The following is a 55,165-nucleotide window of genomic DNA, read 5'->3' as shown; positions in this document are numbered from 1 at the left end:
GTGTACCACGATCGAGAGGAGGACGACCAAACTGGCGGCCGGCCAATCGGCCGCAAGATCAGTCCGTTTGGTGATGACCAGGCTGTAGTCGACGGCAGCTTTGTCCATCGGCTCGAACCAGCAAAACAGCCGGGCTTCGCGCGACCGCAACCCGTTCTGCAGCAGGGGCCGGTAGGAGCATTGGAGACGCGGGAACACGGCACCAGCGGCGACCGTCTGGGCCATGTTTGGCCTCGATATTAGGTCTATTTGGCTTTGGGCGTACGACGACGATCATTTGGGGCGGAAATCGCTCGGCTCACACGAACGCGACAAGCGCAACAATGCCCGCGAGAACAACCAAGAAAACGAGGAAGATGCCGCGCCGTCCGGATGAACTGTTTTGCAATTCGGCAGGAGTGTGCGGAGGGGAGCGTTTCTTCTCGCGTTCGGGGACGGACGGAGCCACCGTGACTTTACCCGCTGGGGTGGCTGAGGGCCCCGCTCCAGCCTCAGCGTCGGTGCCGAGAGGTGCCGCCGCTGGATCAGAGAAATTGACCTTGTCGCCCGTCTCGCCGTGGTCGATGCGCTGGCGGAGCCGGTCTGGCTCGGCCGATTGACTTGGGTGGACTCTGCGTCGTTTGCGATGTGCCATGCTGAACCTCTCATTTGGCCCCATCAACATGACGCGCATCGGGATGTTCCCCAGAAATCTGGGAACATTGGTTTGTTGTGGTGGTTGCAGGGGGCGTGTTCCCTTCGAAGGGAATGGGATACTTTCAAGGAGCAACGCCATGAAAACTCATTTCTGCGTGGCCTTACTGAGTGCAATGCCTTTCGCAACCGGATGTTGGGCGGCGGAGGTCACCGCGAATATACTTGACCGCGAGGGTAATGAACTCGGCGCCGTTCGCGTTCGGGATACGCCTTCTGGGGTAGCGGTGGCGACCGTCACGCTCATCGAGTTGCCCGAGGGCATCCACGCCATTCACCTGCACGAGACGGGCGATTGTGAGTCAGATGATTTTTCTTCAGCAGGGGGCCACGTGGCTGGCGAACATGTGCATGGGGTCATGTCCCCTGAAGGGCCACATCCGGGCGATATGCCCAATCTGACGGTCAAGGAAGATGGTGTCGGCGAGGTCGAAGTCTTCCTGCCAGCCTTCGACGTCGAAAGATTTCTCCTCGACGCGGATGGTGCTGCCTTCGTTATGCATGCTGGCGTCGACGACTACGAGAGCCAACCCGCTGGCAACGCCGGCGACAGGATTGCCTGCGGAGCGTTTTCCCTGCGATCGGAGTGATGACAAAATTCTGGCTCCTGCAATTGGAATTCGGGGCAAAGGAGTATCGACGAATGTTCTCGTAATCGCGTCGCTTTCGGTCGCAAGTTTTAGGTCGTCCGACCTGCACCTGCAGTGCCAGTCCCATCGCGCCAGATACGCGCTGAGATCTCCCCGATGGGAGGAGTCCCGGAGGGAGTGGCTAAGACAATTGGATGCTGCGGCGGGGCCGCGTGTGTCATGCTCGCAGCGCTTGCCTCCGGCTCCGGTCAGAACGAGCGCTTCCGGCCGCATGATCGGCGCGGCCGCGACCCGAACATGACCGTTGCACCTCCCGCGCAGCCTGAGAAGAAAAACCACCTTCTTGGTGAGCGGCCGTCCCATCTCACCCAATCCATGATACACTGTCATATCGGGGCAATGGAAAAAAGTCGGGACAGAATGCGATATGTACACTACGCCAACAAAAGAAGAGCGTGAGGACCACCTCAAGCCTAAGCTCGAGAATTCAATTGGAGTGGCCTGCGAACAGGAGGTTCCGGAACAGTTGCGCGAACTTGCGCGTCAGCTGCAGGCTCATCTGAGGCATAAGCAGATTTACGGGAAGTAGATGCCCGCGCGCGGTCCGATCCGTCCTGAGTCTGGGTTGATAGTCAGCTCGGCGGCAGCCCGGCCATCCTGAGGCGCAGGCAACAACTTGCCGGTGGTCCGCCGGGTCGTGACGTCAGCGTGTCTTGGGGACGCCAAGCTGCGGGAAAATCGCGGTCGCTGTGCGGGAACATTCCGGATGGCATCCGGTTTCAAACCGGAACCGGAAAGGAGCCGAAAGATGGCAAGATCGAAACAGGGGAAGACTGATGATCCCGAGCGGCCGGCCGAACGTCTGGACCGAATCCGGCCCGATCATGTGGACCGTCGGGTCTCTGAGCAGGGAGCGATCGAGCAATCAGGAGAAGGCGGCCGTCCGCGTCCGCCGAACGAAGGTCGCACGACGCGAGGCTCGTCCTCAGAGGACTCGCGCGGCTGATCGCCATTAGTAAGACACTCAGAAACCTCCGCGGCAGATCAGCTGTCGAAAAGGACGGCGAAACTCTCGAAAGGTGCCATCTCGAGGTCGGGATCAATCCGCCTCCGTGCGCGATGTGAAGAGACGAGACAGCGCCCTTCGCCGCAAGTATCTAGCGGCAGGCAGACCGCTTGCCGATTGGCGGTGAAATTTGCCAGTACGAGAACCCGCGCCGACCCCAGCCTGCGTTGAAATGCCATGATCGCTGAGCTGTCCGGAAGCAGCGGTTCGGTCTCGCCGAAGGCGATGACGTCGAGTTCTCGGCGCAGCCGGACAAGGTGGCGGTAATGTGCGAAGATGCTTTCCGGATCGGACCTGTCTTGGGCGACGTTGATTTGGTCTGCGTTGGAATTGACCTCGATCCATGGCGTGCCTGTGCTGAAGCCGGCCCCGTGGCCCGCGTCCCATTGCATGGGCGTGCGGGCGTTGTCACGGCTGTTCCGGTTCGCCCCGGCGATGAATTCTTCCGGCGCAACGCCGCGCGCGATCTGATCTTCGAAGTGGTTCAGAGTCTCTAGGTCGCGGTATTGGTCGATCCGCTCGAAGCGCGCATTCGTCATGCCGATCTCCTCGCCCTGATAGATGAAGGGCGTCCCCTTGAGCATGTGCAGGACTGTTGCAAGCATTCGCGCCGAATTGCGCCTGTGCTCGCCGTCATCGGCGTAGAACGAGACCTGTCTTGGCAGGTCGTGATTGGTCAGGAAGAGCGCATTCCAGCCCTCGTGGCGGGTTAGCTCTTGCCATTCGAAGAGCGCACGCTTGAAGCCGACCAGATCAAATGGTTTCGGGGCGAACTTGCCCAGTTCGGGGTGCCATCCCTCACGGATGTGGGAGAACTCGAAGACCATATCCAGTTCTTTGCGTTCCTGTGCGCAGTAGAGCAGCCCCGTTTCCGGCGAGACGGACCAGCTTTCGCCGATGGTGACGATCTCCTGCCCGGTGATTACTTCGCGGTGCATCTCCTGCAGGAAGGGGTGCAGGTCGGGTCCTTCCTCGTAGATCCGCTGATCGATGTCCTTGCCGATGAGGCTAATCACGTCCATGCGGAACCCTGCAATCCCCCGATCGAGCCACCACCGCATCATGTCATGGACCTCGGCCCTTAGGGCAGGATTTTGCCAGTTCAGATCGGGCTGTGCGGGACTAAAATAATGGAAATAGTAGCGTTGCACCTCCTCGACCCAAGTCCAGGCCGGGCCTCCGAAGACGGCTTCTTGGTCATCGGGGGGTGCGCCACCCGCAGCGGCCTCGCGCCAGATGTAATAGTCGTGCTCGGGGGCGTCGCGCGACTTGCGTGCTGCCTTGAACCATGCGTGCAAAGACGAGCTGTGATTGACTACGAGATCCATGACGATCCCAATACCCCGGTCACGGGCCTCAGAGATCAGTCGATCCATGTCGGCGAGCGTACCATATTCTGGCGCGATCGCGCGGTAATCGGAGATGTCGTAGCCATTGTCGACCATCGGTGAGGCGTACACCGGCGAGAGCCAGATGAACCCGACGCCCAGGTCGGCGAGGTGCCCGAGTTTGCCGATGATGCCGGCAATGTCGCCGACGCCATCGCCATCGCTGTCGGCAAAGCTGCGAGGGTAGATCTGGTAGCCGGTCGCTCGATGCCACCAATGCTCCAACCGCTCGGGAGCTTCCGCTGGGGCAGGGGCGTGGGATTTCTGGCAAGTCATGGCGGGTCCTTTCTTCCGTTTCCGGGCAGGGCTGCTACGGCCAGCGGACCCAGCGTGAGCCGGTTTCCCTCAACACGCGCGGCACCTGCTTGGAAGTCGATCTGCATGGCGTTCTGCGGTAGAGAGATCACGACCTCGGATTGTCCGAAGTTCGCGAAACAGAGCAACGAGTCGCCTTTCTTCTTCCGCTCGAAGCCTATGACCCGGTGGGGCAAATCGGTGAGGATGGTTTCTGATGCCGTGCGCAGCAAGGGCACGCCGCGCCGCCAGCGCAAAAGTGCACAGGTGAAATGCAGCACCGAACCGGGATCGCGCTTCTGCAGGTCAACCGCCTGCTGGCGATGTCTCTCCGCCACTTTGTGATATGGTCGCGGCGCCGAAGTGAAGCCGCAGTGCGGCGCAGTCGAATCCCAAGGCATCGCGCACCGCACGCCGTCGCGCCCTGGGAAATCAGGCCAGAGCGCCTTGGCCCAGGGGTCCCTGATCTCTTCGGGGGCGAGTTCGGGCTGCTCGAGGCCGAGTTCCTCGCCTTGGAACAGGATCGTGCCGCCGGACAGCGTCGCCTGGAGAAAAAGAAGCAACTTTGCTGCCTCCCGGGCCCGTCCTGCCGCACAGGCGCGCGGCATTAGATTCGACACCGCTCGCTCGGAGTCGTGGTTGGTGAAGACGTTATAGCTGGAACCGGGGACGAGGTAGTGTGACCGGACCTCAAGCATGTTCGTCCAGTCCAGCAACGTGTCCGAGCGGTTGATCAGGTCGAAGTCATACACCGCGTGCAGCCTATCGTCGCCGACCGTGTACTTCGGCGCGAGGCGCGAACTGTCGACATCTGCCAACTCTCCGATCAGCACTCGCTGTGGGTCGTACTCGTCCGCGATACGACGGATTTGGTGAAGGATCGGGATGGCCTCGGGGACGTCCCGGTCGAAGAGGTGCATCTGCTTCTTGAATGGATTGTTTGGCCCGCCACCGACCGACGGGTTCTCGGCGGGGCGCGCCGGTGGATTCGAGCGCAAGTCCCGGTCGAAGCTCAGGCACTGCACCGCGTCGATCCGGAAACCATCAATGCCGATATCCAGCCAGTAGCGCAGAATGTCCATCATCTCGGCCAGCACTTGCTGGTTCGATAGGTTGAGCGCCGGCTGACTACGTAAGAACGGGCGATAGCAATATTGGGCGCGTCGCGGTTCCCAGCGCCAAGCCCGGCCGCCGAAGGAACTTATCCAATTGTTCGGCGGCCCTCCATCCACAGCAGGGTCGGCCCAGACGTACCAGTCGGCCTTCGCATTGTCGCGAGACGAAGCGCTTTCGACGAACCATGGGTGCTGATCCGAAGTGTGTCCCAAAATGAAGTCGAGCATCACCTTGAGACCAAGCGCGTGGGATTTCTCAACCAGGGTGCGAAGGTCATCAACGGTTCCGAAGGGCGGGTACACGGTGAGAAAATCGCTCACGTCGTAGCCGCTATCCTCGTGAGGGGAAGCATATGGCGGTGTCAGCCACAGCCCGTCGACGCCGAGTCCGTGCAGATATTCCAGTTTCTCTACGATCCCCGGGATGTCCCCGATGCCGTCGCCGGTAGCGTCGTTGAAGGATGGCAGATAGACCTCGTAGAAAACCGCTCCGCGCCACCATTCGGGCGGCTCCGGCGGCTGACCGAGGTGGGTCATGGCGTAGACCAGTTCGGCGTCGCGCTCGGTCGCTGACATGACAACTCCTTTTGATCTCCAGCGGGGGCGAGGATAAAATCGGTCCTGCTTTGTTACTGCTTCTATGGATAAACTGTTGAAGAGGGACGATGTTCCAGAGGTCCGAGGCAGGAGGGAAAAGCCGGCCCCGGTGTCGGTTCGTTTTGGTTTAAGACTGAGCGATACCTACCTGATGGCGCTGAACGGCTGGGATGCACCAGCCGCGACTGAGATGATCGAACTGGACAGCTGGTCACCCCAGTCTGGGGATGAGCCCTCTCACTGGGTGTCTAGCTCGGTGAGGAGTGCCTCAAATCTTCGGCGGTTCAATGGACCGCGCAGTTGGCGGGTGGTGACGCTGTCGGCGCGAAACCGCCTTATTTGTTCGCTGCGCGATATATTGAACCGCTTGTAAGCGCCAACAAGCTTCTGGGCCTGGTTTGAGGCTGCGATCGCGGTTACTGCGACGCTAACGAGATCATCGAGGATGTTGGCCTCAGCGTCCGAACCGCGCGTTCGATCAGCCAAGTCGTTGAAACTTCCGATATCGAGCGCTTCCCCGCTTCCAAGCGGGCCCTTCGTCGTGCGTTCGAGAGGCCTGTTGGCTTCCTCGACGGGCATCTCTTTTCGATCAGTGACGATGAAGCTGTGGGTGGCGCTCGAATAGCAAAGCTCAACCACGATTGCGGCGATGTAGATCGGCTCGGATCCCATATTGGTGAGAATGCAGCGTGCGTTTTCGTCCGTGGCTACGCCAAGATCGAGGTGTAGAACGCTGCGACGCTGCCTGGCGAAGCTTACGAGCAAGAGCTGCAGGTAAATGACCCAGACGAGGACCATCAGCCCGTTCAAAAGGACGTTGGCGCCGTCTGCGTTCTGCTGAATCCAATTCCATACCGTCACGGCGTGAAAACCTTCGTGATTTCTCTTGCAATCTTGGTGTTGGCCTTGGCACCGTCGGTGGAAAGCCCACCATCCGCTGCCCCGCATTGCATGAACCGGCGACGGTGCGTCCTGTTCCTGAGTGACGTGCTGCCAAATTTTTGGCGCGGATATTTTTGCCAACAATTTCACTTCCGAAGACGGAGATCCGAGAAAAAAAGATCTTCAAATTTCCTTTCTCAGTTCCGCCCACTCAAGTCGCAGGAGCGTCCGGGGATTTAATACTTAGATTGGAATTTTTTGGTTTTTACCGCGGTACCTTTGTATTTATGTGGAGTGAGTCAAATTTTATCTCAACTTTTCTTTTCGCTCCGGATGGTCCAACAATTTGGTCGTCTACGCGCAGATCATGGTTATTTTTACACTCGAAAGCAGCGTAGGAGGTGAATTTGTGTATTCCGGGGGCAGGGCAGTTGAGGTCGCTGCGAAGCCACGCGATAAACGCGTTTCGTTGGGCCGCACGGATGGAATAGATATCGAATTGCGCGCGTGTTGGCGTGGCATTCGGTGAGAGGGGCAGAGAGGGGCCCGCGATGCCTGCGTTCAGAAACTCAACTGCCAGAAAGTCTCCGTCGAAAGATCCGCCTTCCGTCTCAACCTGAAGATAAAAGGGGACCATTTCCGCAATCATCTCTGCAAGGTGTTCACGACCCCTGCGCAGCTTTTCTTGTCCGAAAGCAGGTCCAGAAGATTTCTTTATCATAGACGCCAAAGCGCCGATCCCGACAGACTCGCAGAAGAGTTTCGTTTTGCCACCGCAAAAATACTGTCCAATGTTAAACGGTGATGTGACAGCATCGACATGCAGCGCGTCATCCAGATCCAAGATACCCATGGAGCGAGCCACGTTATTCGCGGTACCAGACGGAAGTATGGCAAACTCGCCTCCCCCCCAGTTCCTCAGCTGTGGAAGGAGCTTTCCCAACGTACCGTCCCCGCCAGCTATGGCAATGAGATCACTCTGCGCCGTCCTTAGGTCGACCGGCCCTTCCTCCAAGCAATGATATCTGGGCTCATAACCATGCTTACGCAACAATGTTTCCAGGAACCTTCGAGAGAGATTACCGCTTCCCGCACTGACCCTGTGGATGAGAAAAGCCGATTTCATGAGATTTGTCCTAGGTGCCCGTGGCCAGATTCGTATTGAAGCTCTTCATCTCAATGAGTCTCGGGCCGCGGCGTCGCTGTGGATGAGGGCGGCTGTCGCGTCTTTTTTTCCCATAACGAGCTGGGAAGACCACAATCTGAGGTCGCCCGACATCGATGCGAGCTCGAACTTCTCGAAGGCGTTCCACCCGTTCCCACGCTGCTGTAGAAGTTCGAGGCCGCAGGCTTTTACCAGGACGACGCCCGCAGCGACGTCCCAGAGATTGGGCGAAAGGAAATGAGCGCCGGCAAGCAGGCCGGCCGCCACGAATGCGCACTCAAGGGCCGCGGACCCAGTTTTTCGGGAATGGAACCGAGGACTATCTAGGTCTGCGACACCTGGCAGACCGAGGAGGCCGGCTCGGAGGTTCGCATTTCGTTGCCGAACCATGGGATTTCCGTCGAAATTCAGCGTCCCCCCAGTGTGGGCTGAATAGACACCTGGCCGCAGTAGATGGCTGGTGGAACACCACACAGCACCGACCTCTGGCGTGCCATCGATCAGCAAGCCGATCGAGCTTGCGAAGAGTGGCAGGCCGTTGACGAAATTCGCGGTACCGTCCACCGGGTCGACCGCCCAGACGTGGGAGTGGTGACGGCCTGGTCGCTCATCAATCTCCTCTCCAATGATGTCGTGCTCTGGGTATTGCTCGCCTATGCGGGCGCGCAGAAGTATCTCGACAGAATTGTCGACCTCCGAGACGGGATCACGTGTTGAGGCAGGGGTCCCTTTGTAGTCGACCGCAACCGTGCGGTTCATCGCAGCTTCGATTTCGGCCCCTGCAACTCGGGCAAGTTCGGTCGCTAGGATCTCGAAGTCTTTGAGTGGGACTGAATCTGGTGGCGGGCTCATGTCTGCTCTTTTCTAGGTATGTGGATGCCTTTGGTGGATGGGCCAAGCAACACTCAGGCAAGTCGTCTCGGACTGCGTCGCCGATCAGACCTGGTCTGCCGTTTATCCTGCGAAGCCTACTCGGTAGATAAGAACCGGTACGATAAGCAGTGGGATCAGAGAGATGGCGATTAGTCCGCCATCTCTGGTCAGAAGACCTGCGGAAAAGAGCGCAATAGCAGCTGATGCTATTGAACCAGATGTCGGGATTATCTCCATGAAGGGCATCAACAAAGTTAGGCCAAGTGTGAGGAGCAGTGGGACCAAAAGCCAAGGCCGATGGCACAGAAAGGTCAGGCGTGGCCTGAGAAGCCGTTCGATAAGCTCGACAGGCCGACGAATCCAACCAATTCCCTTACATATCTTTTCCGAAGACAAGTTTCGTCCGGTAATGAACTGCGGTAACCAGACGTGCTCGCGACCGAAAATCATCTGTATCGAAAGTATGAACACGATGCCGGCGACCACAGCCGTGACCCCCGGGATCGCACTCGCCGGTGAGGTTGAAATCAGCGAGAATGCGAGCATGAGGGCCGCGAAGGACTTTTCTCCGAGTGTCTCTACAATATTTTCAACTTTAATGCTCTCACCTTGAACGGAGCTTTCCAGCTTGTCCAAGAGCTCACTCAGCTTTTGTGTCTTCTGATCGGGCATGTTTTTGCTCCGGTTTCTCTTGGCTGTAGTGTCAGAGAGATGCTGCCAGCCAAGAAAGTGCACTGGGCCGGTCCTTGAATTGATACTTGGCACAAGTACGGTCACCGCCAATCCGTGCGCCGAAGCCGCCAATCGATTGCGCCATTTCGAAACCGTCTTCGTCAGTGGTGTCATCGCCAATCATTACCGGTACACGTCCGGAAAAGGGAGCTCGCTTCATGAGGTGCATTATGGAAGTGCCCTTGTTGATGCCCTGCGGCGTGATCTCGCTCACCATGTGCCCATTCATGCTTTTCAGCCCGAGCATAGATGCAATTGACGATACGGAATGTCGAACGCGCGAGCCGACCTCTGGTCGGTCACGGTAGTGCACCGCGACCGCGCCAGGCTTTCGCTCCATAAGAAGGTTAAACTCGGCGGCCAAAGGACTCAGTGCATTGGCTGCTTCCACCAAAGGACCTGTGTATTCACTGCTCTGCAAGACTTTCCCTTCCGCGGCACGAAATTCGAGGCCGTGAGATCCAACCAAGGTGAGATGCAAATGTGCAAGGTTGGCTTCTAAGTCGGAAAGGCTTCTGCCGGAGATGACCGCCGTTGCGCCATCCGTTGCCCGGGAGAGACGAGTGAGCAGCTCGCGTGTTCCAGTGGTAAGGCATACGAGTTCCGGTCGATCCGCTAAGGCTACGAGCGTGCCATCAAAGTCGAGGAAAATTGCATGAGAGTTCCAATCCAATCTTTCGGGCGGCTGTGGAGGTCCGCTTCGCATAAAAACTTCCTCTGACTGCTGGACAAGCAATTGGGGGCGGGAGCCCCGGTTCCTTGCCACAGAAACAGGTGGGACTTCAAAATGTTCCTGAGGAGATGAGACGCAAGGCAAAATTGACGAGAAGCAAGGTAAAATTTGGTGCCAGAAAGTTTTCGAAGCGGAATTTGCGAGGCGGTCGCGTCTTCCTAAAAACTGATAACCATTGGCGGTGAGCGCGACGCGATCAAGTGCCTGTAAGTCCCCTCGAGAAGCCGCTGACTGTTGCTCCTGATGCCGGGGATGCGCCGCGCTCTCTAATGTAACCAGAATCCGAGTAAATGTTCCTGCTCGTGGGTTGGATATAGTGAGCGCGGTGCTAAAGGCTCTCCCGGGTTGATAGATTTCCGGCTTCATGAACCTTTTCGGATGGAGCCGGACGTTGCGCATGTCCGGATATCCGAGGACGTCGAATAGGCACCGCGCTCACAAAGGAAACAGCCACGATCGATCTATGTTCCAGAAAATCGAATTTTTGGTTTGCAGGTATAGACCCTGATGGGTGGCCGGCACTCATGTGCCGTGCGTCAAGCTTCGGATAGGTGTGGCTTCTTAGGAGGAATTCTGGAGCGCACGGCGACCGCGGCGTTAAATATTCTGCCCGCTCTGCACCAAGTCTCTCACAGTGAGGTATGCGCTGCGTCGATGCCGGCGGCAGAAGCAAGAAACGCCGCGGTGCGATCGATCGGCCCTTACTCATCTGTCGGAGTGCATGTCTCTCATGGATGGTGAACGTGGCTCATTCCGCCAAAGGGTGCAGAGAGAACCTCTTCCCATGGACGGTGAGAAAGAGGCCTGTCCTTGGCTGAAGACCACGCTCGTTTCGAAAACCGGGGCAAGAGGGAAATGTTCCAGAAAATCTCTGGACGATAGTAGCCACTCGCAAAAGCAAGGCAGCCCAGACAGAACATCACTAGCTGACCTTGCCTAATGCTAGAACAGAGTATGCCGAATGAGGCGGCCGAACTACGCAGCTCAGCCGCGATCATGGCTCTCAAGCTCTAGGGAAGCGCATAGGCGATCAGGTAGTCCCCGATCGGGGTTTCCATGAAGTGATGCCCCGTCGCTGCGATCATCACGTATTGCCTGCCCTCTACCTCATAGCTGATCGGGTTCGCCTGTCCGCCCGCGGGCAGTTCGGTGCTCCAGACGGTCCTGCCGGTCTCGATGTCGATCGCGCGGAAGAGATTGTCGGTCGCCGCGGCGATGAAGACCAGGCCTCCGGCAGTGATCACCGCGCCGCCGTTGTTTGGCGTGCCGATCTTGATTGGCAGCATCGACGGCACTCCGAACGGCCCGTTTTCGCGCGCGGTGCCAAGTGGCGTGTCCCAAAGCGTTTCGCCGGTGGACATGTCGATTGCCCGAATCCCGCCGTAGGGCGGCTCGACGCAGGGCATGTCCGTGAGCGCACTCCGCCAGCCCGCGTTCACATCGATGGCGTAAGGGGAGCCGGTCTGAGGATCGCCCGCGCCCTCGGCGTTTTCGCCCGCGGTGTCCCCGGTGCTCTGTTCGTGGATCGGCTGGAGATTTCGCGCATCCGCCTCTTCGCGGGTCAGGAGACGATTGTAGTTCGGAATATTGTTGTAATTGGCCACGATAATCCCGCGCTCGGGGTCCACGGCCACGGAGCCCCAATCTGATCCGCCGTTGTAGCCCGGATACTGGATCCACGGGCGCTCGCTCGAGGGCGGCGTGTAGAAGCCCTCATAGTTGGCGCGGCGGAACTGGATGCGGCACCAGAGATGATCTAGCGGCGTGAAACCCCAGGCATCCTTCTCCTTCAGCCGAGGCCGTCGCAGAGTGTGCCACTCCGAGACGGGCTGAGTGTCCGAGATGAACTCCGGCTCGATCTCGCCTTTCGGAAGCCCGGTCAGCTCTCCCACCGGGGTGAGCGGCTCGCCGGTTTCTCGGTTGAGGATGTAGATATCGCCCTGCTTGGAGGGCAGGATGATTGCGGGTGTACCTTCGTAGTCGATCAGCGTCGGTTGGCTGCCGAGATCATAGTCCCAGACGTCATGCCGGACGGTCTGGAAGACCCATGCGACCGCCCCGGTAGTGACGTCAAGCGCGACGAGAGAGGTCGCGAATTCATTTTCCGCCTCAGAGCGGTTGGAGCCATAGTAGTCGACCGAGGAATTGCCCATCGGCAGGTAGACATAGCCTAGCGCCTCATCGGCGACGGCCGTGGTCCACATGTTGGGTGTGCCGCGCGTGTAGACCGCGCCCTCGGGCGGCCCCTGCCGGTTGGCCTCGGCCGCGGCGAGGTCCCAGGCCCAAGCCAGGTCCCCTGTGCGGACGTTGTAACCTCGGATCACACCGGAAGGGGCATCCTCAGCCTGGCCGTCCTTGACCTGAGCGCCGGTCACCAGAATGTCGCGCACAATTACGGGTGGCGCGGTGACCGCATACCAGCCGGGGACTCGCTCGCCGATGTCCTCCCAGAGGTCAACCGTGCCGTTCTCGCCGAATGTCTCGCAGGGAACGCCAGTTTCGAGATCGACGGAGACCAGCTTCGCATCGAGTGTTCCTTCAATCACCCGTGACGCACAGGTGTTATCCGCCGCGGCCTCGGGGTCCCGATAGACGGTGACTCCACGGCACGTCGCGCCGTAGGGTATCGCGTCGTTCGGGACGCCGGGATCGAAGCGCCAATTCTCGTCGCCGGTGCGCGCGTCGATCGAGATCAGGACATTCATCGCCGAGCACATCAGGAGGTCGTCGCCGACTTTCAGCGGTGTCGTTTCGGGAGAGTATTTGCCCTTCGCCGTGCCTTCCGGCATGTCGCCAGTCCGGTAACTGAAGACTTGCTCGAGCTGATCGACGTTGCTTCTGTCGATCTGATCGAGCGGAGAGTATCGTGTCGCATGCGCGCCGCCTCCGTAATAGGGCCAGTCGGCGCCTGCTTGGGTTGCCACCCGAGAGGGTTCCGAAGCGGCGGCTTGATCGGAGCTTTCATCGGCTGCTTGCGGCGCCAGGGAATTGTCTGTTGGTCCGCCGGAGTCCAGTGCCGGCGTCCGTTCGACCCGAGGCGTGCTGGGCGTTTGTGCCGTCTGATCCTCGGTTGGTTCGCCGGAATTTTGCTCTTGTTGCGAAAGGCTTGCACCGGGAGACATTCCGAGGGCGACCATGCAAATGGTCAAAGCAATTCTGAAAGTCATCTGATATCCTGTTGGCTGGCGCGCTGTGGCGAAGCATTTCAGAATTCGGTCGATGCGCGCTCCAAGCTTCGCCCTCTCACGGGGACCGGCCGTGATGCCGGTCCCCGCCCCTTCATCGTCTGCGGTCGAACGGTCGGCAGTTCCCGCTACCTCCACTTCCAGGAGAGACCGTTCGCCACACTCGTCACCCGACCGCCGCCTACGGCGGGTGGCGAGGCTCTCAGACCGGCGCGGCGTCGCCGCCCGCCCGCCTGATGCGCAGGTTGTTCTGGACGTGCTCGACGCCCATCACTTCCTCTGCGCAATCCTCGGCCCGACGTTTTTCCTGTCGCGAAGACACTTCGCCATTCAGCGTCACCTCGTTGTCGCTGACTTCTACAGTGATGTCCGAGGCGTCGACGCGTGAATCATGAGTGAGGTGATCGTTCACATCTTCAAGGATGCGCTCGTTCGACCGCCGGTAGCCCTTTGGGCCTCGCCCGCGGTGATCCTGTTCGCGGCGCCTTTCGGCCTCATCATCACCGAACCACGAGGCCACCTCATCGCCAGCGCGGTCCCAGAAATCACGGGGATTGTCACGATAGCGATCGCGCCAATCGTCCGGCCTTCCGTAGGGGCCAGTGCCGAAGGCGCCGGGGTAAGGTGCGTAGGGCACGCCGCCCCAAGCCGTCGGGTCCGATGCCGCGTAGGGATCGTAGTCCTGACCATACTCTCTGCCCCAGCCGCTTCTGCGGGGATCGCGATCGTCATGCGCGCGAGTTGGTGCAGCACGGCGGCCGGTGCCCATGCGAATGTTTTCATCATATTGGCGTACCATTGAAAGTCCTTTCACGCTGGCCTGCGTTCCGTGGGTGGAAGCGTCGCAGCTTCTTTCGGTTCAAACCGCTTCGTTGAGTCGGTTCTCGGCGATGTGGGTGAGTTTCTCGTCCGCTTCGCGCTCTTCGGCGAGGGTCTGCTTGAGCAGATCGGCGCAGTCTTCCCGGCCAATCTCCTTAGACCAGGCAATCAGAGTGCCATACCGCGTGATCTCGTAGTGCTCGACCGCTTGGGCCGCCGCCGCCAAGGCAGCATCTAGAACCTGACTGTCTGAGACATCCGAAGAGATCTCCTCGGCCTCCTCAATGATTCCGTCGATCGCTGGGCAGGTCACGCCCTTGGCCTCGGCACCGATCATCTCGAACACCTGTTCGAGCCGCTGGACGTGATCGTGGGTTTCTTCCAAATGCGCGGCGAAGGCTTCGCGAAGCTTCCCCTCGGACGCCTTGTCAATCATCTTCGGCAGCGCCTTCTCGATCTGCTTTTCCGCATAGTAGATGTCCCTGAGCGTATGCAGATAGAGGTCTTCCATCGAGTCGATGTCCTTCGAGAAAATCGCCATTCGTGGTCTCCTTTTGACTCCCGTGCAGCGCCCTCCTCTGGTGCTGCTTCGTGGGCCAACAAACAGTCACTTGTGGCTTTTGTTCCCGCCCGCCGGACGAGTTTCGGGCAATCTCTGAAATGCGCGGCGCGCGGTCGCCGCGAACAATTTTCCGATCTGTCTGTTTGAGTTCGCGAGAGGGTTGTGGCCCTCAGCAGCGAGAGGAGAAAACCATGCCGGCAAAATCGAAGGCACAGCAGAAGGCCGCGGGTGCTGCGCTGTCAGCAAAGCGCGGAGATACGCCGAAAGACGATCTCAAGGGCCCTGCGCGTGAGATGTTCGAGTCCATGTCTGAGGACGAGCTCGAGGCGATGGCGTCCACCGAACGCACCTCAAAACCGGACCACGCCGATGATGGCTGACGGTGAACGTGGGGTGCGGAGTGAGGCAGGGATGGATGACCGGCGCCCGCCTAAGGGCCTCATGACTGTGATCGGGGGCACCGGTTATCTCGGGCGGCGCATCGCGCGGCACCTCCTAAACGACGGGTGCCAGGTCCGCGTGGTGGCCCGCAACGCCGGCGGAGCGGGCCTGCCTGCGGCGGAGAGGCTGGAAACCGTGCAGGCCGACATCACCGACAACGACGCGCTTGCAGGAGCGGTGGCCGGATCGCAGGCCGTGGTGAACGCGGTCAGCCTCTACGTCGAGAAGCCAGACCTCACCTTCGAGGACGTGCATGTCGAAGGCGCGGCCCGTCTCGCGCGGCTCTGCGCGACCGACGGCGTCGAGCGTCTTGTGCAGGTATCGGGAATCGGCTCGGACCCGACCGATCCCGATACCTACATCAGTGCGCGCGGGCGAGGCGAACACGTTGTGCGTGAGATGTTTCCCGGCGCGGTGCTGGCAAGGCCCGCGGTGATGTTCGGAGCCGGTCGCGGGATTGATGCTGAGATACTCAAGCCCTTGAAGACGCTTCCGGCTTATCCACTATTTGGAGATGGAGATGACCGGCTGCAGCCGGGACATGTGGGGGACGTGGCCAGGGCGATCGCCAATGCGATGCAGCAGGACGACCCTTGGGCGAGCTACGATCTCGCTGGGCCGATCGTCTACCGATATCGCGACCTCGTCCGCGCCGTGGCAGCCAGCGCCGACATCCGTGCGCACCTGGTCTCGGTGCCCTATGGGCTGTGGTCGCTCGCCGCCGCGCTGGCCGAACGGCTGCCAAGCCCGCCGCTGACTCGGCACCAGCTTGCCCTCGTGCGGAAGGGAAATGTCGCCGTGAATGACGGAATGGCGGCGCTGTCGGTCTCTCCGCGCAGGCTTGAGGACAGCCTGCGCGAAAAACGTGCCGCCGGATAACCTACATCGGGCCGGCAAGCCACGCGCCCGTGCGAGCGCAGAAAGGACAAGACATGACCGAAACGGTATCGGACTTCCTGCTAGCCCGCCTGCAGGACTGGGGCGTCAGACGCGTCTTCGGCTATCCTGGCGATGGCATCGGCGGGCTCATCGCGGCGATTGGTCGACGTGAGTCGGGCCCGGAATTTGTCCAGGTTCGTCACGAGGAGGAGGCGGCCTTCATGGCCTGCGCCCATGCCAAATGGACCGGCGAGGTCGGGGTCTGCCTGGCGACTTCGGGACCTGGAGCAATCCACCTTCTGAACGGGCTTTACGACGCGAAGCTCGACCACATGCCTGTTCTGGCAATTGTCGGCCAGCAAGCGCGGGCAGCGCTTGGCGGCAGCTACCAGCAGGAGGTCGATCTAGAAACCCTGTACAAGGACGTGGCCTCGGCGTTTCGTGCAACTTGCATGGTGCCAGCGCAGGCGCGCCACCTTTTGGATCGCGCCCTGCGCATTGCCCAAACTCGCCGCACGGTGACGGCGCTGATCCTGCCCAACGACGTACAGGAAGCTGAGGCGGTCGCAGAGCCTCCACATGCGCATGGAACGGTGCATTCAGGGATTGGGGCGCCCACGCCGCGCGTGCTGCCGCGCGAGTCCGACTTGGCTCGGGCAGCCGAAATCCTCAACGAGGGCAAGCGTGTGGCGATTCTGGCAGGGGCCGGGTCGCTCGCAGCGTCCGAGCCTTTGCAAAGGGTCGCGGAAACATTGGGCGCCGGGGTTGCCAAGGCGCTGCTCGGCAAGGCGGCGTTGCCCGACGACCTGCCCTATGTCACCGGCGCAATCGGGCTGCTTGGCACCGCGGCGTCGGACTGGATGATGCGCCATTGCGACACGCTGCTAATGGTCGGATCGAGATTTCCTTACTCGGAGTTTCTGCCCGAGGAAGGGCAGGCGCGTGCGGTGCAGATTGATCTAGATCCGACCATGCTGTCGATCAGATATCCGATGGATGTCGCGCTGACCGGTGACGCGAGCGAAACGCTCGAGGCACTCTTGCCGCTTCTTCGCGAGAAGGACGAACAGGGATGGCGCGAAGATCTTGAAAAGCAGGTCGCCGAATGGCACGAGGCCGAAGAGGCGCGTTCGCTACAGCAGGCCAATCCGGTCAACCCCGAACGTGTCTTTCGTGAGGCCTCGATCCGGTTGCCCGAGGGGGCGATGATCGCGGCGGACTCCGGGACCTCAGCCAACTGGTTTGCGCGGGCGCTGCACCTTCGGCGGGGAATGCAGGCGACGCTCAGTGGCACGCTCGCGACGATGTGTCCGGCCGTCCCATATGCCGTTGCAGGGAAATTTGCCTTTCCAGACCGCGTCGCCCTGGCCTTCAGTGGAGACGGGGCGATGCAGATGCTTGGCAATGCCGCACTGATCACGGTCGCGAAGTCCTGGCGTGCCTGGAGCGATCCTCGACTGATTGTCTGCGTCCTCAACAACGGCGATCTGAGTCAGGTGACATGGGAACTGCGCGCCATGTCCGACAGCCCGCGCGTCCCCGAGACACAGGACGTGCCGCCCTTTGACTACGCGGGGTACGCCCGTTCGCTCGGGTTAGTGGGCCTGCGGGTGGAGACGCCGGAGGCACTCGGGGCTGCGTGGGACGAGGCGCTGGCCGCCGACCGTCCGACGCTGATTGATGTGGTGACAGATCCCGACGTTCCGGCCTTGCCGCCGCACGTGACCTTCGATCAAGCGCGCAGCTTTGCGCGCTCATTGCTACACGAAAAGGATCCCAAGGGCTTGATACGTAATACCTTCCGCAGGCTCTGAACGGCGAAGCGCGATCGCGGGCCAAGAGGCCTTGGAACATCGACGGCGTTCCGCTGTTCGCAGATGGCAACGGTTGGAAAGGAGATCTCTGATGCAAGCCAAGGACGCAAGGCACAGCCCGCCCACCGCCAATGCCAAGGCGCCGAACCGCGGCGGCAGAATCGCTACCACGATCCTCGCAGTGGTGCTGCTGGTGTTCGGCCTCGCGCTGCTCGGCGGCGGCATTTGGCTGATTTCTCTGGGCGGCAGCTGGTACTACGCCCCCGCAGGACTGGGGCTCTGCGCGACCGCCGTCTACCTGTTTCGCCCGTCGATCATGGCGCTCTGGGTATATCTCGTCACCTACGGGGCCACCCTGGTCTGGGCGCTCTGGGAGAAGGGATTCGATGGATGGGCGCAGGTTCCGAGATTGGTCGCGCCGACCGTGGTGCTATTGCTCGTCTTCGCCACGATCCCGGTGCTGCGTGCCGGCAGCCGCGCGAGGCAGGAGGACGCTGCGACCAGGCTTCGCCCGGCGTGATCCGCCGATCCCAAAGACACCGAGAAAGGCCTTGTCATGACCCAGTTCTCTGATGACCGCGTGCAGGAGAGGCAACCCGGCCTCGAACACGAGATGTCCCCGCGACCTGATTTTGCCCCGCGCTTCGCAGGCTCCTGCCGGCTGAAAGGGCAGGTGGCGCTGATCACTGGAGGGGACTCCGGCATCGGTCGCGCCGCGGCGGTGCTTTTTGCGCGTGAGGGGGCAGACGTTGCAATTCTCTACCGCGATGAGGATCAGGACGCGAACGAGACGCTTGAGGCCATTCGCGCCGAGGGGCGCGCGGCAATGGCGATCCGCGGCGATGTCGGCTCGAAGGCATTCTGCGTCGACGCGGTTGGGCGGGTCGTCGAGAAATTTGGGGCTCTTCACGTCCTGGTCAATAATGCCGCCGAACAGCATGCGCAGGACAACTTTGAGGATGTCACAGAGGCGCAGATCGAGGCGACCTTCCGCACGAACATCTTCGGCCAGATGTTCATGGTCCAGGCCGCGCTGCCGCATCTGACCGAGGGAGCGAAGATCATTTGCCTCACTTCCGTGACCGCCTACCGCGGTCAGGACTTGCTGATCGATTACGCCGCGACCAAGGGGGCGATCCTGACCTTCGTCCGCGGGCTGGCCCACAAGCTGGCCGGGAAGGGGATACGGGTCAACGGCGTAGCCCCCGGCCCGATCTGGACGCCGCTCATCCCGGCCTCCTTCCCGCCCGACAAGGTCGAGTCGTTCGGCAAGAGCAGCACTCTGGGCCGTCCGGGCCAGCCCAACGAGGTGGCGCCTTCGATCCTCTTCCTCGCCTGCGCGGATTCCTCTTTCATGACAGGACATGTGCTGCATCCGGACGGGGGTGAGCCGGTCGCGGATTGAGACGCGTCGCTGATACTTGCCTCAGGCCTAGACCAAGCCGATCACGGTCGCGATCGCCGTGGCGATGATAGAAAGTCCCGCGAGCGCAAGAGCGCCGTCCCTGACCAGCAACGTCAGGGAGAATAGGCCTACCGCGCACCCCAAGATGGAAGAGGCAAAAGGAACGAGTTCAAAGACCGGCATCGCGAGGCCGGAGGTCAGACAGACCAGCTCCACAAGACGATCCGCAGGGGGCGCGATCAGGAATGTCAGACGCGGACGCGTGACCTTGTCGAGCTAAGCAGCAGGCCCGCGAAGACAACCGACGGTTTGCTTCAGTCGCTTGCCGGGGAGCCTTTGCTGCAGCAGTGCCTTGGGCAGCCAAAGGTGCCGCCGCCCGAGCAGCACCTGAGACGCGACAAGGGCGATGAGGCAGCCGCAGAGGCTTGAGAACAGCCGGACCCCCGAAAGCGGTGTCACGACAGCAAATGCTGGGACCATCAGCATCGGCGCAAAGCTGGCGCGGCCGACCTGTTCCAGCAAAGTCCGCACAGTGACCTCGCTATCCGTCTCGCCGGCGTGGGCCATTCGGTCGACGATCTCCCGCATAGAGCGGGGCGCCTCTATCGCGGGATCAGCCGCCAAGGTCTCTGTTTGCGTGTTCCGGCATGTCAGCGTTCTGGACGGGCCATCCGCCGGTGCATTCGTGCCAGGAGCGTTTCCGGCAACAGGCCCGCGAAGACCGTCTGGACCTTGTTCATGAAGCCCGGCACGACGCCGCTTTCGCCCTGAAGCATCGCGGCATAGCCAGCGCGTGCAACCCTGGCCGGGTCATCCTTGTCATCGCGGGCACCGATCGGCGTGTCCGTCATCTCGGCGCGGTCGAAGAACTCGGTGTCGGTCGGCCCTGGCATGAGACAGGTGACGGTCACGCCGCTATCCAGAAGTTCGTCTCGCAAGGCATAGGAAAAACTGTCAAGAAAGGCCTTCGTGCCATTGTAGACGGCCTGAAAGCTGCCGGGCATGTAACCGGCGATGGATCCCGTGATGAGGATGCGGCCTTCGTCCGCGCGACGCATTTGGCGGCCGACCTCGTGCACCAGCGCGAGCGTGCCGCCGACATTGGTATTGACGACGTTGAGCGCGGCGGCGATATCCTGGTCCAAGAATTTCTCGCCGAGCCCGATCCCGGCATTCGCCATGAGAAGCGCGGGAGGCCGATTGCCGGATTGCGCCAGAAGGCGCGCGACCTCGGCGCGTGTCGACAGATCTGCCTGAACCGCCTCAACCTCTGCGGCTGCGTCGGCTCGCAGCATTTCGGCGACCTCGTGGATCCGCGGATCATCAGCGCAGATCAGCAGTGCGTAGCCGTCGCTTGCCGCGCAGCGCGCGAGTTCGAGTCCGATCCCGCTCGACGCGCCGGCAATGATTGCCAGATCAGACATGGCTAATCCTCTCTCAGGGTTTGAGAACGACTTTCGTCCACTCGTTCTGGTTCGTGCTGAAATTTCTGTAGCCGGTCGGCGCCTCCTCGAGCGCGAGCCGGTGCGAGATGAGGAAGCTGGTGTCGATTTCCCCTTCCCCGATCCGCCGCAGCAGGTCGTGCGAGTAGCGTTGCACGTGGGTCTGCCCGGTTCTGATCTGCAAGCCCTTTTCCATCAGAGCGCCCAGTGGAAACTTGTCCGCAAGGCCGCCGTACACACCGGGGATCGACACGCGGCCGCCCTTTCGCACGGCGGTGAGCGCCATGCGCAGGGCATGTGCACGGTCTGCACCGACACCGATCTTTTGCTTGACTGTGTCGAGGATGTTGTCTGGCGAAAAGCCATGGCTCTCCATGCCAACCGCATCGATCACCGCGTCCGGACCAATGCCACCGGTCATGTCCATCAGCGCCTCGAGCACATGCGTACGGGCATAGTCAATGACTTTGGCTCCGAGAGTGCGGGCCATGTCGAGCCGGTTCGGATGATGATCTATCGCTATGACCTCGGCTGCGCCCATGCGTAGGGCGCTTTGCACCGCAAAGAGCCCCACTGGTCCGCACCCCCAAATCGCGACGATGTCGCCGGGTTCTAGCTCGGCGTTCTCCGCGGCCATCCAGCCAGTCGGAAGGATGTCGGAAAGAAAAAGGACCTGCTCATCTGCCAACCCATCGGGGATCACGATCGGACCAACGTCGGAAAACGGGACTCGAACATATTGCGCCTGCCCGCCGGGATAACCGCCGGTCAGGTGCGAGTAACCGAAGAGCCCGGACATGGCATGACCATAGAGCATCTCGGACGCGTCCTGCGTCTCGACGGGGTTGGAATTGTCGCAGGCAGAGAACTGACTCTTTCGGCAGAAGTAGCAGTTCCCGCAGGAGATGGTGAAGGGCACCACCACCCGCTGACCTTTCGTCAGCGGACTGTCGCGCCCGGTTTCGACGATGCGGCCCATGAACTCGTGCCCGAGGATGTCGCCCGACTTCACGCCGGGGATGACCCCGTCGTAAAGATGAAGGTCCGAGCCGCAGATCGCGGTGGCGGTCACCTCGACGATGACGTCGCGCGGGTTGAGGATTTCGGGATCGGGCACCGTGTCTACACGGACGTCGTGGGTGCCATGCCAGGTCAGGGCTCGCATTTCAGGCCTCCGTTCGGGTTCTGGTGGTGGCGATCTCCCCGGTCTCCACGAGCATCTTGAAACGTTTCAAGATATGGCGCGCACGTGTCTCCGGATCGCGGCGCGCAAGTTTGGCAAGCCAGTGTCCGGCCGTGCCGGCGCGAGGATCATGGGCGACATGGGCGCTGACCTCGGTTCCCCGCTCGCCTGGTGCGTCCCGCAGCAGGACCTTGCCTTCCATGTCGAGGTCCGAACCGGCGACGGTCCGCCATGCGAGAAGCTTGCCCGGCCGTTCCTCTATGAAGCGCGTCCGGAAACTTGCCGAGCGGCCCGCGACCGTGTCGAGTGTCCAATGCCATAGCCCGCCGTCGCTTGCGCTGACCCTTCCGGCACCGGCCATGAGCCGCGTGAGGATGTCCGGATCACGCAGCATTTCATAGAGCCTGTCGCGCGGCGCGTTGATGCTCACCGTGCGTCCGGTGACAAGGTAATCACCAAAGCGGTGCCGCCGTGCCGTGCGGCCCGGGGCGCTGTCGGGCGGATGGCCCGGCGTGGGCTGTTTCATCGCGCGCCACGACGTGAAGGCGACGGCGGCAACGCCAAGCAGGGGCAGAACGAGCCGCGAAGGGGACTGTCTCATGGCAAGCCTCGCTTCTTGGGAGGTGAGGGTTGCAGCCGGAAACAGCCGCTCCGGAGATTTGTTCCGGGCAATATCTAAAGGGCGGCGGAGGAAGCTGCCCGGTCTGTTCAGCCGCGCAGCCGCAGGCGGGAACAACGGGGCCTACAGGTTGTTTCGCTCGGGAGATTGGTTCGGGTGCGAAACGTTTGGCAAACGAGCCTTCTCCAGCCGAATTCAACTTCTTCTTGGCCTAGGCGAAGAAGACACGAAACACGAGGAGGTAGTATTACCATGGCGCGTTCACCCGACGCTGAAATCGTCGTTCTGTCGCGACGGGGAAGTCGTCAATTGTTCCCTCGGTCCCAGCTCCCGCGAAGGCGCGACCTTCGGGTCTGCGCGGACCGTACCCAGGCGAGGACACCAATGGTTGTTCGTCAGGCGGGCGTACCCCTGCGGGCCGCGGTCTGGCGCGCGCCGGAACACACCCATCCGGGAGCCTCCACATGACCCCCTTCCGCGATCGAGCCGAGGCCGGGCGTCGCCTCGCCGAACGTCTGGGTCGGTATCGGGAAAGCGGCGCGGTCGTGCTCGCGCTTCCGCAGGGCGGCGTCCCGGTCGGCTTCGTGGTCGCGCAGGCGCTGAACCTCAGCCTGGATATCATCCTTGTGCGGAAGATTGCTACGCCTGGAAATCCCGAAGTCGGCATTGGTGCCATTGTCGATGGGCCGGATCCCCACGTTTTCCTCGACGGCGCGGCGATCCTGCGCTCAGAGATCACGATGGAGCACGTCGATAGCCAGCGCGCAAAGGAACTCGCGCTACTTGCGGGGCGGCGCAGTCTCTATCGCGGCTCGCTCCCTGAGCAGGCGCTTGAGGGGCGCACCATCATTCTCGTCGACGATGGCGTTGAGACGGGCAATACCGCTCGGGCCGTGCTGAACGTGTTGCGCCAAAGGAAGGTGGGGCGCCGCGTTCTAGCCGTTCCCGTCGCTCCGGCACGCGCACTCGAAAGGTTGCGCAGCAGCGCAGAGGAGGTTGTCTGTCTCGCAACGCCAGAGCCGTTCCGGGCGGTGGAAGATCACTACCAAAACTTCGCGCAGACACGGGAAGAGGAGGTCATCGACCTTTTGTCACGGGCCGGGATGGCGTCCTGAGATGCGAACAAGAAGGCCATCGCGTGGCAGTGGCGGAAATTCGTTGGGGCGCATGCCCATGTCCTGCTCTGGTACCGCGAGATCCACTTCTAGCATGAGTTCGATCGCCTCGGTGAGCAGGGCACGGGTGAGTGCCTCGCCGGGGCAGCGGTGTCCGGCTTGCATGCAGCCACCGCCTTGCGGGATCATCGCGGCCGGCTCGTCGGGCGCAAGATGACGCGTCGGATCGAACTGCGTAGCACGCCCCCATGAAGCTTCTTCCCGGCAGGTGCCGTAGAGGTCGAGCAGCACCCAATCCCCCTTGCCGAAGTGATGCCCGTGCCAAGTAAACTCTTGGAGCACTTTTCCGCCGATCGCGGGAAAGAACGGGTAGAGCCGTCTTACCTCGTCGCCGAACGCCCGGCACATATCCTCGGTTGGCGCAGCGCGGAGTTGCAGCACCGCTTCTTTGTGCATCGCCATCGCGTGAACGGCAAAGCCGACATAGCGCCCCACCGCAACGATCGCCCGAAGGATGTTCAGCAGTTCTACGCCCGCGTCGCGATCATTTAGGCCTGTTCCGCTCGCGTCACGATGCGCGAGGAGATGGTCCACCAACCAGCCGTTCGCACCGGGTTCGGCGCGCGCCGCAGAGATTAGTTCGCGCGCCCATCGTTCCGAGCGAGCGCGCAGCCATGCAGCGCGCACACGTTTCGGACCGAAGCTGCCGGCGGAGGTGAACATCGCCTGGAATTCCTCGGTACGCTTTTCCACATCTTCGCCCGAGAAAGGCATCCCGCTCCAATGGAACGCTGTCCGGCAGAGCACCGGGCCGATAAATCGGTCGAAGCGGACGACACGCTCGCTGCTGGCGGTGCTCGCCAACCTGAATTCCCGCGCGTAGAACTGTCGCGCGCAGCGCAGTCGGTCGGGGGACATGACATCAAGAAATATCTTCCTGCGCTGCCGATGTGCCTCGCCGTCGAGGGTCTGGACGCTGCCGTGATCTTGCAGAAGCGTCATGACGCTCCGCGGCATGGCGCCTTTCCGGCTCATTCTCCCGGGCTTGTAGAACATGGCGGCGGCGCTCGCCCCCCGCACGCAGGTCACCGGGCGCAGCATGAGCCGCGTCGTGAAGGCATCAGTCCCGAGTTTTTCGCAGCGATGCGAGATGAACTCATATCCTTCCCGCAGAAACGCCAGCGTGGCATCCGGTTCGGGGCTTCTGGGGAGCGGTTGTCCCGCGTCAGAAAGCTTCATTTCTCCCTCTCCTTCTGCCTCTTACCCTTTCCCTGAAGGTGCCAGCGTCCCGAACGAAGCTGGGGCCCCGCGAAGGCGCAACCTGACGCAATGGGGCCACAAGGCGTCCGTAGTCAGACCTCATTGCTTGGGAATGTGATCCAAGAGCGCGGCTCACCCGTATAAACTGAACTATCAAGTCCATCTCCTCACCCAGTCGAAGTGAAAAAATGAATACTGGAAAAGAACAGAGCCAAGATTCGAAACGTATTTCAGAAGAACTCGAAAAGACGCTCGAAGAGATCCGCAACGAGGACATTCCAGAGCGGCTCCTCGAACTTGCCCACGAGCTTCAGACGCAACTGCGGCGAAGAGGCCACTTCGAGAACTGACGAGCCAGCTCATTCGCCGCGAACCCTGATCGAGGGAGACGGTGCACCCTCTTGCATATCGGAGGTCCGGCAAAGATAGACCTCGGGCTCCGGCCGCTGCAGGATCGTGAATCCCGCGCTCCGCAGCATTGCTTCTACCGCAGCAGCATTTGGTATAAACCAGTTTGTCGGATCGCCCGCGTATCGGTGTTCGACAAAGTGCAGGCGAGGCCAGTCGGGCCGTTGGAAAGGCGATGAATCTTCGAAGGGATAATCGGCAGATACCGGAAGGGGGTGCGCGTCGCCTCGCTGCATCGACTGGAATAGCAGGTGCTCTCGGGTCACGTAGGTCCGAAGCAGGTCGAGCGCCAGCAACGGGTGGCGCAGGTGATAGAACACGCCCATGAAAAGAACGAGGTCGAAACGTTCTTGCAGGTCCGCCACCTCGTAGACCGACATCTGCCGCAAGTCGATCTTTGCGCCAGTCACCTCCGCCGCAAGCCTCGCCTGCGCCAGATAACGTGGATCATTGTCGATGCCGAGCACCCTATCCGCACCCCGGCGCCACATCTCGATCGCGTAGAACCCGGCATTGCAGCCGATGTCGAGAACGCTGCGCCCGGACAGGTCGTCGGGCAGGACGGACTTGAACCCCTCGAACTTGAAACTCGGGTAGTCACCGAGCGGGTGATTTGGCGCGGTCTCGATCCCATCGAGGTTCAGGTTGTGAAACCATGGCCCCAGCTCGGCGATGCGTGCAGCGACGTCGCTCATTCCGCTGCCCTCGCCACCTCTCCCTCGCCGCTCCTTGTGCCCGGCAAACGCTGCGCAGAAAACCAGGCGGCGGTCTCGGCAAGGCCGTCGCGGAGCGGCACGACGGGGGCCCAGCCAAGGAGATCTCGTGCGCGATCGATCGACGGTCGCCGCCTTTTGGGATCGTCCTCGGGTAAAGGTCTGAGCACAACTTCCGAGCGCGAGCCGGTCACTTTGCGCACGATGTCGGCAAGTTCGAGGATGGTGATCTCGCTTGGGTTACCCAGGTTGACTGGTCCCGGCAGCGCTCCCTCATGAGCCATGAGCGCGACCAGGCCCCGGACGAGATCCGACACGTAGCAGAATGATCGGGTTTGTGTGCCGTCGCCGTAGATGGTGAGCGGCGCGTTTCCCAACGCCTGTGAAATCAGGTTGGATACGATGCGCCCGTCGTCGGCGCACATCCGGGGGCCATAGGTATTGAAGATCCGCGCCACGCGCACCTGCGCACTTCCGGCACGCATGTAGTCGGCGCAGAGGGTTTCAGCCACGCGTTTACCCTCGTCGTAGCAGGCGCGGGGCCCCATGGGATTGACGTGGCCAAGGTAGTTCTCGTCCTGTGGATGCTGCTCGGGGTCGCCGTACACCTCGCTGGTGGAAGCCTGCAGGAAGCGGGCTTGATGCTTGCGCGCGACCTCGAGCAGATGGTGGGTGCCGAGGACGTTGATCATGACCGTGCGAACCGGGTCCTGCTGGTAGCGGCGCGGCGACGCGGGTGAGGCCAGATTGAAAACCCAGTCTAGACGGGGCAGAGCGAGCGGCGGCAGGTCGGTGACGCTTGCCTCGATGAGCGCAAAGCGCGGGCTGTTCGCCAGAGGCCTGATGTTCTCGCGGCGGCCAGTGCTGAAGTCATCAAGGCAGATCACCTCCATCCCTCGATCGAGCAGGGCGTCGCAGAGGTGAGAGCCGACAAAGCCGCCGCCACCGGCGACGAGCGCGACGGGCTTTTGTGCCGTGAGCGTCATGCGGAAACCTTCCTTTTGGCAGAGAGGGAACGGATCACTGAGGCGAGTTCGCGGGCTCGCACGTCTCCGGTGTGCCGGCCGCGCACCGATTGATAGGCGCCGCGCGCAAGGACACGTCGCTGGGCCTCTGGTAGTGAGAGCGCGGCAACCACATCTTCTGGGCTGTCGACGATCTTCACCGCCTCGTCCTCGGGCAGCACCTCTCCAAGTCCCGGCCACCTGTCCGAGAGGATGGCGGTGCCGCAGGCCCCGGCTTCGAACAACCGGACCGAGGGCGAATGGCCAAGCTCGCGCATTGCCCTGCGCGTCAAATTGAGCGTGAAACGTTGGCGGTTGTAAAATTCTGCGTGCTGCGCCGGCGGGATGTGCTCGATATACTCCACGTTGGCGGGCCAGTTTGTGTCGTCGGGGTACTGAGCGCCGGCGACGACGAAGCGGAAGTCCGGAAGTCGCCGGGCCGGTTCCAGCAGCAGCGCCTCGAGGGCCGGTTGCCTGTCAGGACTGAAGGTGCCGAGATAGCCAAGGTCCCATTTTGCGGGCAGATCCAGAAAACGGTAGAGATCGGCGTCGACCGAGCAATAGAGCTCTTCACTTCGCGTCGCGCCACGTGACTGCAGGCGCTCCAAGGCTGCACCGCCGGCGAAGGACAGATAGAGGTCGAGTTCCGGCAGCTGGCGTTCCTCGAGGTAAGTGCAGGTTCCCTCACTGAGCGCTGCCAGCGTGACGGGGGTATCGATGTCGTAGAACAGCAGTCGGCGCGGTGCCCAGGACAACAGCAAGTCGAGAAGCGCGGCGCCTTGCGGCACATAGGAGCCCACGATCACCGCGTGCGCGGCCTCGATCCGTTCGCGCCAGGCTGCAATATCCGAGAGGCTTTCGTAGAGCGCGAGCTCGCAATAGGGTGGCTCTTCCAAGTCGCGGCGGCCCGCGTACCAGGGCTGGTCACATTCGAGGAAAAGCGCGCGATGATTTTCATGCGCAAGCCCCTTGAGCAGCGCCCGGTAGGTCGTTGCGTGGCCATTTCCCCAGGAGGACGACAGCGACAGGCCGAAGAACACGAGATCGAGCGATGAGCTCATAGGGGTGCCTCCCTCTTGGTTTTGTTCGCAAGGCCGCGCATGAGCACCGCGCTGATCTGGTCGGCGCGGTGGGTGTAGGTGTGCGCCTCGAGAAGTCTGGCGCGGGCGCGTGTGCCGATTGCCGCGGCTTGCTCCGGCCGCAGGGCTTCGAGGATTTCGAGGACATCGCTTCCGTCTCGCGCGACCAGCACCTCCCGTCCGGGTTCTAGGAACTGCTCGATCCCGTCCCAAGCATCGGTGACCAGGCACGCGCCGGCCCCGGCGGCCTCGAAAACGCGGGTAGCCGGTGAAAAGCCGGCTGCGGCCATACTGTCCCGGGCGATGTTGAGCACCGCGAGCGGCGTTGCATTGAAGGCGTTGTGCAAAGCGGTGCCGACGTGCCCCAAGGCGGCGACGTTTGGCGGCAGCGACCGGCCCTCCCAGCCAGCCCCGCCGAGCAGGAAGCGCCGGTCGGGTAGCCTCGAAGCTGGGTCAAGGAAAAAGTGATCCACGCGGGTCTCCCTGTCCGGAAGGCGGTTGCCCAGGAAGGCGAGGTCTGCTGCGAAGCGGGGATCACCGGGGACAGGGTGATGTGTTTCGGGATCGAGCGCGTTGTAGATCGGCATGCAGGCCGATGCGTTCAGGGCAAGGTAGGCATCGACCACCGGCGTGCCGCCGCCATAGGTGAGCACCTGGTCGAACGCCGGAAGGTCCCGCCGCAAGGGATGCAGAGGCTGTGCCTGAAGGGTCGCGAGTGTGGCCGGCGCATCGACATCCCACCAGACGCGCAGCGCATCCGGGCGCGCTGCGCGCAACACCTCTTGTCGCAGCGCGCTATCCTCGTAGCCAATTCCGGACGCCACGACGACCACCTGCGCGCGCGCCGCCTCGGCCGCGGCATTGCGCAATCCCTCGGCGCTGCCTTCCCAGATGTTGACCCTGCACCAGTCGGGCGGATCGATATCCCTATGCCGGCCGCGCTCCCAGACGTCGGGTTCGTGGAAAGTGACCTCCCATCCGCGTGCCGCGAGCGCCTTAATGATGCCGCGATAGTAGGTCGCGGCCCCGTTCCAGTAGCTTGAAAGCAGGCTCGATCCGTAGAAGGCCAATTGGCTCATGACACAACCTCCTTTTGCGGCAGCGCCAGTCCGTTGACGATCTTCAGAAGCTCGCGCGCGCGGTGGCGGCAGGTGTGGCGCGCGGCGATGGTCGCGAGCCCGTTACGCGACAATTCGGCGGCGAGCGCCGGATCGTGCAGAACATCGCGCAATGCGCCGTTCATCTCCTCACCATTGCCAACCTGGAGGTAATCGTGCCCGGCGCGGAACAGGCCCTCGCTGTCGCTCCATGGCGCACAGACCAGAGGTATTCCACAGGCCAGGGCCTCGAAGACCCTGATCGTAGGAATGCCGGGCAGATGGCGCACGTAGGGGCGCCGCGGGATGTGCACGGTGACCTGATGTTCGCCGAAGACGCGGGGTACGCTCGCATTGGCAATCGGTCCGGCGTAGCGCAGGCCCGCAGCATTCAGCACCTCCAGTGCTTCGGGCGGGTAGCGCACTCCGTAAGCGGTTGCCGTGAGGCCGAGATCGGCGACCGGACCGAGTAGAAACTCGGCCAGTTCCGCCGTGCGCTCCCCGTCGCCCCAGTTGCCCACCCAGACCAACTCGCCGCGTGTCTCTTGGCGGCTCTGCGGTCGGAAGAGCGTGTCATCCGCGGCCTCGTGCCAGGTGAATACCTGCCGCGCCCAGCCCGCGCCGAGATAGACCTCTCTGAGCGACTCGCCGAACGCGAGAACGCCATCGTAAGCCGACAGGTCCAAGCCGCGGATTTCGGCATCGGCGCTCGCGGCGCGGTGGTGCGTGTCATGAAACAGTAGGCGGAACGTGCCTCCCGCCGCCCGCTTGCGGCCGAGCGCGCTGACGATCGCGGGCTCGGTCCATTCATGGACGATCACCACGTCGCTCCCGTCGACGGCGCGGTCCAGATCGTCGATGCCATGATAGGTTTCGCTGCGAAGGTCGGGAAAAGTCGCGTGAAAGGCCTCGACAGCTGCGGGGCCGCAATCCTCGATCAGATTGCGGCGCGACCACCCATCCGCCGGCTCCATGGCGCGGCAGTCGTGGCCGCGCTGCTGAAGCGCCCGCATGATGCCGCGCAGGAAATGCGCATTGCCATGGTTCCAGTCGGAGACGAGGGATTGGGTGAAGAATGTAAAGCGCATGTGTCTAGTCCCCCTGCGGCTGCGCGAGCAATTTTTCGTAGATCGTTTCCATGACGCTGGCCTGCATGGCAGGCGAGAACGTCAGCGCTCTGGCCTGTGCCGCGAGCCCGAGGTGAAGCCGCTTGTCGGGTTGCGCGAGAAGCGCGCGGATTTGCCGGGCCAGTTCATCTGGATCGCTTGGAGCAAAGAACCACGCTGCGCCGTCCCAGATCTCGCGGTACACCGGAATGTCTGCGAGAAGCAGCGGCCTTCCCGCGCGGGCCGCTTCGAGCGCAGCAAGACCGAAAGGCTCATAGCAGGAGGGGGAAACGAAGATACTGGCTCCCGCGACCCTCGCGAGCGTTTCCTCGTGCGAGAGTGCGTGCTCCAGGTGCGCATGCTTCGAGCGGAATGCTTCTCCGGCTCCACCTTCGCAGGGACCGATCAGCACTACGGGTGCCTCGACACGTGCAGCGACCGCGGCAAGTACGGCTCCGTTCTTGCCCTTGTCCCACCAGCGGCCCACAGCGACGATGCTGCCGTTTCCCATTGACGGCGCTTTGAGTGGCGCGGTCGAAGCGTTCGGCACGACCTGGATGGGTTGCGTGCGATAGACCGCCCTGGTCAATTCCGCATGCGCGCGGCTCGGCGCGACAACGGCGGAGGCCTTGACCAGCCCCCGACGTGTCAGCAGCGCGTGCCAGGCAAGCTGATCAGGAATTGTTCGGCGTTCGACAGTCCGGAACCACGTCGCCATGCAGGAGTGACACACGACCACGGATGGCGGGCTGTCCTGCGGTAAGGCAGCGGCGAGGCTCGGAAGGTTGAAATGCAGAATGTCGGGCTCGTGCCGCGCGATCAACCCGGCCAGCCAGGACGGAATGTTCGAAAGCGCCGTCCGGTCGGCGACCATCCAGTCGAGCGGCTCGTCGGACCAAGACAGGTCTCCCAACTCAGCTGCCTCTGCTCGCTGGTCCGCCGTCGGTGCCGGTCCCGCGCCAGCCAACGCCAGTTGATGCCCACGTCTGGCAAGCGCCGCGCCCAGCTCCATCGTGTAGCGCCAAACACCGCCGGCGGCGTCCAGCGTCATCAGGATGCGCCTGCTCATGCCTCAACCCTCTCGAGGAAGCCTGGAACACGGTTTCGTACAAGCCATCTGGCCAAGGTTTCGAGGCCTTCGCGCCAAGGCACGTGAGGCTGCCATCCCGTGGCCTTGCGCAGCGCCGAGGTGTCAGCGACGAACCATGCCTGGTCTCCGGCGCGCCATGAGTCTGTGCGCAGACGTGGCCGCCTTGTTGTCAACCTTTCGATCTCTGCGAGCACCTCACGCAGGCTGACGGCATTGCCCGGCCCCCCGCCAAGGTTGAAAGCCCGCCCCGACAGTCTGTCGATGCCCGCGAGAACCGCCCTGTATGCGGCGACGGCGTCCGATATCTCACAGATATCGCGCACCTGCTGGCCCGTGCCATAAATGGTGATCTCCTCGTCTTGCAACGACCGGATTAGGAAATGCGCAACCCAGCCTTGGTCTTCGGTGCCCAATTGCCGCGGGCCGTAGATGCAGGACATGCGCAGAACCGCGGCGGGGAGCCCGTAGCTGCGGGCGTAGTCAAGCACGTATTGGTCTGCCACGCCCTTCGAGCATCCATAGGGAGTGGCAAATTGCAGCGGACGGCTCTCGTCCAATCCGCGCGCGAGCGCAGCGGTGACCGGGCGAGGGGGTGTCCCTTGAAGGGGGACGTCGTCAAGGCAGCCGTAAACCTTGTTTGTCGAGGCGAAGACCAACGGTATCCTCCGGCCGGTCGCGCGAAGCGTCTCGAGCAGGTTGAGCGTGCCCCGCGCGTTCACCTCGAAATCCTCGGACGGCGACAAGAGGCTGGTCGTCACAGCGGTCTGCGCTGCAAGGTGCACAACCGCCGAAGCCTCGCGAACAGCGTCTGACAATGCCTGCTCGTCGCGGACGTCGGCGGCCATTGGATGCAGGCGCGCGCCGTGGCGGGTTTCGAGCCAGGCGAGATTCTGTTCGACCCCCGCGCGCGACAGATTGTCGAGGACAATGACCTCCTCTCCATCGGACAGGCAGGCATCGGCGAGGTTGGCGCCGATGAACCCGGCACCGCCGGTGATGAGCATCGGACGGACGTGCCTAGCGACAGCAGGCGCCGAGAGACATGTCACTTCGCGCAGGCGTGCGAGGCCGCCATCCGTCAGCAGTCGGGCCAGCAGCTTTGGCTGGCCCTCGGCGGTGGTGGCCCCCATGTGATAGTGGCGCGGATCGAACCACAGCCCCTCCTGCACCGCCACATCAGGCTGAAGATCCTGCCAGCCATACCAGTACAAGCGATCCGCAGGGGCCCGGGTCGCCCGCTCGAAGCGGCGCGCCTGTTCCATCTGGTCGTTGCGCCAGGTCGAGTAACCCGTTTCGGTGATCCAGATTTCCGCCGCCGCATTGTGCCGGTCCAGGACTGTGCGCATTTCACCAAGATGCATATCCCAGCCCGCCCAAGTGCTCTGCTCGCTGTCCCAGGTTCCCGGAAAGCCGTGAAAGCCAACCGCGTGCATCAGCTCCAGCAGGCCGCGCGTGCCCATCAAGTCAAGCCAGTAGGGATCGAATGGCGCGGGACCTCCGAGCACCGGCTTCCAGCCCCGGCGACGCGCCCAATGTGCGGCCATCCCGATCATCTCGCAGAAGAGATCGAACCCGGGATCCATGCGCCAGTTCCAGTCCAGCAGATTGTTGGGCTCGTTCCAAAGCTCGACATGCTCGAAATGCTGCCCGTAGCGGGTCAGTACCGTGTCCGTAAAGTCAGCGAAATCCTGAAGGCGTTTGGGAGCGCCGCTGCTCTGGCCGGTCCGCGACAGCGACGGTGGCGTGTAATGCAGGCATGGTAGAAGCTCGATCCGCTGCGCGAGGCGCGGGATCAGCCAGTCGTACCATTCCCGGCCGCCGGGAGCATGATAATCGGCCCAGGACAGGTGCGTGCGCAGCCACAATGCGCCCGCATCCTCGATCTGCGGGAGTACCTGCTCGACCCGCGCTGCGTCGCCGGGGCGGAACCATTCGACGAACCCATAGCCACTCATGATACAAGGCCTCGAGCCGCAAGCTCCTGCCGCATCATCTGGTTCCGGTCCTCGGACGCCTCCTGCCGCACCCAGTCGACGAAGTCAGGCAGAGTTTCCTCGAGGCCATGGCGCGGAACGTAGCCGAGCATTTCGCGTGCTTTCTCGATCGAGGCGAAGCAGTTGCGGATGTCGCCGGCTCGGTACCGGTGCAGGAGCTCGGGTTTCAGATCTTCGCGTCCCATGGCCCTTGCAAGAAGCGTAGCGACCTCGAGAATGCTCCTGGGCCGGCCGGAGCCGATGTTGAATGTCTCTCCACCCACGTCGCGCGCGGTGGTCGCAAGGACGAACGCGCGCGCGACGTCCCGCACGTGGACGAAATCGCGTTGCTGCCGGCCATCCTCGAAAATGGTTGGCCGCTCGCCGGCGGCGATGCGGGAGGCAAAATTCGCGAGGACCCCCGTATACGGATTGGAAAGCGCCTGACCTGCGCCGAATACGTTGAATAGGCGCAGTGCCACGGTTGAAACGCCATAGGCGGCTCCGAAAATCAGAGCCGATTGTTCCTGCGCGTATTTTGTCAGCGCATAGATCGAGGCGAGATCGACGCGCTTGCGTTCGTCAGTGGCCATGGGCTGCAAACGCGCGCCATCCTCGTCGACCGGGTCCCAGAGACCGGTGCGAAGATCAGCGATTTTACGGCGCGTGGTTTCGTGGCAGACCCCGTAGGGGCCACTGTAGTAGCCCTCGCCATAGACGCTCATGGACGACGCGACGACAAGCCGTCGCACCGGGTGCTCGGCAATTGCTTCGAGGAGCACGGCCGTCCCGAGGTCGTTTGCCCCGACATAGCGCACGATCTCGTACATCGATTGGCCAACGCCGACCTCAGCGGCCAAGTGGATGACCGTCTCGCAACCTCGGAGCGCAGCGGATAGGCGCGGTGCATCCTGAATGTCGCCGCGCACGACTTCTGCTTCGGGGGGCAGGTCGGATGGATTAGCGCCGCTTCCGTGGACTTGGGGGATCAACGCGTCGTAGATGCGCACTCGGTTTCCAGCGCGGATCAGTTCGGCGACAACCTGACGTCCGATAAAGCCGCAGCCGCCGGTCACGAGGACAAGGCTCATCGCGCTCTCCTTTGCGAATGTTGCCGGCGTTGAACAGGCGCAGGCTCAGTATGTTCCCGGGATCGCAAACGAAAACCTAGGCGGGCGACTTCTTCTTTTTCAATGGAGACATCTTCTTCAATCGTTTCAGCATCTTCCGATCCCGGGACGCCGTGGTGTGCCGCGCATACCGACCCGCATAGGAACAAACGCCACAGTCCGTGGTTCTGATGCCGGTTTGAAGCATCCCCAGAAGAGGAAATCGCGACATGGACGGAGCATCGACTTCCACGCAGCGCCTGGCGGCGCAGGTGATAGGTCCGGGGCAAGTCCGGATGGTCCACAAGCCGCTCCCATGGCCGGATGCGGGCCAGGTGCGGGTGCGGCTCGAAGGCTGCGGTATCTGTGCGTCGAACCTAGTGCCTTGGTCCGGGCCCGCGTGGCAGAGCTATCCCCTCGCGCCGGGCGAACTGGGCCACGAAGCTTGGGGTTGGATCGACGCGGTCGGGATCGGCGTGGACCCCGCGCGCGAGGGCGAGCGCGTGGCAGTTTTCGGAACCCACGGATTTGCGTCCCACGAGGTGGTGCCCGAGGACGCGGCCCTTCCGATACCGAAGGCTCTCGAGGGAAAACCGGTGCCGGCCGAGCCTCTTGCGTGCGCTCTGTCCATCTTTCGCATGGCGCGGATCGGCAGAGGGGACCGCGTGGTGATCGTTGGCGTCGGCTTTCTGGGGGCGATGCTGACCCGCATGGCGACCGACGCAGGGGCAGCGGTCATTGCCCTCTCGCGGCGCCAGGAAAGCCTCGATCTCGCGCGGGAGCAGGGCGCCGCGACAACCGCCCTCCTTGGCGACGAAGCCGAGGTGCATGCAGCGGTCGATGCGCTGACCGATGGACAAGGCTGTGACGTCGCCATCGAATGCACCGGGAGCCAGGAGCCGCTTGATCTTGCCGGGCGGCTTCTGCGCGAGAGCGGGCGTTTGGTGATCGCGGGCTATCACCAAGAGGGGCCGCGACAGGTCGACATGCAGCTCTGGAATTGGCGGGCGCTCGAGATCGTCAACGCGCATGTGCGCGACCGCAGTACGGTTCTCGAAACCATGCGTGAGGCGATGGACCTCTGGTCCGAAGGGGCTATCGATCCCTCCTCTTTGTTGACCCATGTGTATCCGCTGGAGCGCCTGTCCGATGGGCTGGACGCAACGCGAGACAAGCCTCCGCGTTTCGTGAAAGGTCTGGTCATGATGCCTTTTTCGCGAAAGCGTCTGAGGCTCGCCTTTCTGGGCCTTGGCTGGATCGGGCGGGACCGCATGGAACGGCTTTCCGCGAGCGGGCTGGCGGACGTGGTCGCGCTGGCGGATTCGGATCAGAATGCACTGGCCGCCTGCCAAGCCACCGCGCGCCATGCGACGCAGGCGCAAGCGCTGGAAGACATCTTTACTGAGCGCCCCGATGCCGTTGTCATTGCCACGCCTTCCGCAGGTCACGCCGAGCAGGCTATTCGCACTCTGGAGGCTGGAATGGCGGTCTTCTGTCAGAAACCTCTGGGCCGGACGGCGGGAGAGACCGCCGCAGTCGTGGATGCGGCGCGACGGGCTGACAAGCTGCTGGCGGTAGATCTTAGTTATCGGCACACCGAGGCAGCCCGAGCGCTGCAGCGCGAGATCTCTTCGGGGCGTCTGGGAGAGCTGAGTTTCGTGGACCTGTGCTTTCACAACAGCTATGGACCGGATAAGGAGTGGTTTTACGACCGGCATCGCGCCGGTGGTGGATGTCTGACCGACCTAGGTACACATCTGGTCGACTTGGCGCTGTGGTTGCTCGACTGGCCCGAAATGAAATGTACCTCGGCGCAGGTGCGCCACAGAGGTAGCCGTGTTCCCATCGAAGGAAGCGCGGTTGAGGATTTTGCTTTGGCGACACTGGAAACGCCATCGGGCCTGCCGATCCGCCTGTCGTGCTCGTGGAAGCTTCCGGCGGGACAGGATGCCGAGATCAGTGCCAGCTTCTACGGTGCAGGGGGCGGCGTGAGTATGCGCAATCTCGGCGGGTCGTTCTATGATTTTGAGACCCGTCGGCTTAACGGCTGCACATCCGAGATTCTGGCCTCGCCGCCGGATGACTGGAGTGGCCGCGCCGCCATGGCCTGGCTCGACCGATTGGCACATGATAGCGGCTTTGATCCCGCGTGTGGGCGGCTGATCGATGTGGCCGCAGTGCTGGACGATATCTACGCCAGCGCCGGAGTTCTGCGTGGCCCCCTCTTTCATCTTCCATAACCTGCCCGCGGGGCGCGCGTTTTCGCCGATCGATTTTTTGCGTGCCGCACCTTCATTGACCGAGAGAGTCCGGGACCTAGGGTTGAAGTATGCAGAGAGATGCGGCGTTGCGTATTTCCTATCGATTGACCTGGTTTGCTGCTCTAGGGACGCCGCGCTCGATCAACCCAATAGACTCGCAGGAGATTGCGGTACTGTCACCCCAACCTCGTGCCGGGCAGCTCTGACCGCTCTCCCAGCACTCCGGAGGGAAACAGTAGTCCGGCCCTGTGGGGTAAATCGAGGAAGTGATCATGCCCAACGTTGCCGACAGAACTCAGGACGAGGTCGATGTTGTCCAGTACATTCCGGCGCTGCGTGCCTACGCCTGGACGCTGACCCGCGCGCAACAGGACGTTGATGACCTCGTGCAGGAAACCCTTATGAAGGCGATCGCGAATATCGACCGGTTTCAAGCTGGCACCAATCTGCGCGCCTGGCTGATGACCATCATGCGCAACAGTTTTTACAACAATGTCGCCAAGCGCTCGCGTGAGCGCACGGGAGGGGAGGATTGCGCCTCCTCGATGGCCTGGGTGAACGGCACGCAAGAGTGGACGGTCCGGGGCGGCGAGATTGCCCGGGCGATCATGCGACTGCCGGCCCATTACCGCGAGACTTTGATCCTCGTGGTCATGCTGGGCGAGAGCTACGAGACGACGGCGGCGATCTGCGGCGTGAAGATGGGGACGATCAAGAGCCGGGTGAACCGGGCTCGCGCCATGGTGCTCGAGGAACTTGGCGAAAAGGACTGACGCGCATGCCAATCCTCAGCACAAGCCTCCAAACCGTTGAGGGCAAGCGCTCCTGGCCATCATCAAAGGGTGGACGAAGGATTACGCTGCAAAAATAACACGGTCAGCTGCGAGATGTTCGCACTTAAACTCAAGAGCCTACGGAGATTCCCATGAATCGCATCGTTACTATTGATAGCAACCATATTGTCGCGCTCTTCACTCCAGACCAAGCAGCTTTGCGCAAGGTGGCTGCTTCCGGAATGATGAGTGTCGTCAACTTCCGCAAGGCGGACGAGACCGGCGGTATGGCATTGCCCGAAGAACATCGCGTGGCCGAGGCGGTGGGGCTCAACTACTTGCATCACCCAGTGAGCGTTGAAGAACTGGACGAAGAGGGGGTCGACAACTTCCGGCGATCCATCGACGATCTGCCACAGCCGGTTTTTCTGCACTGCTCCTCCGGCGCCAGGGCTGGCGCAATGGCGCTCATGGCTCTTGCGGCGGAAAACGGTTGGGACGGAGTGACCGCTTTGCAGTATGGCCGGGATCGGGGTTTGGATCTTTCAAAGGAAAAGATCGCTGATTTCGTTCAGGCCTATGCAGATCGTAAGTCGGGAAGGTAGGCTATTGGAGTCCACGGGCATTTAGACGTTCGTCTTCTTGTTCTTCAATGCATCGCTGGCTCCTCTGGACGGCCAGATGAACTTCCCCGCCTCGAGCCGCTTCGTGTAGAGCGACATGCCGACACCATCGTGCCAGAGCAACTTCACCAGGTCGCCCTTGCGGCCGCGGAAGCAGAAGATCTCGCCAGCATGCGGATCGCGCCCGAGCCCCTGCTGAACCGTCAGAGCCAAGGTGTTCATGCCGCGCCGCATGTCGGTCACCCCACCTGCGATCCAGACGCGCACCCCCGCCGGGAACGCGATCATCGTCCTTCCAGCACGGGCAAGAGGCGGGCCAGGGCATCGGGATCAACGGCCGAGGACACAAGCAAACGCCGCCCGTTCCTGAGCACGATCTCCAGCTGGACATTCTTGGCGGCAGCACGTGGCGACGGATCGGATACATCGGGCGCGAGAGTAAGCGGCACAAATGCCGGACCTGTCTCGAGGTCCAACTCACCGTTCCGATACTGACGCCGCCAAGTCGTCAGAAGGGAACGCGAGATCCCATGCCGCCGCGCCGTCGCTGTGACCTGGCGGTGTCCCAGATAGCTTTCCTTCACGACTTGGAGCTTATCCACATCGTTCCAGTGTCGCCGACGCGGAACATCCCCGGCTGCCAGGATCTCGATCTCGGGTGTGAACTTTAGATCGACCATAAGGTCGGACTTAGCATCACGCCCAAATCCCCGTCAGACGGCCCTCGCCGGAGGCGTACACGGCATCCAAGCGCTATTGCGATCGTCAGGATGCCGACCAGAGCCTCGCCGTACTCCTAGACGAAACGGTCTCGAACCCAGCGATGTGCCGGAAGGTCGTTTCTCAGTCGGTCTGGCATTCATAGAAGCCGCGATAGCCGACCGTCAGACCCTGATCGAGTTCAAAGATGAGTTCGGCGTCCGAGCGCCCGTCGGCCTCATCTCCTAGCGGCCGGACGGTCATAGCGACGCCCCGCGCCGTGAACTCGAGACTGTGGTCGGTCTCAGCGTCCGTCTCGAGGGGCACGAGTACGCCGTTGAGCTTCATGGCCGCCCGTCCGCCTTTCGATGCCCACAGGATCGGATCGGTCTCGGGGCTGCGGTTGAAGACGCAGCGGGGCCCCGGCTCTAGAATTTGCTCTGCCTCAGCCTCCGGCAATGGCGACGCATCGAGGGTGGAAATCAGGGCGCGACCGATGGCATCGTCGATCGTTCCGACCTCGGCCGGCGGGTCCTGGTAGATTGTCTCGGCGACGCTGCCCTCCGAGACCTCGGCGATCAGGTAGCGCATTTCGGCGATCTCGCGCCGCTGTGCGCCGATGATTTCGTCGGCGAGCTTCCGGACGCGCGGATCGCGGATCTGCGCCCGCTCCGACGTCATCACGGCGATCGAGTGGTGCGGGATCATCGCCCGCATGTAGCTCGGGCCCGACACTGTCACTTGACTGCGTACCAGCCACAGGCTCAAGGCGAAGACGATCACGGCGCCTGCGAAGATCGCGATGTTGAGGGTCTTGTTTGAATACATGCCGAGCATGTAGGCCAGCATGATGACCGCCATCGTCGCGCCCATCGTGATCGCCATGTAGGTTCGCGTCTCGGAGAAAAAGACGTGCTCCCAAGCGTAGGTGTTCAGGTACATCAGGATGAACATCACCACCGTGGAGGTGAGGATCATCAATCCGAAACGGATATAAGACATAGGTTCTCTTGCTCCCTAGTTGGCTGACGCGGCGGGCTCCGTCCCGATGCCGCGCGTTGCCTCACCCGGGGGGTGACTGCGTCCTCGGCCACCGCGCCAGTCAGAGCGCGATACTTCTCGGGTGATAGCCCCGGCAGTTGAGAAACGAATGTGGTCAGTCCAGCAATCTCTTCTGGACCGTGATGGGTGCCGAAGGCAGGCATCCCGCTCATCTTGATGCCCTTGTCGACGATCCAGTAGATCTCCTCGGCGCTCCACTCGGCGGCCGCTTCCGTCAGATGCGGCGGCTCGGGCCGCATGGCTCGAGACCAATCTGTCGGATCCTGCCCCGGCGCGCCGTGGCAATAGACGCAGGTCTTGGCGTAGTGACCCGCGCCCTCGGCGACGAGTTCGTCAGTGAAGGTCTCCGGAAGTTCGATGTTCTCAGAGCGCCGCTCGACGGAGCGGTGCACCGCCGTGTCGAGCGTCCATCGGACCGCGTCTGCGTGCTGGTCGGATGCCGCCACGTTGTAGGCACCGGTGTAAGCGATGGTGAGTAAAGTGGCGACAGCCACAAGGACTGTCGCGATGATCCCGCCGATGATCCCAATGGCCAATGGGTGCTTTTGCATGAATGACCTCCCTGTTGACCGCTGCGACGACGCGAAATTAGTGCACGATCGCCCAAGGTACTCCTTTGCGCGTACGCTCCCTAAACAGGAGGTCGCCACCGTTGTTCCCGGAATCTTTTCAGGTCAGAGGATGGTTCATGCGGCGCGAAACGGGGTTTTGATGAGCGAAATATCACATGCAGGGAGCTCGTCAGTTGTTCGCTCGCCTAGGGCCAACCGCGCGCCGTCGCGCGGATGATCGTGCAGGGACGCTATTGCATCGACATCCTGAACCAGGTGCTCGCCGTCCATTCCGCGCTTCCATAGGTCGCAAGGCCGGTTCTTCAGGTATCGTGCGGATAGACGCGGGGAATACCCAAATCCAACCTGCAGACTCTCGTTATGAATGAGGGACCGGCAGGGGGCAGGTCAAAGTTTGCTGACAATATTGCGCTTGCCTGGAACATCTCGGCCCTTGTGATGTTGGTATTGGGGAGGAACTCATCGTGAACCATGAACCGAAGAAACCGGCTACGCGCTCTACTCCTGTCGCTGAAGGAGGGCGTCACAGTTCGTCGCGCGGGAGGTCAGAGGGGACCAGGCAAGATGTCAATGGTCAAGGTCGAAAGACCGAGGATTATGTAGAGCGTGAGCCGCGACTCCATCAAGCGCAGCGGGTTTCGCCTGGGGGCAATAAGCCCACAACGGCGATGTGCGAGAAGGAGGGAGAGCCAGGGTTGGTTAACAAAGACGAAGATTGCTAAGTCGCTGGCCAAAGGAAACCACATACAGGCCCTATGCATCTGCCCGGACTGCCTACTGCTGGTGGCGCCGGAGGCCGGAAGGCGGATGCCGCCAGAACTCGGTGATTTTCGAAACGGCGGTAGGCCGTCTGGTACGAAGTGATTGGTCACATCTTTCGTGGAGGTGAGTCTCCGCGAGCGTCTGCGAGCGAGCGGAGCATTCTTCGAGCCACGGCGCTGGACGTGTCTGGGCGCTGGTCAATGTTGCCGTTGTCGAAACTCCCAAGCTTGGGATCGTCACCGACGGTAGTCCGACACATCGTGATGGAATTCGCAACCTGAGGGGCGCTAGGGATGGAACCGTCGAAGGCTCGCGAGAGCGACATGAGCATACCTCCCATAAGACCAGACGGACTACAAATCGACGAAAAGAGGCGCCTGCAGTCTCGCTTGTGGTCGTTGCAGCGCTTGGGTTGGCTTGTGTTCGGAGTGGTGGTCGCTTTAGCGCTTCTAGGCCTGACGGGCAGCGGAGGTCCTCTGCAGAAGCAGGTTATCGAGTTCACGCAAGCACAAGTCGAGATGCCTCGGGTTTCACGATGGGAAGGGGCCGATGCGGTAAAGTTAACATTCCATACCGCCTCCGATACGCCAGAGTTTACCCTAAATCAGGCATTTATGGACCATTTCAAGATCGAGCGCATCCAGCCCGAGCCCGTAAGCAGCACACTTGTGACGGATGGGGAGCGGTTTAGGTTCGAAGCTGCGGGCGACGCGCCTCACGCGGTGAAGGTTGAAATGCGAGCCATGCATTTCGGATGGATCAGATTTGTGCTCGCGATTGGTGACGAGCGTAAAAATGCAGGCATCCTCGTTCTACCTTAGGAGGTTAGATGGATTCTGTTATCCGTGGCGTCGCAGTTTATGCGTTTCTGCTCATAGCGATGCGCATCACCGGGCGGCGAACGCTCGCGCAAGCAACTCCCTTTGACTTCGTACTGCTGCTGATTATTGCCGAGACAACGCAACAAGCCCTGCTGGGAGATGATTTCTCGATTTCGAACAGCATCATCTTGATCTTGACACTGTTCTTGGTGGATGTCCTCCTTTCCTTTGCCAAGCGCAGCTCTTCAAGCCTCGCCGAGTGGCTCGACGGAACACCGACTGTCCTGATCAGCGGTGGCAGGATCGACGGTGAGGCGATGCGCCGAGCGCGCGTCAGCGTCGCGGACATTCTGGAAGCGGCGCGCCTGCAACACGGGATAAAGACTCTCGATGATATAGAGGCGGCCGTGCTCGAAACGAGCGGGGGGATCAGCATCATTCCCAAGGAGCGATAGATTTTCGGAGCCACCAAACACGTTCAGGTTGGGCTCTTGAAAATCTTCCCAACGCCGTCGAGGTCTGGGTCGATTCTGTGCGAACATATGACGTTCGAGATTGTTGGGGGGTAGCTGACCGCAACGCCAATCCAGGAGGATCACATGCCAGACCGTCTGCAAATGCAGGATCCAAGAAAGCAGCATCCCGCTCCGCCCTTCGCGAAACAGCCCCAGCCGGCCCCAGGGCTCACCCGACGATTGACCCCCGCGGCTGACCATGGCGAAGACAGCTACGTCGGCACTGGAAAGCTCGAGGGCCGCAAGGCGCTGATCACCGGCGGGGACTCCGGGATCGGGCGGGCCGTCGCAATCGCCTATGCAAGAGAAGGGGCGGATGTGGCGATTTCCTATCTTCCCGAAGAGCAGCCGGACGCCGACGAAGTCATTGCGTTGGTGGAACAGGCGGGGCGTAAGGCTGTTGCGATACCCGGCGACGTGGCTGACGAAAGCCATTCACGGCAACTGCCAAAAAGAGCGGCTTTTGAGCTCGGTGGGCTCGACATTCTTGTAGTCAACGCCGGACATCAGAAATCCTTTTCGTGCTTCGATGACGTCACGAGCACCGATTTCGACACGACTATGCGGACCAACCTCTACGCCCTTTTCTGGACGACGCAGGAGGCGGCCAAGTTAATGCCGCCGGGCGCCTCGATCATTACGACGTCTTCGGTTCAAGCGTATGACCCCTCAACCACCATCTTGCATTACGCCACAACCAAAGCGGGCATCGTTGCCTTCACGAAGGCGCTTGCCTCGGAACTGATTAAGAAGGGAATTCGCATCAATTCCGTTGCGCCAGGTCCCATCTGGACACCCCTGAATCCGAGCGGCGGGTCCTCCCAAGAGAAGGTCGAGAACTTCGGCGGCGGGAGTGCCTTTGGTCGGCCGGGACAGCCGGTCGAACTCGCACCGGTTTATGTCCTCCTCGCATCGCAGGAAGGAAGTTACATCACGGGCGAAATCTATGGCATCACTGGCGGAGCTGGCATCGCTTGACCACCCGCTTACCTCAGTGGCAATGCACATGACGTCTGGTGATCTACTCCTGCGACGGGTCAAGCCTGACTGAAATTTTCCACGAAACGTTGGGTGGGGTCGCCGTGAGGGCAATCTTTCCATTGCAGTGGGCCTCGGAGCGTACGGGGCGCGGCGGTCCGCGGCGGAAGAAGGGCAAGACTCTCAGAATCTGCGAAGCGATATATCCAGTAGAGAAGATGCGCCTTCATCGCCATCCCTGCCGCGATGACTGGGGAGATTGCGATGACGCCGTAGTAGGGGAGCCGAGGCGATGAGGCTGATCCTCGCCTCGACGAATTCCGACCAGAACCTCGACGCGATAATTTTCGACCGGGGCCTGCCGATGTGCCGCGGGCGCTGTGCGAGCGAGCCGTCATACGCGATCTCCGCCCGACCCTTTTAGTTGTTTCGCCAGCGCCCCGTTGCGACCGACCCCTCGTGTCGCGAGGAGCCGACCCGACAGCGGTCACGGCTTCGACGGACCCCGCGACTTCGGCTGCGCGGGATCCGCATGCGTGGCACTTGCCGAAAATTGCCGATCCGCCTCGTCACGGATGCGCTCTTCCATGCGCCGCCCCGCAGTCTTCGCTGCGTCGCTCAGCGCCTGCTCCGCGGGCTTGTCTCCCGGGGTGCGAGCATCCGCCTCGGCCCGAACGTTCCGGGCGATTGCGGCACCCTCATCCAGAGCCGCATCGGCCACCGCCGCAAGTCGGTCGCGCTCCTCGGCGAAGATCTCCTCCGCCTCGGCAAACAGCGCATCGCTATACTCTCCGACGAAGGAGTCCTCAGCCCTGCTTCTGGGCAAGGCACCCCCAAAGGCGGCACCGAGCGCCATGGCTAGTGCGCCGGCGACCAGCGGGTGTTTGTCGTAGAGGTCGAACGCCTCCGCCGAAGCCCGATTTGCCTGTCGTGCTGTCCTTTCCCGCGCGATCAGCGCGCGCTCGCGCGCACCCAATACCCGACGTCGAGCGGCTTCGGACATTTGCTCGGTCCCGGCGGCGATCCGGTCGTACCCCTCCTGTAGGAAGGACTGGGCTCGGTCTGCGCGCTCGGAAAGCGCTTCGCGGGCCTCTCCCACGGTCCTGCGTGCCGAAGTGAAGCCCTCGGAGACTCCCGCCCGTTCTTGCTCGAACCTGGCCTGAAGCCTAGCTTGCGCTCGCTCTACCCGGGTTCGAAATCCTTCGCTATCGTCGTCATCACGGTGCAGAACGTCGTGGTAATGGGCCGATAGGCCCGCGCCGTAGCCGGCCCGCGGCGTGGACCATTCCGTGTCGGTATTGTCGCGGTCAAAGCCCTCACGGACGTCTTGGCGGCGGCGTACGCGGCGGCTCAGCGGATCGCCAGCAAGGCGGTTATCCTCCTCCTCGTCAAAGGAGCGGCCGAAGGCCAGGAACGCGATGCCCGCTGCGGTGAGCGTCAGGCCGATTGGGTTCTGCTTCGCCGATTTGTTTAGTGCCTGACCCATGTCCCTGCCATGGGTCTGAAGGTGTCGTCCGATCTGTACGAAGATTTCGTCAGGCGAAAACCGGTTCTGCAACTCGGAGATCGAGGCGTTCAGCGCCTGACGCTCTTGGTCGATCTCACGCTCGATTTCACTGGGGCGCTTTCGCTCAGCCATTGGTGGTCTCCCGGATTGCCGAGACATCGCGGCGGACGTTCTCGGAGGTGCGCGTTGGTGCAAGGCTGGTCAGTTTCAGATTGTTCAGACCGCTCCTGATCATGATGAGAGCCGCGATGAGGGCGATGCCCCCCACGATCAGCGCGGACCAGAATGGGTGCAGGCCGGCGGCCGACAGGGCGGCGACGATGGCTGCGGCAATGACATTCAGTCCGACGAGGCTGAAAACCACGCCGGCCACGATCACGCCGAGCGCATTTGCGACGCCTTGGGCGTTTTCGCTCATCTCGGCGCGCGCGAGCTGAACTTCCTTGCGCATGAGCGTGGCCATCTGTGAGATGATCGTGGTGATAAGGTTGGTGGTTTCCGTAGGGTACTTGGTCTTCATCACAGTCCCTCCCGGTCTGCGGCTGTTGCGGAGAAGGCGTCTCGCTCACTCGCAACGCCGGTCGTCGGGGTGTCGCTCCCGGCCGCGCCACCGACATCGCCCGCACTCCTCACGGGCCTCTTGGAAGCAGTAGAAGCGACCGGGCCGCTGGCCTTGGCAAAGCGTGCTGTTGCGACGCCCAGTCCCACGGCCGCACCGAGGTAGGCGAGCGGGTTGCGGCGCGCGAAGGCCGACAGATCTCCGGCAATCTGCGAGAGATCACGGTCCCGAATCGCATCGGACGCGTCGGCGAGAGAGGTTGCGATTTGCGATATGATGCGCTCCTGGGGTGAACCACCGTTCATGTCTTCGGCAGCCTTGCGAAACGCACTGGATGCCTCGGAAACGCCCTCGGCAAACTGATCACGCTGGGTTTCCCCGAAGGTACCGGCGTGCTCCCTGACCTCGTCCACGGTCTCGCGGGCCTTGGATTTCAGGCCGTCTCCCATGTCTCTTGTGACGTCCTGGATCGACACCTCTGGATTGGTCTTATCTGACGGTTGGGTCATGCCTTCCTCCTGTTGGATGAGTGACTTCCGGGCCTGTTCTGACCCGAGCAGCAGAAACTGGATGAGAGCGAGTTCCGTTGTGTGCGCTTGAAGGGTGGCGCCATGTTTCTCGTGTTCCAGCAATCGCGCCTCGCCTTTGGAAAATCGGACCTGAAACAGCGATGCCTGCAAAAGGTTCCTGACGGTGGCGCGGCAGGCGCTCGTGGAAGCGGTGAAAGGTGCCCGCAGCGGCGCCTGACATTCTCGGGAACACAAGGCGCTTGCCCCTGTTAGAGCGGGGCGCGCCGCCAGCGGGGTTCAGCAACTGCGGCAGGTTCAGGCAAACACGCCCGGCGCCGCCCTTTCGATGAAGAAGGACAGCTCACATGCCAGACGATCGCACTCTCTATCACCCGACCGCGCAGACCCAGAAAACTGCCGAAAGCGACACTCCCCCTGCCGAAGCGGGCAACGGCGGAGAACTGCACCAGAGCAACCCGGACGCTCCGCGCATGACTACGGCGCAGGGCTCGCCTGTCTCGGATGACCAGAACACGCTGCGCGGGGGAGAGCGCGGGCCGGCGCTCATGGAGGACTTCCATTTTCGTGAAAAGATCTTCCATTTCGATCATGAGCGCATCCCCGAGAGGGTGGTACACGCCCGTGGCTACGGGGCACATGGCTATTTCGAGTGCACCGAGGCCATTCCGAACCTGACCCGCGCGAGCCCCTTCCAAGAGAGCGGCAAGCAGACGCCGGTTTTTGTCCGATTTTCTACAGTGGCTGGCAGCAAAGGGTCCTTCGACCTGGCGCGGGACGTGCGCGGCTTTGCGGTGAAAATGTATACAGACGAGGGAAACTGGGACCTCGTGGGAAATAATATCCCGGTCTTTTTCATCCAAGACCCCATCAAGTTCCCGGACCTCATCCATTCGGTGAAGCCCGAGCCAGATCGCGGCTTCCCGCAGGCGCAGTCGGCACATGACAATTTCTGGGATTTCATCTCGCTGATGCCGGAGGCGATGCACATGATCATGTGGATCATGTCCGACCGCGCCATTCCGCGGTCATTCCGCTTCATGGAAGGTTTTGGCGTGCACACGTTCCGTCTCATTAATGCGGAAGGCGAGAGCCATTTCGTGAAGTTTCACTGGAAGCCGAAGCTGGGGCTGCAATCGGTGGTCTGGGACGAGGCCGTGAAGATCAACGGCGCCGATCCCGATTTCCATCGTCGAGACCTCTGGGACGCCATCCAGAACGGCGACTTTCCTGAGTGGGAGCTGGGCGTGCAGGTCTTCGATGAAGCCTTTGCAGATCGGTTCGAGTTTGATGTTCTGGACGCAACCAAGCTGATCCCGGAGGAGGACTGCCCGATCCGCATCGTCGGACGCATGATGCTGACCCGGACGGTGGACAATTTCTTCGCCGAGACCGAGCAAGTGGCGTTTTGCACGCAGAATATCGTTCCGGGCATCGACTTCACAAATGACCCGCTGCTGCAGGGGCGCAATTTCTCCTACCTCGACACGCAGACGAAGCGCCTTGGCGGACCGAACTTCACCCACATCCCGATCAATGCGCCGCGCTGTCCCTTCCATCACTTTCAACAGGACGGGCACATGGCAATGCACAATCCGGCAGGCCGGGCCAATTACGAGCCGAATAGCTGGGCGCAAGGCGGGCCGCGACCGGATCCGAAGGGCGGGTTCTCGAGCTATCCTGAAGAGTTGGGCGGAGCAAAACGCCGCCTTCGACCCGAGAGTTTTGCCGACCACTACAGCCAGGCACGGCAGTTTTATCGCAGTCAGACGACGGTCGAGCAGCGGCACATTGCAAATGCACTCACCTTCGAGCTGTCGAAGTGCGTGGTCGAGAACATTCGCCTCCGTATCCTGTCCCACTTGCGGCTGGTCGACGAGGGCTTGGCGCGCATGGTGGCCGACGGACTTGGGCACGAGTTGCCTGAGGCCGCTACGCCTGCGCGCGCGCCTGTGGACCTTGGGGGCTCGGACAAGCTATCCATTCTGAAGAACGGGCCGAAGAGTTTCCGAGGGCGCAAACTCGGGATCCTCGTGACCGACGGCGTGGATCGCGGTCTCTTGGACGCGCTGAAGGAGGCGGTCGAGGCAGAGGGCGGCATGATCGAGATCGTCGCTCCGAGGGTGGGCGGCGTGATCACTTCGGGTGGCGACAGGGTGCAGGCCAACCAGAAGATCGATGGCGGACCCTCGGTGCTTTACGACGCGGTTGCGATCGTGGCTGGCGAGGACGGCGCGAAGTATCTTGGCACCATGCTGCCGGGCAGGCAGTTCGTCGCGGACGCTTTCGGTCATTGCAAGTTCATAGCGATGACGACCGAGGCGGCACCGCTCTTCGAGGCGGCCGGCGTAAATATCAATGCCGAGGGTATCATGACGCTCGACGACCCGCAGGCCGCCGCCGAGTTTGTGAGATCCTGCGGTTCCCTGCGCGTCTGGAGCCGTATGGTCTAATCACTTGGACCCATTTTCTGCACGTCCTCAGTGGGCGCCGCGCCAACTTGCGGCGTCTTGGACCCAACGCCGCGGGAACATTCTCCAGTTGGAGATGTTCCGGTGGTCCCCGCAAGAAGATGGAGGCTCTCGTGGTACGTCTTGACAGTATTCTTTTGCTGGGTCTGGCGCTGAGCCTGTTCCCGCTGACCGGCGGGGCAGATGCGCCCGGCCCGGACGTGTCGATAAGCCCAGGAGAAGGGCAGGGGCCTTACCTCGTCGGTGCGGACGGGCGTCCATTCTATGTCATGCTGACACGCACGAAGGGTGGGGACGATTTGGCGCCGCTGCAGTCCTGCGGCCCCGGATGCAGGACTGAATGGCCACCGGTGATCGTGAACGCGCCGCCGCAGGCCGACCAGGGCGTCATGTTGGAGCTGCTGGATACGGTAAACTGGCGAGGCAACCGAGTTTTGAGATATTCGGAGCAACCGTTATTTCGATACGAGCGGGACAAGCCTGGCGAAACGCCAAGAGGGCAGGGAATCTTCGGATACGGCGGCTTCTGGGCGCTGGTATCGCCGGACGGCACCCCCATCACCAGCGACGCGATACCCGAACGGGCGGGCGATAGTGCAGATGGCAAGTAGCACCCCCTGCGCAGGCGTAACCTACGCGGCAAGGTCGAATGAGGAAATGCCAATGGCAGGTAGTCATGATCGAAATGCGAAAAGGCGATTGGGCCCCGGGAAGGGAATGGAGACGGTGTCGTCCTACCTTGCCGAACCGAGCCGGCCCAAAGGGGAACACGGCCCTCGCCAGCCCATTCTGCCGGATCCACCCGTCTATCCGCCGGTCGGGCGCAGTGACGACAGGGCGCTCGCTGTGCAGGTTCGCGCGGTGCTCGAAGCCGACGGGCGGCTGGCAGAGCATGCGCGCCTCGGCGTGCAAGTCGGAGACGGGGTTGTTCACCTGACAGGAAACGTAGAACGCGAATTTCAGCGCACGCTGGCGACGGCGCTGGCGCAATCGGTTCCGGGCGTTCTGAGCGTTCAGAACGCCATGATTGCCAGCGAGACTTGATACCTTCCAAATTGTTGACAGCCTCGCATGAGGCGTGTTCCCCAAAAGGAAAGGAAACGACATTGTCATCTCCCGATACCAACACTCGCAAGGAGGCGCGCCGACACTGGCCGCCGCTGCTGGCTCTTCTTTTGGTCGTCGTATTTGGCGTCGGCCTCATCCTCTACTGGGTTGCCGAAGAGATCGCCGAGGCTCCCGACGAGGACGCGCCGACCACAACTGCACCCTCGGCACAGGATGTAGAGGACGGTGACGTCGCTGTACCTGATGGGGCGCCGGAGCGCGAAGCGGAGCCAGAGCCACTCAACCCTGGAGCACCCGACCTATAGACTGCGCACCGGCGCTTCAGTTGCCGCAGCCAACTGCCTGAGAAGCCAGTGAGGATAGCTTTCGCATCGATGCGACTCCAGTCCCAGAACCTGGCGGAGGCTCTCAATGGGGGCCGCCAACTCGGCTTCAATGCAAAGCGTCTCGGCCGGGCCACCCGGAGCGCCGTTGACGTGCGCGATCTCAATCTCGGCCCCCGGTGCGCTCAGGTGCACGCGGAGCTTGTGCATGGTGATCGCCGCATGACCGAGGCCGCGAAACGCCGCGATCATATCCTCGGAAGCGTAGACCTGATGCGCCTGCAGCACCGGAAATTCGTCCGCGTCGCAAAATGTGCCGGTGAGGTCGGCACCCCGAGCAGGAAGTGGCACCGAGCCTATGGGGTGCCAGCGCTCAGAGCCTCCCGCTTGCCCGAGTTGTAGCTTCAGTTCGAGGTTCTGCCCGCCGCGGAGTTTGAAGGACTGTCGGCACGAGCGGTGCTGGAGGTAGATGTCCGTCCGCTGCTCTTGGGCCCGGATGTTGTAAAGGCCGAGAAGCCTTTGCCGCAGCGCAGGAAGTCTCTGTGCAAAGAACCGAAATTCCAGCCGTCCCATGTTGCCCTCTTCGCAGCCCAGCCATTGTGATTGACTGCGAACAACTCGCGCACTGCTCTGTTCCTGACGCCCCGGAAAATTTTCCTATGAGGACCGTCTGCTCAGTCGGGGGAGAGATGTTCGGAGCGGCTATTCCGGATGCCTTTCGGTCGGACTTCGGCAGCGCGCGCCGGCGACCTTGGTTGATTTCTTGGCTGAATCTCGGCGGTGCATGACTACTGGCTGGTGCCACTGACTGGGAGCGCGAGGCATGCGGTCGCCATCACCTACTACTGCACCCTGACTTTGTGACTGGTTTCGGGAGAGCATGCCGCGCGCATCCACGCGGGGCTATCACGAGCGAGCCGAGTTTCTCGCGCCCGGGCTGGTTGTCTTTGCGAAAGATGATGTCAAGGGGGAGCACCGGTGCCAACTTCAGGCTCGCCACTTCGAACGGGGTTCCCGCTGGAGTTGGCGAGCCGTGGCTCGCGCTGACCCTGACCTCTCTGTGCCAATCGTCCTCCGCCTTCTGACGCTCTTTGAACGCCGTGCGGATGCAGATGTCGGCGCGTCGGATGGAAAGCGGCAGAGTTCCGGGCTGGAACAGTCTGGCTCCTGAGCTGTTCAGAAGTTCTGCGCTGTTGCGCCAAGACGTCAAACGAGAGGAGATGACGGTATGAAACGGAAGTTCTTGATGACGGTGGGATCTGCAATGCTTGCGGCGCTGCCGGTCGCGGCACAGGACTCGGGCGCGATGTTCCTCACCCAGACGGATGAGGACGCGGTGCTCGCGACCGAATTGATGGATATGCGTGTCTACCGCAGCGACGAGCCTGCCAGTCAGGAGGGCTACGAAGGTGTGCAGGAGAACTGGGACGACATCGGCGAGGTCGGCGACATCGTCTTGTCGCGCGAAGGTCAGCTGCAGGCGGTCGTACTCGACATTGGCGGCTTTCTCGGAATGGGGGAACATCCCGTCGCCGTGGACATGTCTTCGCTGACCTTCGCGCCGGACACTGCGACCGATGCAACTGAGGACTTCTTCCTGCTGCTGAATGCAGATCAGGCTGCCTTGGAAGACGCCCCCGCCTTCGAAGCTTGGAACGCCGCAAGCGGCGCCGAGCGCGAAGCCATGTCGGAGGATCGAAACGAGCCGGGCGAAATGCAGGAGATGAATCCGGCGGACCAGGTCGGCAATGCGGCGACCAATACACCGGAGCCCACCAATGGGACTGGCCAACAGGCGGGCGGCACGCCTCTGAGCACGGACCCCGCCGCGGAAAACACCGACCCCGCAGCGGATGCGACTCTCCCCACGACGGAGAGCAATCCGACATCCGCGGAGACCGGCGAGACGGACGCGATGGATGGTGACAGCACGCCGACGGCGCGCCGCGACTACGTGGCCGCGGGGGAAGAAGACCTCACCGCGGAAACCCTTACCGGGGCCGCAGTCTACGGCAGCAACGACGAAGAGATCGGTGAGGTGTCGGAAATCATCCTTGATGACGATGGGACGGTACGCGCGGTGATCGTCGATGTCGGCGGCTTTCTCGGCCTCGGGGAAAAGCCGGTGGAACTCCAGCTCTCCGATCTGCAGATCGCGCGCTCCGAGGACGCTTCGTCGGTCGTGGTTTACGTGCCGATGACCCAAGATGAGCTGGAGGCGCTTCCCGCCTACGAAGGCTAGGCTCGACTTCCACGCCGGTCGGAGGAGACCGGACCTTCCGCGGGCGCGCTGTCCGTATTGAGCGCCCGTGGATCGGTTGGGCCTGTCGTGCCGAAACGCTACGTCACATGCGCAAGCACAGGAACATCAGGGCGCTGAGGTTGTTTGTGTCTCCGCCGGAGTTGATGCCGGTCCCAGGAGAATGAAAATGCCGTCAAAACTGATCGTGGTGTCAAACCGGATCCCAATGGGAGATTCATCTTCCGGGGGGCTCGTGGTGGCACTGCACGATGTCCTAGCGAGATCAGGAGGACTGTGGGTTGGAGCGCATCCCGATACGGGGTCGGACGACAGAACGCTGGAACTGGTCGGCAGCGAGCCATACCGCCGGTTGGCTTTCAGACTAAGCGAGACGGATTTGAAGAACTACTATCTTGGCTTTTCAAATTCGGTCCTCTGGCCGCTCTGCCACCGGCGCGGCGATTTGGTCGACCATCAACCAGGTTTTGAAGAGGCTTATAGGGCGGTCAATCGGAGGATTGCTCTCAGAATTGCAGAACTCGCCGATCCGGAGGACCTGCTCTGGGTCCATGACTATCACCTGCTCCCGCTCGCTTACGAACTCCGCAGCCTAGGGGTCAGGAACCGGATCGGGTTCTTTCTGCACATTCCCTTTCCTGCGCTAGGCGATCTTTCGATGCTGGCAAACCCGGAGAATTTCGCGGAGTGGATTTCGCATTATAACCTCCTAGGGCTGCAGACCAGAGGCGATGTCGCTCGCTGCCTCGAGATGTATCGGGCTGACCCTCGGGCCGAGTTCCTTCCATCTGGTTGTGTGCGATTTCGGGACCGGATCACGACCATAAGAAGCTTTCCGATCGGCATCGATGTCGAGGGCTTTCGGGCCGGCCTATTGGAGGGGGAGGATTGCCCCTTTGCGCAAGAAAAGCCGGAAGCTTTGATCATCGGCGTCGACCGGCTTGACTATACCAAGGGACTTCTCAATCGTTTCAGAGCTTTCGGAAGATATCTTGAGACCCGGCCCGAGGGGACGCGGCCCTGCTTTCTACAGATTGCGCCACCCTCGCGAGAGAAGGTCCAAGCCTATCAAGATATCACGCGCGAACTTGAAGAGATTTCGGGACATATCAACGGGGCTTATGCAGAGATCGACTGGACTCCGATCCGCTACATTCACCGGAATGTGGAGCGGAAATCTCTGGCACGACTGCACAACATGGCGCAAGCGTGCCTCGTTACGTCGCTCGCGGATGGAATGAATCTTGTCGCCAAGGAGTTTGTCGCCGCTCAGGACCCCGGGGACCCCGGCGTTCTCATCCTGTCGCGCTTCGCCGGAGCGGCGGAAGACATGACCGAGGCTCTCCAGGTAAATCCCTATGACGTCGAAGATATTGCCGCCGCAATCCGGCAGGCCCTCGCGATGCCGAAACTTGAACGCGTTGCGCGTCACCGCGCATGTATGGATGTTGTCGAAGACACAGAATCCTCCGTATGGGCAAAGACCTTTCTCAAGGTGCTTGGCAAGTGCCCTCTCTCTTTGACAGAGAAACTCTTGACGCCGGGCAAGGATTCGAGCGGTACCGAAGAAGCTGAGTCCGATGCGGAGGTTCACCGGTAGTGCGGCTCGGACCGGATCGGCCATCAGGCGAAGCTTGGCTCGGCAGTGACGTTGGTAAGAATAGCCTCGTGCGCTCTCCAAAGCCTCTGCTAACGGGTAATCCCCCGAATTTCAGAAGCTCACTTTCGTAAGTTTCTGTCGGCGCTCGAAATCGAGGGGCTAAGAAATCGGTTCCGTGCATGCTTGCGTTTCGGCTTGCTGAGCATCTTCCGGAACGGTCGTATGATTTCACGTCCCTCCGACATCCCTGCCTGGTACATTTTTGGTGTCGGATCTCGGTGTTCCTCCAGCGTTTCCTGATCACGCCTTCGCGAACCTATCGTAGTCATTGAACGAACAAACCGGAATATGCTCGGGCAATTCCCTGACCGTGTAGACTCTTTTGGTAAACTGCGTCGCCGCATCCCCGTTGAATTTGTCGTTGAACTTGCTGCGCGTCCATCGGTCCCCTTTGGCACACTCAATTTCTACGGAGTCGTGACATTAAATGCGGCAGCACGCCTGCCCCCATCACTTGCATAAAAGGGCTTCGACCAGGAGGACCGATACAAGGCTTCAAACAGCATGCCGGGGGAGGTGAGGTGAGTTGGGTTGAACCACGCCGCGCGCGCACGGAACCGATAGCCCTTTCCGGGGTTTAGTCTCCAAGACCTGGCCGCATGTCAATCGGACGCGACGGTATAGCCAATCCGGTGGTTTTTCCGATTTCTCACCGGAGCCAACGAAACGGCAGGCGAGGGTTTGTCCCGTCTGCGGCCAGGCATTTCCCCGAACCGGCGTCGCTCACTACTTCAAGAATCGCATGACAGTCAGGTGCCAAGACAATATGTGGAGCCACTGCGACAGACGCCCAGCCTGAAGCCCGATCCGTGCCACACGACGCCAATGTCGCTGAACGCAAAGGCGATGTCAGCGAGATGGATAAGCCTCTTCATTTCTCGGCAGATCTGACGGCCCGCGTCCACCGCATAAATGACATTCCTTTTGATCGACACGCCATCCGGCATAATACTCTATGCTACGTCTGCGTCCGTGGTGTTTGTAGCGGGCTCTGCCAGCTCACGTTCCGCCTGACAACCTTCTGCCATCTGCTCGAGGCGCGGCTTCGCTCAGAAAGCGAAGCTGGAGTTGGGTACGAGCCAAATACCCTATCTATGTTTAGGTAGGCTGCGCGTCCGACCAATGCTTGGTGGCGCTCCTGAACACCCTAAATCAGTGGACAATCCCCGGCGCGCCGGCACCTAGGCGGTGCGCGCCGGGAACACACGAGCGTCATTGTGCAGCGACACCGCTGGTGAAACAGCGCGACATTGCAGGTGGTGATTTTGGGGGAAGCGGAAGCCGGGCGTAGCC

The 55,165-nt window shown here is 61.7% G+C and carries 52 protein-coding genes and 2 pseudogenes (1 of these 54 cut by a window edge); 21 read left to right on the top strand and 33 right to left on the bottom strand.

Going from position 1 to position 55,165, the window contains the following annotated elements; all coding sequences use genetic code 11:
• Both G0D83_RS06850 and G0D83_RS06845 read right to left on the bottom strand, forming a co-directional pair.
• Positions 1–225: the 5' portion of a hypothetical protein gene (locus tag G0D83_RS06850; protein WP_164190975.1), read on the bottom strand. Its footprint begins 159 nt before the window's first position; 225 of the gene's 384 nt are visible here — the first part of the coding sequence; it begins with the start codon at positions 223–225; its stop codon lies off the left edge, out of view.
• Positions 226–298: 73 nt separating this feature from the next.
• On the bottom strand, positions 299–634 hold the full coding sequence (locus G0D83_RS06845) for a hypothetical protein (protein ID WP_164190814.1): 336 nt from the start codon (positions 632–634) through the stop codon (positions 299–301).
• Between the two features lie 139 nt (positions 635–773).
• Between G0D83_RS06845 and G0D83_RS06840 the strand changes: the two genes are divergently transcribed.
• Positions 774–1,283 carry a superoxide dismutase family protein gene (locus G0D83_RS06840; protein ID WP_164190970.1) on the top strand — a complete coding sequence of 170 codons (510 nt, stop codon included), beginning with the start codon at positions 774–776 and terminating at the stop codon, positions 1,281–1,283.
• A gap of 1,044 nt (positions 1,284–2,327) precedes the next feature.
• On the opposite strand, the gene G0D83_RS06835 is transcribed toward G0D83_RS06840, so the two are convergent.
• The 10 genes from G0D83_RS06835 to G0D83_RS06790 form a co-directional block, all read right to left on the bottom strand.
• The gene (locus tag G0D83_RS06835; RefSeq protein WP_164190967.1) at positions 2,328–4,013 is read right to left on the bottom strand and encodes an alpha-glucosidase; all 1,686 of its coding nucleotides are present in this window, start codon (positions 4,011–4,013) and stop codon (positions 2,328–2,330) included.
• On the bottom strand, positions 4,010–5,722 hold the full coding sequence (locus G0D83_RS06830; RefSeq protein ID WP_164190963.1) for an alpha-amylase family glycosyl hydrolase: 1,713 nt from the start codon (positions 5,720–5,722) through the stop codon (positions 4,010–4,012). The genes G0D83_RS06835 and G0D83_RS06830 overlap by 4 nt, the downstream gene beginning before the upstream one ends.
• Before the next feature lie 258 nt (positions 5,723–5,980).
• Positions 5,981–6,604, bottom strand: a complete 624-nt coding sequence (locus tag G0D83_RS06825; protein ID WP_164190959.1) for a hypothetical protein — start codon at positions 6,602–6,604, stop codon at positions 5,981–5,983.
• A 286-nt stretch (positions 6,605–6,890) separates the two neighbouring features.
• A complete protein-coding gene (locus tag G0D83_RS06820) occupies positions 6,891–7,751 on the bottom strand; it encodes a diacylglycerol kinase family protein (protein WP_164190956.1) in 861 nt (286 codons plus the stop codon).
• 45 nt (positions 7,752–7,796) lie between these two features.
• Entirely contained in the window at positions 7,797–8,642 is an 846-nt protein-coding gene (locus G0D83_RS06815) for an inositol monophosphatase (protein WP_164190953.1), read from the bottom strand.
• Positions 8,643–8,744: 102 nt separating this feature from the next.
• Positions 8,745–9,335 carry an exopolysaccharide biosynthesis protein gene (locus G0D83_RS06810; protein WP_164190950.1) on the bottom strand — a complete coding sequence of 197 codons (591 nt, stop codon included), beginning with the start codon at positions 9,333–9,335 and terminating at the stop codon, positions 8,745–8,747.
• A gap of 31 nt (positions 9,336–9,366) precedes the next feature.
• Positions 9,367–10,527 (bottom strand): trehalose-phosphatase, encoded by a 1,161-nt coding sequence (gene otsB, locus G0D83_RS06805; protein ID WP_164190945.1) that lies wholly within the window; start codon positions 10,525–10,527, stop codon positions 9,367–9,369.
• Positions 10,528–11,138: 611 nt separating this feature from the next.
• Positions 11,139–13,295: a pyrroloquinoline quinone-dependent dehydrogenase gene (locus G0D83_RS06800; RefSeq protein ID WP_235958006.1), complete on the bottom strand. Its 2,157-nt coding sequence runs from the start codon at positions 13,293–13,295 to the stop codon at positions 11,139–11,141.
• 220 nt (positions 13,296–13,515) lie between these two features.
• Positions 13,516–14,082 (bottom strand): BON domain-containing protein, encoded by a 567-nt coding sequence (locus G0D83_RS06795; RefSeq protein WP_235958005.1) that lies wholly within the window; start codon positions 14,080–14,082, stop codon positions 13,516–13,518.
• A 90-nt stretch (positions 14,083–14,172) separates the two neighbouring features.
• Positions 14,173–14,673: a ferritin-like domain-containing protein gene (locus tag G0D83_RS06790; protein ID WP_164190922.1), complete on the bottom strand. Its 501-nt coding sequence runs from the start codon at positions 14,671–14,673 to the stop codon at positions 14,173–14,175.
• 212 nt (positions 14,674–14,885) lie between these two features.
• Here G0D83_RS06790 and G0D83_RS06785 point away from each other — a divergent pair, with 212 nt between their 5' ends.
• The 5 genes from G0D83_RS06785 (at position 14,886) to G0D83_RS06765 (ending at position 19,233) form a co-directional block, all read left to right on the top strand.
• On the top strand, positions 14,886–15,074 hold the full coding sequence (locus tag G0D83_RS06785) for a DUF3008 family protein (protein WP_164190917.1): 189 nt from the start codon (positions 14,886–14,888) through the stop codon (positions 15,072–15,074).
• Positions 15,075–15,135: 61 nt separating this feature from the next.
• Positions 15,136–16,014 (top strand): complex I NDUFA9 subunit family protein, encoded by an 879-nt coding sequence (locus G0D83_RS06780; protein ID WP_203595567.1) that lies wholly within the window; start codon positions 15,136–15,138, stop codon positions 16,012–16,014.
• 53 nt (positions 16,015–16,067) lie between these two features.
• Complete coding sequence (locus tag G0D83_RS06775; protein WP_164190910.1) at positions 16,068–17,828, top strand: thiamine pyrophosphate-requiring protein; 1,761 nt, start codon at positions 16,068–16,070, stop codon at positions 17,826–17,828.
• Positions 17,829–17,919: 91 nt separating this feature from the next.
• Positions 17,920–18,348 (top strand): glucose dehydrogenase, encoded by a 429-nt coding sequence (locus G0D83_RS06770; protein ID WP_164190907.1) that lies wholly within the window; start codon positions 17,920–17,922, stop codon positions 18,346–18,348.
• Positions 18,349–18,384: 36 nt separating this feature from the next.
• Positions 18,385–19,233 (top strand): SDR family oxidoreductase, encoded by an 849-nt coding sequence (locus G0D83_RS06765; protein ID WP_203594982.1) that lies wholly within the window; start codon positions 18,385–18,387, stop codon positions 19,231–19,233.
• Between the two features lie 27 nt (positions 19,234–19,260).
• On the opposite strand, the pseudogene G0D83_RS06760 reads toward G0D83_RS06765, so the two are convergent.
• From G0D83_RS06760 to G0D83_RS06745, 4 genes and pseudogenes are all read right to left on the bottom strand, one after another.
• Positions 19,261–19,821, bottom strand: a pseudogene (locus tag G0D83_RS06760) (exopolysaccharide biosynthesis protein).
• A 62-nt stretch (positions 19,822–19,883) separates the two neighbouring features.
• Positions 19,884–20,657 carry an SDR family oxidoreductase gene (locus tag G0D83_RS06755; RefSeq protein ID WP_164190904.1) on the bottom strand — a complete coding sequence of 258 codons (774 nt, stop codon included), beginning with the start codon at positions 20,655–20,657 and terminating at the stop codon, positions 19,884–19,886.
• Between the two features lie 13 nt (positions 20,658–20,670).
• A complete protein-coding gene (locus tag G0D83_RS06750) occupies positions 20,671–21,840 on the bottom strand; it encodes a zinc-dependent alcohol dehydrogenase (protein WP_164190901.1) in 1,170 nt (389 codons plus the stop codon).
• A gap of 1 nt (position 21,841) precedes the next feature.
• Positions 21,842–22,384, bottom strand: a complete 543-nt coding sequence (locus G0D83_RS06745; protein ID WP_164190898.1) for an SRPBCC family protein — start codon at positions 22,382–22,384, stop codon at positions 21,842–21,844.
• 557 nt (positions 22,385–22,941) lie between these two features.
• On the opposite strand from G0D83_RS06745, the gene G0D83_RS06740 reads away from it, so the two are divergent.
• Positions 22,942–23,592, top strand: coding sequence for a phosphoribosyltransferase (locus tag G0D83_RS06740; RefSeq protein ID WP_164190895.1), 651 nt, complete (start codon positions 22,942–22,944; stop codon positions 23,590–23,592).
• Here the strand turns inward: G0D83_RS06740 and G0D83_RS06735 are convergent.
• Positions 23,569–24,831, bottom strand: coding sequence for a cytochrome P450 (locus tag G0D83_RS06735; RefSeq protein ID WP_164190892.1), 1,263 nt, complete (start codon positions 24,829–24,831; stop codon positions 23,569–23,571). The two genes, G0D83_RS06740 and G0D83_RS06735, sit on opposite strands and share 24 nt — an antisense overlap.
• 209 nt (positions 24,832–25,040) lie before the next feature.
• On the opposite strand from G0D83_RS06735, the gene G0D83_RS06730 reads away from it, so the two are divergent.
• Positions 25,041–25,202: a hypothetical protein gene (locus tag G0D83_RS06730; RefSeq protein WP_164190889.1), complete on the top strand. Its 162-nt coding sequence runs from the start codon at positions 25,041–25,043 to the stop codon at positions 25,200–25,202.
• Positions 25,203–25,211: 9 nt separating this feature from the next.
• Here G0D83_RS06730 and G0D83_RS06725 read toward each other — a convergent pair whose 3' ends face one another.
• From G0D83_RS06725 to G0D83_RS06690, 8 genes are read right to left on the bottom strand one after another with little or no spacing between them, the layout of a single operon-like run.
• Entirely contained in the window at positions 25,212–25,955 is a 744-nt protein-coding gene (locus G0D83_RS06725) for a TIGR04290 family methyltransferase (protein WP_164190884.1), read from the bottom strand.
• Positions 25,952–26,959 (bottom strand): UDP-glucuronic acid decarboxylase family protein, encoded by a 1,008-nt coding sequence (locus tag G0D83_RS06720; protein WP_164190880.1) that lies wholly within the window; start codon positions 26,957–26,959, stop codon positions 25,952–25,954. Before G0D83_RS06720 ends, G0D83_RS06725 begins: the two co-directional genes overlap by 4 nt.
• Positions 26,956–28,038, bottom strand: coding sequence for a glycosyltransferase (locus G0D83_RS06715; RefSeq protein WP_164190876.1), 1,083 nt, complete (start codon positions 28,036–28,038; stop codon positions 26,956–26,958). The genes G0D83_RS06720 and G0D83_RS06715 overlap by 4 nt, the downstream gene beginning before the upstream one ends.
• A complete protein-coding gene (locus tag G0D83_RS06710; RefSeq protein ID WP_164190872.1) occupies positions 28,035–29,135 on the bottom strand; it encodes a glycosyltransferase in 1,101 nt (366 codons plus the stop codon). Before G0D83_RS06710 ends, G0D83_RS06715 begins: the two co-directional genes overlap by 4 nt.
• A complete protein-coding gene (locus G0D83_RS06705) occupies positions 29,132–30,241 on the bottom strand; it encodes a glycosyltransferase (RefSeq protein WP_164190868.1) in 1,110 nt (369 codons plus the stop codon). The genes G0D83_RS06710 and G0D83_RS06705 overlap by 4 nt, the downstream gene beginning before the upstream one ends.
• Positions 30,242–30,245: 4 nt before the next feature.
• A complete protein-coding gene (locus G0D83_RS06700; protein ID WP_164190866.1) occupies positions 30,246–31,328 on the bottom strand; it encodes a glycosyltransferase family 4 protein in 1,083 nt (360 codons plus the stop codon).
• On the bottom strand, positions 31,325–33,307 hold the full coding sequence (locus G0D83_RS06695) for an SDR family NAD(P)-dependent oxidoreductase (RefSeq protein WP_164191181.1): 1,983 nt from the start codon (positions 33,305–33,307) through the stop codon (positions 31,325–31,327). The genes G0D83_RS06700 and G0D83_RS06695 overlap by 4 nt, the downstream gene beginning before the upstream one ends.
• Complete coding sequence (locus G0D83_RS06690; RefSeq protein WP_164190864.1) at positions 33,301–34,413, bottom strand: NAD(P)-dependent oxidoreductase; 1,113 nt, start codon at positions 34,411–34,413, stop codon at positions 33,301–33,303. The genes G0D83_RS06695 and G0D83_RS06690 overlap by 7 nt, the downstream gene beginning before the upstream one ends.
• A 248-nt stretch (positions 34,414–34,661) precedes the next feature.
• Between G0D83_RS06690 and G0D83_RS32080 the strand changes: the two genes are divergently transcribed.
• The 3 genes from G0D83_RS32080 (at position 34,662) to G0D83_RS06670 (ending at position 38,070) form a co-directional block, all read left to right on the top strand.
• Positions 34,662–36,671 carry a Gfo/Idh/MocA family oxidoreductase gene (locus G0D83_RS32080; RefSeq protein ID WP_235958004.1) on the top strand — a complete coding sequence of 670 codons (2,010 nt, stop codon included), beginning with the start codon at positions 34,662–34,664 and terminating at the stop codon, positions 36,669–36,671.
• Between the two features lie 293 nt (positions 36,672–36,964).
• On the top strand, positions 36,965–37,465 hold the full coding sequence (locus G0D83_RS06675) for a sigma-70 family RNA polymerase sigma factor (protein ID WP_164190862.1): 501 nt from the start codon (positions 36,965–36,967) through the stop codon (positions 37,463–37,465).
• Between the two features lie 152 nt (positions 37,466–37,617).
• Positions 37,618–38,070 (top strand): beta-lactamase hydrolase domain-containing protein, encoded by a 453-nt coding sequence (locus tag G0D83_RS06670; RefSeq protein ID WP_164190860.1) that lies wholly within the window; start codon positions 37,618–37,620, stop codon positions 38,068–38,070.
• A 21-nt stretch (positions 38,071–38,091) separates the two neighbouring features.
• Here G0D83_RS06670 and tnpB read toward each other — a convergent pair whose 3' ends face one another.
• The 4 genes from tnpB to G0D83_RS06650 form a co-directional block, all read right to left on the bottom strand.
• Entirely contained in the window at positions 38,092–38,376 is a 285-nt protein-coding gene (tnpB, locus tag G0D83_RS06665) for an IS66 family insertion sequence element accessory protein TnpB (protein WP_164190857.1), read from the bottom strand.
• Entirely contained in the window at positions 38,373–38,768 is a 396-nt protein-coding gene (locus G0D83_RS06660) for a transposase (RefSeq protein WP_164190855.1), read from the bottom strand. Before G0D83_RS06660 ends, tnpB begins: the two co-directional genes overlap by 4 nt.
• A 163-nt stretch (positions 38,769–38,931) precedes the next feature.
• Positions 38,932–39,789: a DUF305 domain-containing protein gene (locus tag G0D83_RS06655; protein ID WP_164190853.1), complete on the bottom strand. Its 858-nt coding sequence runs from the start codon at positions 39,787–39,789 to the stop codon at positions 38,932–38,934.
• The gene (locus G0D83_RS06650; protein ID WP_164190852.1) at positions 39,765–40,400 is read right to left on the bottom strand and encodes a cytochrome c; all 636 of its coding nucleotides are present in this window, start codon (positions 40,398–40,400) and stop codon (positions 39,765–39,767) included. The genes G0D83_RS06655 and G0D83_RS06650 overlap by 25 nt, the downstream gene beginning before the upstream one ends.
• 222 nt (positions 40,401–40,622) lie before the next feature.
• Here G0D83_RS06650 and G0D83_RS32710 point away from each other — a divergent pair.
• The 4 genes and pseudogenes from G0D83_RS32710 to G0D83_RS06630 all read left to right on the top strand — a co-directional run.
• Positions 40,623–40,706 (top strand): annotated as a pseudogene (locus tag G0D83_RS32710) (metal-sensing transcriptional repressor); the annotation flags it as partial.
• Between the two features lie 770 nt (positions 40,707–41,476).
• Positions 41,477–42,004, top strand: coding sequence for a hypothetical protein (locus G0D83_RS06640; RefSeq protein WP_164190851.1), 528 nt, complete (start codon positions 41,477–41,479; stop codon positions 42,002–42,004).
• 8 nt (positions 42,005–42,012) lie between these two features.
• Positions 42,013–42,459: a DUF421 domain-containing protein gene (locus tag G0D83_RS06635; protein ID WP_164190850.1), complete on the top strand. Its 447-nt coding sequence runs from the start codon at positions 42,013–42,015 to the stop codon at positions 42,457–42,459.
• Between the two features lie 144 nt (positions 42,460–42,603).
• Complete coding sequence (locus G0D83_RS06630; RefSeq protein ID WP_164190849.1) at positions 42,604–43,497, top strand: SDR family oxidoreductase; 894 nt, start codon at positions 42,604–42,606, stop codon at positions 43,495–43,497.
• Between the two features lie 487 nt (positions 43,498–43,984).
• Here the strand turns inward: G0D83_RS06630 and G0D83_RS06625 are convergent, their stop codons facing one another.
• The 3 genes from G0D83_RS06625 to G0D83_RS06615 are packed head-to-tail and all read right to left on the bottom strand — an operon-like array spanning position 43,985 to position 46,243.
• Positions 43,985–45,136 carry a DUF3618 domain-containing protein gene (locus G0D83_RS06625; protein WP_164190848.1) on the bottom strand — a complete coding sequence of 384 codons (1,152 nt, stop codon included), beginning with the start codon at positions 45,134–45,136 and terminating at the stop codon, positions 43,985–43,987.
• The gene (locus G0D83_RS06620; RefSeq protein WP_164190847.1) at positions 45,129–45,524 is read right to left on the bottom strand and encodes a phage holin family protein; all 396 of its coding nucleotides are present in this window, start codon (positions 45,522–45,524) and stop codon (positions 45,129–45,131) included. Before G0D83_RS06620 ends, G0D83_RS06625 begins: the two co-directional genes overlap by 8 nt.
• Complete coding sequence (locus G0D83_RS06615; RefSeq protein WP_164190844.1) at positions 45,524–46,243, bottom strand: hypothetical protein; 720 nt, start codon at positions 46,241–46,243, stop codon at positions 45,524–45,526. The genes G0D83_RS06620 and G0D83_RS06615 overlap by 1 nt, the downstream gene beginning before the upstream one ends.
• 194 nt (positions 46,244–46,437) lie before the next feature.
• Between G0D83_RS06615 and G0D83_RS06610 the strand changes: the two genes are divergently transcribed.
• The 4 genes from G0D83_RS06610 to G0D83_RS06595 all read left to right on the top strand — a co-directional run bounded on the left by G0D83_RS06610 (position 46,438) and on the right by G0D83_RS06595 (position 49,934).
• A complete protein-coding gene (locus G0D83_RS06610) occupies positions 46,438–48,543 on the top strand; it encodes a catalase (protein ID WP_164190841.1) in 2,106 nt (701 codons plus the stop codon).
• 131 nt (positions 48,544–48,674) lie between these two features.
• Positions 48,675–49,172 (top strand): hypothetical protein, encoded by a 498-nt coding sequence (locus G0D83_RS06605; protein ID WP_164190837.1) that lies wholly within the window; start codon positions 48,675–48,677, stop codon positions 49,170–49,172.
• Positions 49,173–49,278: 106 nt separating this feature from the next.
• Positions 49,279–49,605 carry a BON domain-containing protein gene (locus tag G0D83_RS06600; protein ID WP_164190833.1) on the top strand — a complete coding sequence of 109 codons (327 nt, stop codon included), beginning with the start codon at positions 49,279–49,281 and terminating at the stop codon, positions 49,603–49,605.
• A gap of 62 nt (positions 49,606–49,667) precedes the next feature.
• On the top strand, positions 49,668–49,934 hold the full coding sequence (locus G0D83_RS06595; RefSeq protein ID WP_164190830.1) for a hypothetical protein: 267 nt from the start codon (positions 49,668–49,670) through the stop codon (positions 49,932–49,934).
• Here G0D83_RS06595 and G0D83_RS06590 read toward each other — a convergent pair.
• A complete protein-coding gene (locus G0D83_RS06590; RefSeq protein ID WP_164190827.1) occupies positions 49,929–50,525 on the bottom strand; it encodes a hypothetical protein in 597 nt (198 codons plus the stop codon). The two genes, G0D83_RS06595 and G0D83_RS06590, sit on opposite strands and share 6 nt — an antisense overlap.
• A 655-nt stretch (positions 50,526–51,180) precedes the next feature.
• Here G0D83_RS06590 and G0D83_RS06585 point away from each other — a divergent pair.
• Both G0D83_RS06585 and G0D83_RS06580 read left to right on the top strand, forming a co-directional pair.
• The gene (locus G0D83_RS06585; RefSeq protein ID WP_164190824.1) at positions 51,181–52,194 is read left to right on the top strand and encodes a PRC-barrel domain-containing protein; all 1,014 of its coding nucleotides are present in this window, start codon (positions 51,181–51,183) and stop codon (positions 52,192–52,194) included.
• A gap of 187 nt (positions 52,195–52,381) precedes the next feature.
• Positions 52,382–53,812 (top strand): trehalose-6-phosphate synthase, encoded by a 1,431-nt coding sequence (locus G0D83_RS06580; RefSeq protein WP_164190821.1) that lies wholly within the window; start codon positions 52,382–52,384, stop codon positions 53,810–53,812.
• Positions 53,813–55,165: the final 1,353 nt, after the last annotated feature.

Source organism: Salipiger sp. PrR003 (assembly GCF_010500785.1).
GTDB lineage: Bacteria > Pseudomonadota > Alphaproteobacteria > Rhodobacterales > Rhodobacteraceae > Salipiger > Salipiger pacificus_A.
This window is presented reverse-complemented; position numbering and strand designations above follow the sequence as displayed.

Bases quoted from the DNA above. Each gene is read 5' to 3' on its own strand.
- G0D83_RS32080 (WP_235958004.1), top strand. From the start codon at position 34,662: ATGGACGGAGCATCGACTTCCACGCAGCGCCTGGCGGCGCAGGTGATA.
- G0D83_RS06640 (WP_164190851.1), top strand. From the start codon at position 41,477: ATGGAACCGTCGAAGGCTCGCGAGAGCGACATGAGCATACCTCCCATA.
- G0D83_RS06820 (WP_164190956.1), bottom strand. From the start codon at position 7,751: ATGAAATCGGCTTTTCTCATCCACAGGGTCAGTGCGGGAAGCGGTAAT.
- tnpB (WP_164190857.1), bottom strand. From the start codon at position 38,376: ATGATCGCGTTCCCGGCGGGGGTGCGCGTCTGGATCGCAGGTGGGGTG.
- G0D83_RS06690 (WP_164190864.1), bottom strand. From the start codon at position 34,413: ATGAGCCTTGTCCTCGTGACCGGCGGCTGCGGCTTTATCGGACGTCAG.
- G0D83_RS06600 (WP_164190833.1), top strand. From the start codon at position 49,279: ATGGAGACGGTGTCGTCCTACCTTGCCGAACCGAGCCGGCCCAAAGGG.
- G0D83_RS06755 (WP_164190904.1), bottom strand. From the start codon at position 20,657: ATGTCTGATCTGGCAATCATTGCCGGCGCGTCGAGCGGGATCGGACTC.
- G0D83_RS06700 (WP_164190866.1), bottom strand. From the start codon at position 31,328: ATGAGCAGGCGCATCCTGATGACGCTGGACGCCGCCGGCGGTGTTTGG.
- G0D83_RS06715 (WP_164190876.1), bottom strand. From the start codon at position 28,038: ATGAGCTCATCGCTCGATCTCGTGTTCTTCGGCCTGTCGCTGTCGTCC.
- G0D83_RS06660 (WP_164190855.1), bottom strand. From the start codon at position 38,768: ATGGTCGATCTAAAGTTCACACCCGAGATCGAGATCCTGGCAGCCGGG.
- G0D83_RS06785 (WP_164190917.1), top strand. From the start codon at position 14,886: ATGCCGGCAAAATCGAAGGCACAGCAGAAGGCCGCGGGTGCTGCGCTG.
- G0D83_RS06840 (WP_164190970.1), top strand. From the start codon at position 774: ATGAAAACTCATTTCTGCGTGGCCTTACTGAGTGCAATGCCTTTCGCA.
- G0D83_RS06730 (WP_164190889.1), top strand. From the start codon at position 25,041: ATGAATACTGGAAAAGAACAGAGCCAAGATTCGAAACGTATTTCAGAA.
- G0D83_RS06780 (WP_203595567.1), top strand. From the start codon at position 15,136: ATGACTGTGATCGGGGGCACCGGTTATCTCGGGCGGCGCATCGCGCGG.
- G0D83_RS06810 (WP_164190950.1), bottom strand. From the start codon at position 9,335: ATGCCCGATCAGAAGACACAAAAGCTGAGTGAGCTCTTGGACAAGCTG.
- G0D83_RS06775 (WP_164190910.1), top strand. From the start codon at position 16,068: ATGACCGAAACGGTATCGGACTTCCTGCTAGCCCGCCTGCAGGACTGG.
- G0D83_RS06830 (WP_164190963.1), bottom strand. From the start codon at position 5,722: ATGTCAGCGACCGAGCGCGACGCCGAACTGGTCTACGCCATGACCCAC.
- G0D83_RS06720 (WP_164190880.1), bottom strand. From the start codon at position 26,959: ATGACGCTCACGGCACAAAAGCCCGTCGCGCTCGTCGCCGGTGGCGGC.
- otsB (WP_164190945.1), bottom strand. From the start codon at position 10,527: ATGCGCAACGTCCGGCTCCATCCGAAAAGGTTCATGAAGCCGGAAATC.
- G0D83_RS06835 (WP_164190967.1), bottom strand. From the start codon at position 4,013: ATGACTTGCCAGAAATCCCACGCCCCTGCCCCAGCGGAAGCTCCCGAG.
- G0D83_RS06845 (WP_164190814.1), bottom strand. From the start codon at position 634: ATGGCACATCGCAAACGACGCAGAGTCCACCCAAGTCAATCGGCCGAG.
- G0D83_RS06815 (WP_164190953.1), bottom strand. From the start codon at position 8,642: ATGAGCCCGCCACCAGATTCAGTCCCACTCAAAGACTTCGAGATCCTA.
- G0D83_RS06765 (WP_203594982.1), top strand. From the start codon at position 18,385: ATGACCCAGTTCTCTGATGACCGCGTGCAGGAGAGGCAACCCGGCCTC.
- G0D83_RS06670 (WP_164190860.1), top strand. From the start codon at position 37,618: ATGAATCGCATCGTTACTATTGATAGCAACCATATTGTCGCGCTCTTC.
- G0D83_RS06790 (WP_164190922.1), bottom strand. From the start codon at position 14,673: ATGGCGATTTTCTCGAAGGACATCGACTCGATGGAAGACCTCTATCTG.
- G0D83_RS06630 (WP_164190849.1), top strand. From the start codon at position 42,604: ATGCCAGACCGTCTGCAAATGCAGGATCCAAGAAAGCAGCATCCCGCT.
- G0D83_RS06610 (WP_164190841.1), top strand. From the start codon at position 46,438: ATGCCAGACGATCGCACTCTCTATCACCCGACCGCGCAGACCCAGAAA.
- G0D83_RS06590 (WP_164190827.1), bottom strand. From the start codon at position 50,525: ATGGGACGGCTGGAATTTCGGTTCTTTGCACAGAGACTTCCTGCGCTG.
- G0D83_RS06675 (WP_164190862.1), top strand. From the start codon at position 36,965: ATGCCCAACGTTGCCGACAGAACTCAGGACGAGGTCGATGTTGTCCAG.
- G0D83_RS06625 (WP_164190848.1), bottom strand. From the start codon at position 45,136: ATGGCTGAGCGAAAGCGCCCCAGTGAAATCGAGCGTGAGATCGACCAA.
- G0D83_RS06750 (WP_164190901.1), bottom strand. From the start codon at position 21,840: ATGCGAGCCCTGACCTGGCATGGCACCCACGACGTCCGTGTAGACACG.
- G0D83_RS06745 (WP_164190898.1), bottom strand. From the start codon at position 22,384: ATGAAACAGCCCACGCCGGGCCATCCGCCCGACAGCGCCCCGGGCCGC.
- G0D83_RS06650 (WP_164190852.1), bottom strand. From the start codon at position 40,400: ATGCAAAAGCACCCATTGGCCATTGGGATCATCGGCGGGATCATCGCG.
- G0D83_RS06710 (WP_164190872.1), bottom strand. From the start codon at position 29,135: ATGAGCCAATTGGCCTTCTACGGATCGAGCCTGCTTTCAAGCTACTGG.
- G0D83_RS06800 (WP_235958006.1), bottom strand. From the start codon at position 13,295: ATGACTTTCAGAATTGCTTTGACCATTTGCATGGTCGCCCTCGGAATG.
- G0D83_RS06740 (WP_164190895.1), top strand. From the start codon at position 22,942: ATGACCCCCTTCCGCGATCGAGCCGAGGCCGGGCGTCGCCTCGCCGAA.
- G0D83_RS06725 (WP_164190884.1), bottom strand. From the start codon at position 25,955: ATGAGCGACGTCGCTGCACGCATCGCCGAGCTGGGGCCATGGTTTCAC.
- G0D83_RS06795 (WP_235958005.1), bottom strand. From the start codon at position 14,082: ATGGGCACCGGCCGCCGTGCTGCACCAACTCGCGCGCATGACGATCGC.
- G0D83_RS06655 (WP_164190853.1), bottom strand. From the start codon at position 39,789: ATGTCTTATATCCGTTTCGGATTGATGATCCTCACCTCCACGGTGGTG.
- G0D83_RS06620 (WP_164190847.1), bottom strand. From the start codon at position 45,524: ATGAAGACCAAGTACCCTACGGAAACCACCAACCTTATCACCACGATC.
- G0D83_RS06705 (WP_164190868.1), bottom strand. From the start codon at position 30,241: ATGCGCTTTACATTCTTCACCCAATCCCTCGTCTCCGACTGGAACCAT.
- G0D83_RS06580 (WP_164190821.1), top strand. From the start codon at position 52,382: ATGCCGTCAAAACTGATCGTGGTGTCAAACCGGATCCCAATGGGAGAT.
- G0D83_RS06735 (WP_164190892.1), bottom strand. From the start codon at position 24,831: ATGAAGCTTTCTGACGCGGGACAACCGCTCCCCAGAAGCCCCGAACCG.
- G0D83_RS06585 (WP_164190824.1), top strand. From the start codon at position 51,181: ATGAAACGGAAGTTCTTGATGACGGTGGGATCTGCAATGCTTGCGGCG.
- G0D83_RS06635 (WP_164190850.1), top strand. From the start codon at position 42,013: ATGGATTCTGTTATCCGTGGCGTCGCAGTTTATGCGTTTCTGCTCATA.
- G0D83_RS06770 (WP_164190907.1), top strand. From the start codon at position 17,920: ATGCAAGCCAAGGACGCAAGGCACAGCCCGCCCACCGCCAATGCCAAG.